Origin of the sequence: uncultured Thermanaerothrix sp. (assembly GCF_938028735.1) — a bacterium.
Taxonomy (GTDB): domain Bacteria; phylum Chloroflexota; class Anaerolineae; order Anaerolineales; family Anaerolineaceae; genus Thermanaerothrix.
Genome location: NZ_CALIMF010000015.1, coordinates 57,672 through 115,342, shown reverse-complemented (window position 1 = coordinate 115,342; position 57,671 = coordinate 57,672). Strand labels below are relative to the sequence as shown.

Annotated in this window: 55 protein-coding genes and 1 tRNA gene (2 of these 56 cut by a window edge); 26 read left to right on the top strand and 30 right to left on the bottom strand. The window is 51.3% G+C overall.

Annotated features, from left to right (window positions below):
- From Q0721_RS09695 to Q0721_RS09670, 6 genes are all read left to right on the top strand, one after another.
- Nucleotides 1–215: the 3' end of a MurR/RpiR family transcriptional regulator gene (locus tag Q0721_RS09695; protein ID WP_299028945.1), read on the top strand. The gene continues 655 nt to the left of window position 1, outside the view; the window shows 215 of its 870 coding nt (coding positions 656–870); its start codon lies off the left edge, out of view; it ends in the stop codon at nt 213–215.
- A gap of 33 nt (nt 216–248) precedes the next feature.
- Nucleotides 249–1,955 carry an energy-coupling factor transporter ATPase gene (locus Q0721_RS09690; protein ID WP_299028942.1) on the top strand — a complete coding sequence of 569 codons (1,707 nt, stop codon included), beginning with the start codon at nt 249–251 and terminating at the stop codon, nt 1,953–1,955.
- A gap of 7 nt (nt 1,956–1,962) precedes the next feature.
- On the top strand, nt 1,963–2,745 hold the full coding sequence (locus tag Q0721_RS09685) for an energy-coupling factor transporter transmembrane component T (protein ID WP_299028939.1): 783 nt from the start codon (nt 1,963–1,965) through the stop codon (nt 2,743–2,745).
- 24 nt (nt 2,746–2,769) lie between these two features.
- Complete coding sequence (locus tag Q0721_RS09680) at nt 2,770–3,561, top strand: S-methyl-5'-thioinosine phosphorylase (protein ID WP_299028935.1); 792 nt, start codon at nt 2,770–2,772, stop codon at nt 3,559–3,561.
- Nucleotides 3,562–3,688: 127 nt separating this feature from the next.
- A complete protein-coding gene (locus tag Q0721_RS09675) occupies nt 3,689–4,522 on the top strand; it encodes a QueT transporter family protein (RefSeq protein WP_299028932.1) in 834 nt (277 codons plus the stop codon).
- Nucleotides 4,523–4,592: 70 nt separating this feature from the next.
- Entirely contained in the window at nt 4,593–5,930 is a 1,338-nt protein-coding gene (locus tag Q0721_RS09670) for an amidohydrolase family protein (RefSeq protein ID WP_299028929.1), read from the top strand.
- An 8-nt stretch (nt 5,931–5,938) separates the two neighbouring features.
- Here the strand turns inward: Q0721_RS09670 and Q0721_RS09665 are convergent, their stop codons facing one another.
- Nucleotides 5,939–6,481, bottom strand: coding sequence for a cupin domain-containing protein (locus Q0721_RS09665; RefSeq protein WP_299028924.1), 543 nt, complete (start codon nt 6,479–6,481; stop codon nt 5,939–5,941).
- A 35-nt stretch (nt 6,482–6,516) separates the two neighbouring features.
- Here Q0721_RS09665 and Q0721_RS09660 point away from each other — a divergent pair, with 35 nt between their 5' ends.
- The 3 genes from Q0721_RS09660 to Q0721_RS09650 are packed head-to-tail and all read left to right on the top strand — an operon-like array spanning nt 6,517 to nt 9,074.
- Entirely contained in the window at nt 6,517–7,296 is a 780-nt protein-coding gene (locus Q0721_RS09660; protein WP_299028921.1) for a glucose 1-dehydrogenase, read from the top strand.
- 20 nt (nt 7,297–7,316) lie between these two features.
- Nucleotides 7,317–8,387, top strand: coding sequence for a s-methyl-5-thioribose-1-phosphate isomerase (locus Q0721_RS09655; protein ID WP_299028918.1), 1,071 nt, complete (start codon nt 7,317–7,319; stop codon nt 8,385–8,387).
- Between the two features lie 21 nt (nt 8,388–8,408).
- Nucleotides 8,409–9,074, top strand: a complete 666-nt coding sequence (locus tag Q0721_RS09650; RefSeq protein WP_299028915.1) for a class II aldolase/adducin family protein — start codon at nt 8,409–8,411, stop codon at nt 9,072–9,074.
- A gap of 8 nt (nt 9,075–9,082) precedes the next feature.
- On the opposite strand, the gene Q0721_RS09645 is transcribed toward Q0721_RS09650, so the two are convergent.
- From Q0721_RS09645 to Q0721_RS09615, 7 genes are all read right to left on the bottom strand, one after another.
- The gene (locus tag Q0721_RS09645) at nt 9,083–9,880 is read right to left on the bottom strand and encodes a hypothetical protein (RefSeq protein ID WP_299028912.1); all 798 of its coding nucleotides are present in this window, start codon (nt 9,878–9,880) and stop codon (nt 9,083–9,085) included.
- 114 nt (nt 9,881–9,994) lie between these two features.
- Nucleotides 9,995–10,067: transfer RNA gene (locus tag Q0721_RS09640), tRNA-Asp, on the bottom strand.
- A 244-nt stretch (nt 10,068–10,311) separates the two neighbouring features.
- The gene (locus Q0721_RS09635; protein ID WP_299028909.1) at nt 10,312–10,743 is read right to left on the bottom strand and encodes an SRPBCC family protein; all 432 of its coding nucleotides are present in this window, start codon (nt 10,741–10,743) and stop codon (nt 10,312–10,314) included.
- Nucleotides 10,744–10,857: 114 nt separating this feature from the next.
- Entirely contained in the window at nt 10,858–11,172 is a 315-nt protein-coding gene (locus tag Q0721_RS09630; protein WP_299028907.1) for an antibiotic biosynthesis monooxygenase, read from the bottom strand.
- A gap of 189 nt (nt 11,173–11,361) precedes the next feature.
- Nucleotides 11,362–11,574, bottom strand: a complete 213-nt coding sequence (locus Q0721_RS09625) for a hypothetical protein (RefSeq protein ID WP_299028905.1) — start codon at nt 11,572–11,574, stop codon at nt 11,362–11,364.
- 90 nt (nt 11,575–11,664) lie between these two features.
- A complete protein-coding gene (locus Q0721_RS09620; RefSeq protein ID WP_299028902.1) occupies nt 11,665–15,162 on the bottom strand; it encodes an AAA family ATPase in 3,498 nt (1,165 codons plus the stop codon).
- Between the two features lie 336 nt (nt 15,163–15,498).
- Complete coding sequence (locus tag Q0721_RS09615; protein ID WP_299028899.1) at nt 15,499–15,999, bottom strand: gluconokinase; 501 nt, start codon at nt 15,997–15,999, stop codon at nt 15,499–15,501.
- A gap of 328 nt (nt 16,000–16,327) precedes the next feature.
- Between Q0721_RS09615 and Q0721_RS09610 the strand changes: the two genes are divergently transcribed.
- The 4 genes from Q0721_RS09610 to pckA all read left to right on the top strand — a co-directional run bounded on the left by Q0721_RS09610 (nt 16,328) and on the right by pckA (nt 21,272).
- Complete coding sequence (locus Q0721_RS09610) at nt 16,328–16,666, top strand: Asp23/Gls24 family envelope stress response protein (RefSeq protein WP_299028896.1); 339 nt, start codon at nt 16,328–16,330, stop codon at nt 16,664–16,666.
- An 18-nt stretch (nt 16,667–16,684) separates the two neighbouring features.
- Nucleotides 16,685–17,152 (top strand): transcription antitermination factor NusB, encoded by a 468-nt coding sequence (nusB, locus tag Q0721_RS09605; RefSeq protein WP_299028893.1) that lies wholly within the window; start codon nt 16,685–16,687, stop codon nt 17,150–17,152.
- A 69-nt stretch (nt 17,153–17,221) separates the two neighbouring features.
- Nucleotides 17,222–19,651, top strand: a complete 2,430-nt coding sequence (locus Q0721_RS09600) for a hypothetical protein (protein ID WP_299028890.1) — start codon at nt 17,222–17,224, stop codon at nt 19,649–19,651.
- 31 nt (nt 19,652–19,682) lie between these two features.
- On the top strand, nt 19,683–21,272 hold the full coding sequence (gene pckA / locus Q0721_RS09595) for a phosphoenolpyruvate carboxykinase (ATP) (RefSeq protein WP_299029041.1): 1,590 nt from the start codon (nt 19,683–19,685) through the stop codon (nt 21,270–21,272).
- Nucleotides 21,273–21,784: 512 nt separating this feature from the next.
- Here pckA and Q0721_RS09590 read toward each other — a convergent pair.
- A complete protein-coding gene (locus Q0721_RS09590) occupies nt 21,785–22,546 on the bottom strand; it encodes a prepilin peptidase (RefSeq protein WP_299028887.1) in 762 nt (253 codons plus the stop codon).
- The gene (locus Q0721_RS09585) at nt 22,543–23,874 is read right to left on the bottom strand and encodes an MFS transporter (protein ID WP_299028885.1); all 1,332 of its coding nucleotides are present in this window, start codon (nt 23,872–23,874) and stop codon (nt 22,543–22,545) included. The genes Q0721_RS09590 and Q0721_RS09585 overlap by 4 nt, the downstream gene beginning before the upstream one ends.
- Before the next feature lie 114 nt (nt 23,875–23,988).
- Here Q0721_RS09585 and Q0721_RS09580 point away from each other — a divergent pair, with 114 nt between their 5' ends.
- The 5 genes from Q0721_RS09580 to Q0721_RS09560 are packed head-to-tail and all read left to right on the top strand — an operon-like array spanning nt 23,989 to nt 28,995.
- On the top strand, nt 23,989–26,526 hold the full coding sequence (locus Q0721_RS09580; RefSeq protein WP_299028883.1) for a DEAD/DEAH box helicase: 2,538 nt from the start codon (nt 23,989–23,991) through the stop codon (nt 26,524–26,526).
- Between the two features lie 8 nt (nt 26,527–26,534).
- Nucleotides 26,535–27,776 (top strand): ribonuclease H-like domain-containing protein, encoded by a 1,242-nt coding sequence (locus Q0721_RS09575; RefSeq protein ID WP_299028881.1) that lies wholly within the window; start codon nt 26,535–26,537, stop codon nt 27,774–27,776.
- The gene (locus tag Q0721_RS09570) at nt 27,766–28,338 is read left to right on the top strand and encodes a class I SAM-dependent methyltransferase (RefSeq protein ID WP_299028879.1); all 573 of its coding nucleotides are present in this window, start codon (nt 27,766–27,768) and stop codon (nt 28,336–28,338) included. The genes Q0721_RS09575 and Q0721_RS09570 overlap by 11 nt, the downstream gene beginning before the upstream one ends.
- Before the next feature lie 16 nt (nt 28,339–28,354).
- Complete coding sequence (locus Q0721_RS09565) at nt 28,355–28,693, top strand: hypothetical protein (RefSeq protein ID WP_299028877.1); 339 nt, start codon at nt 28,355–28,357, stop codon at nt 28,691–28,693.
- Nucleotides 28,690–28,995 (top strand): DUF2007 domain-containing protein, encoded by a 306-nt coding sequence (locus Q0721_RS09560; protein ID WP_299028876.1) that lies wholly within the window; start codon nt 28,690–28,692, stop codon nt 28,993–28,995. The genes Q0721_RS09565 and Q0721_RS09560 overlap by 4 nt, the downstream gene beginning before the upstream one ends.
- Here Q0721_RS09560 and Q0721_RS09555 read toward each other — a convergent pair.
- The 16 genes from Q0721_RS09555 to ssnA form a co-directional block, all read right to left on the bottom strand.
- Entirely contained in the window at nt 28,984–29,847 is an 864-nt protein-coding gene (locus Q0721_RS09555; protein ID WP_299028873.1) for an aminotransferase class IV, read from the bottom strand. The two genes, Q0721_RS09560 and Q0721_RS09555, sit on opposite strands and share 12 nt — an antisense overlap.
- 41 nt (nt 29,848–29,888) lie before the next feature.
- Complete coding sequence (locus Q0721_RS09550; RefSeq protein WP_299028870.1) at nt 29,889–30,512, bottom strand: nucleotidyltransferase family protein; 624 nt, start codon at nt 30,510–30,512, stop codon at nt 29,889–29,891.
- Nucleotides 30,496–31,854 (bottom strand): selenium cofactor biosynthesis protein YqeC, encoded by a 1,359-nt coding sequence (yqeC, locus tag Q0721_RS09545; RefSeq protein ID WP_299028867.1) that lies wholly within the window; start codon nt 31,852–31,854, stop codon nt 30,496–30,498. Before yqeC ends, Q0721_RS09550 begins: the two co-directional genes overlap by 17 nt.
- Nucleotides 31,845–32,675: a selenium-dependent molybdenum cofactor biosynthesis protein YqeB gene (yqeB, locus tag Q0721_RS09540; RefSeq protein WP_299028864.1), complete on the bottom strand. Its 831-nt coding sequence runs from the start codon at nt 32,673–32,675 to the stop codon at nt 31,845–31,847. Before yqeB ends, yqeC begins: the two co-directional genes overlap by 10 nt.
- A 62-nt stretch (nt 32,676–32,737) precedes the next feature.
- Nucleotides 32,738–34,960, bottom strand: a complete 2,223-nt coding sequence (locus tag Q0721_RS09535) for a xanthine dehydrogenase family protein molybdopterin-binding subunit (RefSeq protein ID WP_299028861.1) — start codon at nt 34,958–34,960, stop codon at nt 32,738–32,740.
- Between the two features lie 20 nt (nt 34,961–34,980).
- On the bottom strand, nt 34,981–35,358 hold the full coding sequence (locus Q0721_RS09530) for a hypothetical protein (RefSeq protein ID WP_299028858.1): 378 nt from the start codon (nt 35,356–35,358) through the stop codon (nt 34,981–34,983).
- Complete coding sequence (locus Q0721_RS09525; RefSeq protein WP_299028854.1) at nt 35,358–36,782, bottom strand: FAD binding domain-containing protein; 1,425 nt, start codon at nt 36,780–36,782, stop codon at nt 35,358–35,360. Before Q0721_RS09525 ends, Q0721_RS09530 begins: the two co-directional genes overlap by 1 nt.
- Nucleotides 36,783–36,800: 18 nt before the next feature.
- Nucleotides 36,801–37,598: an XdhC family protein gene (locus Q0721_RS09520; protein WP_299028851.1), complete on the bottom strand. Its 798-nt coding sequence runs from the start codon at nt 37,596–37,598 to the stop codon at nt 36,801–36,803.
- Between the two features lie 13 nt (nt 37,599–37,611).
- Complete coding sequence (locus tag Q0721_RS09515; protein ID WP_299028848.1) at nt 37,612–40,629, bottom strand: molybdopterin cofactor-binding domain-containing protein; 3,018 nt, start codon at nt 40,627–40,629, stop codon at nt 37,612–37,614.
- A gap of 17 nt (nt 40,630–40,646) precedes the next feature.
- Nucleotides 40,647–41,399, bottom strand: coding sequence for an FAD binding domain-containing protein (locus tag Q0721_RS09510; RefSeq protein WP_299028846.1), 753 nt, complete (start codon nt 41,397–41,399; stop codon nt 40,647–40,649).
- Nucleotides 41,400–41,462: 63 nt separating this feature from the next.
- The gene (locus Q0721_RS09505; RefSeq protein WP_299028843.1) at nt 41,463–42,458 is read right to left on the bottom strand and encodes an LLM class flavin-dependent oxidoreductase; all 996 of its coding nucleotides are present in this window, start codon (nt 42,456–42,458) and stop codon (nt 41,463–41,465) included.
- A gap of 20 nt (nt 42,459–42,478) precedes the next feature.
- Nucleotides 42,479–43,093 carry a 2-phospho-L-lactate guanylyltransferase gene (gene cofC / locus Q0721_RS09500; protein WP_299028840.1) on the bottom strand — a complete coding sequence of 205 codons (615 nt, stop codon included), beginning with the start codon at nt 43,091–43,093 and terminating at the stop codon, nt 42,479–42,481.
- Nucleotides 43,090–44,037 (bottom strand): 2-phospho-L-lactate transferase, encoded by a 948-nt coding sequence (cofD, locus tag Q0721_RS09495; RefSeq protein WP_299028838.1) that lies wholly within the window; start codon nt 44,035–44,037, stop codon nt 43,090–43,092. The genes cofC and cofD overlap by 4 nt, the downstream gene beginning before the upstream one ends.
- Before the next feature lie 10 nt (nt 44,038–44,047).
- A complete protein-coding gene (cofE, locus tag Q0721_RS09490) occupies nt 44,048–44,821 on the bottom strand; it encodes a coenzyme F420-0:L-glutamate ligase (RefSeq protein ID WP_299028835.1) in 774 nt (257 codons plus the stop codon).
- 14 nt (nt 44,822–44,835) lie between these two features.
- The gene (gene npdG, locus Q0721_RS09485; protein ID WP_299028833.1) at nt 44,836–45,519 is read right to left on the bottom strand and encodes an NADPH-dependent F420 reductase; all 684 of its coding nucleotides are present in this window, start codon (nt 45,517–45,519) and stop codon (nt 44,836–44,838) included.
- Nucleotides 45,520–45,542: 23 nt separating this feature from the next.
- On the bottom strand, nt 45,543–46,892 hold the full coding sequence (ssnA, locus tag Q0721_RS09480) for a putative aminohydrolase SsnA (RefSeq protein ID WP_299028830.1): 1,350 nt from the start codon (nt 46,890–46,892) through the stop codon (nt 45,543–45,545).
- Between the two features lie 326 nt (nt 46,893–47,218).
- Between ssnA and Q0721_RS09475 the strand changes: the two genes are divergently transcribed.
- Together Q0721_RS09475 and Q0721_RS09470 are read left to right on the top strand one after the other, a co-directional pair.
- A complete protein-coding gene (locus tag Q0721_RS09475) occupies nt 47,219–48,607 on the top strand; it encodes a dipeptidase (protein ID WP_299028828.1) in 1,389 nt (462 codons plus the stop codon).
- 9 nt (nt 48,608–48,616) lie between these two features.
- Nucleotides 48,617–49,573: a DUF1385 domain-containing protein gene (locus tag Q0721_RS09470; protein ID WP_299028825.1), complete on the top strand. Its 957-nt coding sequence runs from the start codon at nt 48,617–48,619 to the stop codon at nt 49,571–49,573.
- On the opposite strand, the gene Q0721_RS09465 is transcribed toward Q0721_RS09470, so the two are convergent.
- On the bottom strand, nt 49,512–49,928 hold the full coding sequence (locus Q0721_RS09465; protein ID WP_299028824.1) for a secondary thiamine-phosphate synthase enzyme YjbQ: 417 nt from the start codon (nt 49,926–49,928) through the stop codon (nt 49,512–49,514). The genes Q0721_RS09470 and Q0721_RS09465 overlap by 62 nt on opposite strands.
- 115 nt (nt 49,929–50,043) lie before the next feature.
- Between Q0721_RS09465 and Q0721_RS09460 the strand changes: the two genes are divergently transcribed.
- The 6 genes from Q0721_RS09460 to Q0721_RS09435 are packed head-to-tail and all read left to right on the top strand — an operon-like array spanning nt 50,044 to nt 55,005.
- Nucleotides 50,044–50,640 (top strand): ComEA family DNA-binding protein, encoded by a 597-nt coding sequence (locus Q0721_RS09460; protein ID WP_299028821.1) that lies wholly within the window; start codon nt 50,044–50,046, stop codon nt 50,638–50,640.
- A gap of 32 nt (nt 50,641–50,672) precedes the next feature.
- Nucleotides 50,673–51,128: a GatB/YqeY domain-containing protein gene (locus tag Q0721_RS09455; RefSeq protein WP_299028818.1), complete on the top strand. Its 456-nt coding sequence runs from the start codon at nt 50,673–50,675 to the stop codon at nt 51,126–51,128.
- The gene (locus Q0721_RS09450) at nt 51,125–53,281 is read left to right on the top strand and encodes an HDIG domain-containing metalloprotein (RefSeq protein ID WP_299028815.1); all 2,157 of its coding nucleotides are present in this window, start codon (nt 51,125–51,127) and stop codon (nt 53,279–53,281) included. Before Q0721_RS09455 ends, Q0721_RS09450 begins: the two co-directional genes overlap by 4 nt.
- Complete coding sequence (gene ybeY, locus Q0721_RS09445; RefSeq protein WP_299028812.1) at nt 53,278–53,727, top strand: rRNA maturation RNase YbeY; 450 nt, start codon at nt 53,278–53,280, stop codon at nt 53,725–53,727. Before Q0721_RS09450 ends, ybeY begins: the two co-directional genes overlap by 4 nt.
- A 12-nt stretch (nt 53,728–53,739) precedes the next feature.
- Nucleotides 53,740–54,120 carry a diacylglycerol kinase family protein gene (locus Q0721_RS09440; protein ID WP_299028810.1) on the top strand — a complete coding sequence of 127 codons (381 nt, stop codon included), beginning with the start codon at nt 53,740–53,742 and terminating at the stop codon, nt 54,118–54,120.
- Between the two features lie 36 nt (nt 54,121–54,156).
- Nucleotides 54,157–55,005 carry a TIM barrel protein gene (locus Q0721_RS09435; protein ID WP_299028807.1) on the top strand — a complete coding sequence of 283 codons (849 nt, stop codon included), beginning with the start codon at nt 54,157–54,159 and terminating at the stop codon, nt 55,003–55,005.
- A 71-nt stretch (nt 55,006–55,076) separates the two neighbouring features.
- Here Q0721_RS09435 and Q0721_RS09430 read toward each other — a convergent pair whose 3' ends face one another.
- The 3 genes from Q0721_RS09430 to Q0721_RS09420 all read right to left on the bottom strand — a co-directional run.
- Nucleotides 55,077–55,730 (bottom strand): response regulator transcription factor, encoded by a 654-nt coding sequence (locus tag Q0721_RS09430; RefSeq protein ID WP_299028804.1) that lies wholly within the window; start codon nt 55,728–55,730, stop codon nt 55,077–55,079.
- Nucleotides 55,731–56,097: 367 nt separating this feature from the next.
- A complete protein-coding gene (locus Q0721_RS09425; protein ID WP_299028801.1) occupies nt 56,098–56,529 on the bottom strand; it encodes a hypothetical protein in 432 nt (143 codons plus the stop codon).
- On the bottom strand, nt 56,522–57,671 hold the 3' portion of the coding sequence (locus Q0721_RS09420) for a hypothetical protein (protein WP_299028798.1). 440 nt of this gene lie beyond the right edge of the window; the window shows 1,150 of its 1,590 coding nt (coding positions 441–1,590); its start codon lies off the right edge, out of view; it ends in the stop codon at nt 56,522–56,524. Before Q0721_RS09420 ends, Q0721_RS09425 begins: the two co-directional genes overlap by 8 nt.

Sequence of the window (57,671 nt, the reverse complement as noted above, 5' to 3'; positions counted from 1 at the left end):
ATCCTTCTTCCGAGCTCAGCAAACTGGCTGATGTGGTCTTGCTGAGTGTCTCGCATGAGTCTCGACCTGAAACCCTGGCCTCACGGGTAGCCCAGCATGCTTTAATCCAGGGTTTGTATGTTTTGACGGCTATGCGTATGTCACAGGTTGCCAATCAAAATGAGTATCTAATCTGGGATGCCATTATGCGTGCTTCCAATCCGAAACAGCAGTAACCCTCATTCCACACAGGAATAAGAAGGATCGCCATGGAACAACCCATCATTTCAATAAAAGATCTGACCTATCGCTACCGCGGACAAAAGCGTAATGCCATTGAACACATTTCGCTTGATGTCATGCCGAGTGAATTCATTGCTATCATGGGGGCTAGTGAAGCGGGCAAGAGTACGTTGGCTGCTTCCATCAACGGCTTAGTTCCTCACTTCTTCCGCGGCAAGTTCTCGGGAGAAGTCCAGGTGTGTGGCAAAAGCACCCACGCATCCCGTGTTGCCGAAATGGCTGAAGTCACAGGCATGGTGTTCCAAGATTTCGAAGCCCAGTTGTTTTCTACCAACGTAGAACTGGAGGTCGCTTTTGGTTTGGAGAACTTCAATGTGCCACGGGAAGAGATTACCCGACGTGTGGATGAAGCACTTCGATTTGTGGGTTTGGAAAATTTAAAACGACGTTCACCGGCCACGCTCTCAGGTGGTCAGAAGCAGAAATTAGCCATTGCTTCCGTCTTAGCGATGTACCCCAAAGTATTGGTCATGGACGAGCCGACCACAGACCTCGATCCGATCAGTAAAGCAGGGGTCTTTGAAATTGCTAATCACCTCCGTCAACGCGATGACCTGACTTTGCTGGTCGTTGAACACGAAACGGAAGAAGTCCTGGAGGCCCAAAAAATCTTGCTACTTGATGAGGGCAAACTAATTTGTTATGCTCCTGCTCATGAAGTATTGCGCAATGTGGAGTTGCTTGAGCAACATGGGGTCATGCCCCTGGGAGTAACTAAGTACTTTCACCAGATGGGCGTTGACTCGGATATTCCCCTCACGGTCAACGATGGAATTCGATGCTTCAAAGAAAAACAATGGCGGTTCTCTGATAGTACTTATCTGTCCCTACAACAACAAGATCGAGCGCGTGAACAGCATTATGGCGCCCCTCTAATCCGTTGCGAAAACTTGCAATTTGCATATCCCAATGGCACAAGAGCCCTAAAAGGGATTGATCTTGAGATCCGACGTGGTGAAATTGTGGCCATCGTAGGACAAAACGGCAGCGGCAAGACCACTTTGGTCAAGCATTTCAACGGGTTGCTCATGCCAACAGATGGGCAAATCTGGGTAGACGGACGAACTACCCGCGAGCAAGGGGTTTTTGAACTTGGTCACAAAGTGGGATACGTATTTCAAAATCCTGACCATCAAATTTTCTCTAACACTGTTTATGACGAGGTGGCTTTCACACTTCGCTTACGTAAAGTGGATGAAAAGACTATTCGTCAGGCCGTCACTGAGGCCCTGGATGCCGTAGGTTTGGCGGGCTATGAAAATGCCGATCCCTTTAGTCTCACCAAAAGCGGTCGCCAGCGGGTTGCCGTGGCCTCGGTTTTGGCGGCCAAACCCGAAATTTTGATCCTGGATGAACCCACAACAGGGTTGGATTACAACGAACAACGCAGTATGATGAACTTGGTACGCCGCCTGAACGAGAACGGCAGCACAATTATCTTTGTGACCCACCATATGTGGGTTGTGGCCGAATATGCCCACCGAGTTTACGTCATGAAAGACGGGCAAATCTATTTGCAGGGCACCACACGTGAGGTGTTCTCTCATGACCAGGAATTGGTGGATGCCTACCTACGCCCTCCTATGCATGTCACTTTTGCCAACCGACTCGGCAAGACCCTTCTGACCGTTGACGAACTGGTTGCCTGCACTGAAACAAACTCGCAGGAGTAAATTTGCCATGGACTCCGAGATTTACCTTGATCGCGACACCTTCTTTCACCGTTTGGATCCACGCACCAAGATCATCATCCTTCTCGTCACGTTTGTGATTGTGCTTTACTATCAGAATCCACTGTGGGTCTTACCCATTTCCGCTTTGGTTGTACTCCAAGGAATCCTGGCCGATTCATTGATCAATTTACGCCGCATCCGTTATATCATGCTGGTTTTGGCGGTTTCTGGCCTTATTCTTTGGAACTTATTTGCTAGCGGGGAAACCAAACTTTTCTGGATCTTTACCGTCGAATCGCTGGCTTATAGTCTGGGGCGTGTTCTGATCATGCTCACCCTGATCACGGCCGGTATGATTTTCATGAGCACGACCCGCAACGAGGAATTTGTGATTGGCATGATTCGACTCGGTTTGCCCTACCGCGTAGGATTTGCTATTTCAACCGCTCTACGATTGGTGCCCACAATCGTAAGTAGTGTGTTCATCATTGCTCAGGCCCAGCGTAGTCGTGGATTAGACTTGGATAGCGGCAATATCTTGGAACGCATAAAAAAATACCTTCCTCTGCTCGTACCCGTGTTTGTCTCAACGATTCGAAACACTAACATTTTTGGAATGGCTTTAGAGGCTAAGGGATTTGGAGCCCGCGAACAGCGCACATTTTACTTGGATATCAAAATGCAGCGTGCAGATTACTGGATGTTGGGGTTAATGTTAGTGATGTTTATCATCACCACGTACTTAAAGATCCGTGGCTTTGGCGACATACCGGGTCTGATCCGTTTCTAACCATCCCAAGGAGAAGATGATCCAATGCGTGCAGCCATTATCGGAGGAACGGGTTTTGACACTCTAGAGGGCGTTCATCTACGCTCAGAGCTCGTTCAGACGCCCTATGGAGAGGTTTCACTATTCCGAGGTGAGAAGGAGTGGGAAGATATCTTCTTCCTTCCCCGTCACGGAACAACCCATAGCATTCCTCCCCACCGAATTAACTACCGTGCCAACATCAAAGCACTTCATCAGTTGGGTGTTACCCATGTCCTGGCTACCCTAGCCGTCGGTTCCATTTCCGCCCATTTACCACCTGGCAGTCTAGTGGCTGTAGACCAGTTTCTTGATTTTACTCAAAATCGAGAAAACACGTTTTTCAACGGTGGAAAAGAAGGGTTCGCTCATACCCTGATGTCATACCCCTACTGTCCAGCATTACGGCAACGCCTGATTGATCTTGGCACTGCAATGGGACTAAAAATTTCGCCCAAGGGCACCTATGTATGCACAAACGGTCCACGACTGGAAACGGCTGCCGAGATTCGCATGTTCTCCATCCTGGGAGGCGATGTAGTTGGAATGACCGGTGTTCCTGAGGCTCCATTGGCACGCGAACTGGGCCTTCACTACGCAGCCTTGGCTTATTCTATCAATTGGGCAGCCGGAGTCGAATCGGGGAAAGAAATTACTTTTATCGAAGAAGGTCTGGGAGCATTAAAGAAAAACATCCTAAAGTTGTTTTTGCAAACCCTGCAAAGTTCGGAGTTTGCAACATGTGATTGCGAATCTGCCCGATTAACATTTCATCCCCCCGAGGAAGAACGCGCCTAAGCGCTCTTCAAACCCGATCAGAAAGGAGGACCCCCTATCGAAAGTAGTTAATTCCCGAACCCCCTGCATCCAGCCTTTGCCCGTCTTTAGTCTCTCCCTATCTATATCTGCTGCCAGGAGGCCCAAAATGAGAGAAGTTTTTTCAATGTGGAAGAACACCCGAATGATTATCCTCACTGCACTCTCTGCCGCAATCTATGCTGCCGTGCTTATCCCCTTCAAAGGTGGAATTCCAATTGTCCCAGGCATTACAGAAGTTCGCCCGGCTAATGTGTTTCCCGTGATCTTCGGGTTGATGTTCGGCCCAGCCGGCGCGTGGGGTTCTGCCATCGGTAATACGATTGGCGACATCTTTGGAGGCACTCTGGGCTGGGGAAGCATCTTCGGTTTCTTCGGTAACTTTTTCCTCGGCTTTTTGCCTTACAAAATGTGGGGCGCCCTCGGCCTGGTACCAGCAAACGATGTTTCGCAAACCATCAATTCCTGGCGCAAGCTTCTGGCCTATATCATCATTGTGATCGTCTCAGCAGCTGCCTGCGCTATCATTATCGCTTGGTACCTGGATCTGGCTGGCCTGATCCCCTTTGCCTTCCTCTCGGTCGTCATCACCCTTAACAACGCCATTGCCGAGCTAGTTCTTGGCCCGCCTTTGCTCCTTCTCTTGTACCCCCGAGTTAAGCAATGGGGGTTGATCTGGACCGATATCATGAGCAAAGAAGATGTTTCACCTGGTTTTGCCCGCCAGCTGGGCGCCATTCTCGCCATTGTTGGCTCCTTGGGGGGCCTGATTGTGGGAGTTGGCATTTCCACTGGGCTCTATGGGCAGGCGCTCTTCCAGTTTGGCTCTGGAGCAAAAGGTCAAGTAGGGGTGTGGCTGGGAGTGCTCCCCTTCATCATCTTGATTATTATTGGCAGCTTGATGATGTCAGGGCGTGAGCAATTCGTCGAAGAGACCGAATAAATAAACCTCCCCTTGAAGCAGGGAGTGGTCTTCCACTCCCTGCTCTTATTGGGATACCAACGAGGCACCCATGAATCAACAGCCTTATGATATTCTGATCAAGTCAGCCACCATTCTCACCTTGGATGCTTCAAACACTATTATTCCCTCAGGCGCTATGGCGATTAAGAATAACGTTATTGTGGATCTAGGGCCTGAGGAAAAATTCGCCCATCATCAGGCCAAAGTAACCATTGACGGAAGCCATCAAGTTCTTATGCCAGGTCTGGTAAACGCCCATACCCACGCCGCCATGACCCTTTTCCGGGGTTTCGCCGATGATATCCCTTTGGAACCCTGGTTGAACAAGATCTGGCCCATGGAAATGCGCTTCGCCACTCCTGAAAATGTTCAAAAAGCCAGCACTCTTGCGTTCATCGAAATGATTCGTGCTGGAATTACCACCGCCGCCGATATGTACTGGCATGCCGACTCTACTAATGAAGCCGCATTCATTACCGGTTTACGTCTAGTCAATGGTATTGGCCTCATTGATACCGTAGGAAAAGCGGATGCTCAGAATAAGGAAACGCTTGTGCGCAGATTTATCGAAACCCATATGGGGCATTCACGCATTCATCCCTGTGTACAAGTACACTCCACCTATACAGTATCACAAGAGTCGCTCAAACTTGCCCATCGCCTAGCACTAGATTACCGCCTTCCACTAATCACTCACGCCAGTGAGACACGCACCGAAGTCCAAACTCTGCTTAGTCGCACTGGCAAGACACCAATAGGTTACCTAGAGTCCTTGGGAATGCTCCATCCCGGAATAGTGCTGGTGCATTGCGTCCACCTACAAGAGGATGAGATTGAACAACTCTCCCAAAAGGGTGTGGCCGTCATCCACTGCCCCGAGTCTAACCTTAAGCTCGGATCTGGTGTCGCCCCAATCCCTGCCCTATTGAAAAACGGCGTTACCCTCGGCTTGGGTACCGATGGAGCGGCTTCGAATAACGACTTGGACCTGTGGGGCGAAATGCGCACCGCCGCGCTAATTCATAAAGGGATTTCTGAAGATCCCACGGTTGTTACAGCCACGGAAGTCTTGCGCATGGCCACTCTGGGAGGGGCTAGGGCTCTAGGATTGGATCATCTCATTGGCAGTCTAGAGATAGGAAAACGGGCTGATGCCATCACCGTCAGCCTGAGCAGCGCTCACCTAGTCCCCCAGTACGACTTGATCTCGCATCTTGTCTACGCAGCCAAAAGCAGTGATGTTCGGAATGTGATCATTGATGGTAATCTTGTCCTCCACGAGGGTACTTTGCTAACCGTAGATGAGGAACGCATCAAGACGGAAATGAAAGTGCTTGCGACGAAGATTGCGGGCTTCTATTCAGATCGTGTTTACCATCAACCATGAAAAAGTCGTCATCCCTGAGAATTGCTCATCGAACGGGTCAAGCGCAATATAAGGTCTACTTCACGGGGATATTGCACAAGGAGCAGGTTGCGCTCGCCTTCCTCATAATCTTCCGGCGTAAATCCGGGAGCCATAGTTGTTCCCAACAGAGCATACTCACCCCCCGGCAACAGCCGCGATCCCTGCCAAATTCCCCGCGGGACAATCCACTGAATAGATTGCCCCGCCATAATATCTTGCCCCAAAATGACCCTCCGGCTCGAACCATCTGGGTAAAGCAGCAGCATTTCAACTGGATCTCCAAGGTAAAAGTGGTATATCTCATCTGTGGGCAAGCGGTGAAGCGCGGAGAACGAGTCGGGGTCAGATGTCAAAAAATAAAAGATGGCTGTACCAAACGGTTTGGAAACCCCACCATAACGTATAGGGAGACCCTCGGGTGGGATGACCTCGTCGCTGACATAGGTTTGCGCAAACAGTCCCCCCTCAGCCGGCAGAGGTTTGAGGTTGAAAAGACGAATGATCTCATTTATCGAAGGCCGTGATGGCATTCTACACTCCTCTCTGATATTCTGCGAGATATCCCATGAGCAATTTTCCTTCCTGGTTGGACATGCACGATAAGGTGGTTGTCATTACCGGCGCCAGTGGATGGCTAGGCCAAGCACTAGCCCGACGCTTTGCATCTGCAGGCGCCGCAACCGTTCTCCATTATTTTACCCACTCCAAGGCTGTTCAGTCTCTTCAAGAAGAAATTCAACAGTCCGGGGGAAAAGCGATTTATGTTCAGGCTAACCTAAGCGAAGAAGATGGGGTTGAAGCGTTGCTTAAAGCGACGCTGGACACCTATACTCGAGTAGACGTATGGATTAACAATGCCGGTACCTACCCCGTTTCCCCCCTTTTAGACCTCCCTGTTATAGAATGGCAGAAAGTGCTCGATATCAACCTACACGCCGTGTTTATCAGTATCAAAAAAGTAGGGCGTCAAATGATAAACCAGGGAAATGGGGGGGCTATTCTCAACATTGCTTCTATTGAAGGCTTGTCTCCAGCTGCGGGACACAGTCATTATAGTTCCGCCAAGGCCGCTGTCATCATGTTGACACGAGCGGCTGCTTACGAATTGGGACCTTATGGAATACGGGTAAATGCAGTGTCACCAGGCCTAATCGCTCGCCCAGGAATCGAGGACGCTTGGCCCCAGGGAGTCCAATCCTGGCTTGAAACGGCCCCTCTACGACGGATGGGGCAACCCGAGGAAATCGCCGAAGCCTGCTTCTTCCTGGCTTCACCCGCTGCTGCATGGATCACGGGTGCTAATCTGGTCATTGATGGGGGTGCATCCTGTCGCCCAATTTTTTAACATCGTATTGAGGAGGCAACATGAAGATTGAAGAGGTGTTGAGTGAACGCGCAGATAAGGGTCTCCCTTTCCTATTACAGTACGAGAACGTTGCCAGATATGAAAACGGCGTGATCTTTGTTCTTGATCGGCGCATCTATCCGCACAAAGTGGAATTTGTGCGTTGCGAAAACTACCACCAGGCAGCTCAAGCCATCCGGGATATGGTCACCCAAAGTGGAGGGCCGCGCCTAGTTGCCTCATTGGGAATGGTCAGCGCTGCACGTGAAGCCCGGGGAAAACCCATCGATGAGGCGGTGACCATCCTTAAACAAGCCGCCCATGAGTTGTCTCATGCCCGCCCAACGACTTCACAGGATTTGGCTCGGCAAATAGAGCACCTCCGCCAACTGGCTGAGGAAGCCTTGAAACAGGGGCAGGACCCCGAAGAGATCACCCTGTCTCACGTCTACCGTATTTTGGATGAGCGTTACCGCAATGCACGCAAGATTGCCTCCTACGCAGTAGACCTTCTTCCCGATCAGATTACTATCCTCACCCAATGCTTCGCTGAAACACTAATTGGCTTCACACTCTTAGTGGCCCAAGAACGCGGGAAAGACATAGCCCTCATTTGTCCAGAAACGCGGCCTTACCTCCAAGGGGCACGCTTGACTGCCTCGGTGGCACGGGGTTTAGATGTTCCAGTAACCGTCATCACAGATAACATGCCCGCTTATATACTCTCCCGCAAAATGGCCCAGGTCTTTATCTCCGCTGCTGATGTTATTACCCTCGATGGTCACGTCGTCAACAAAGTTGGCACCTTTCAAATTGCCTTAGCGGCTCATCATCACGGCGTTCCCTACTATGTCTTGGGCAATCCGTCGCGCAGTCATGCCCGAATCACCTCGGTGAAAATCGAGGAACGTGATCCACAAGAGGTCCTTCATGCAATGGGAGTTCCCACTACCATGGAAGGTGTTCGGGGTTATTATCCCGCTTTTGATATCACACCGCCCCATTTAGTCGGGGCTGTAGTAACCTCTAAGGGCGTTTTTTCACCTTACGATCTTGCTCGCAATTTTTCGGCCGAGAGCCCGCTGGATTAGAATAAAGTCAGAGGTTTAGCTATGATCCTCAGAGATCTGCGTGAGCAAATAGTAGAAATTGGTAATCGTATGGTTGTCAACGGTTTGGCACATGGAGGACAGGGAAACATCAGCGCCATAGACGTAGACAGTAGGCTGATTGCCATTACTCCCAGCGCTGTCCCTTATCATCTGCGCACCCCAGAGGACATTGTCGTGATTGATCTGAACCGGAAAATCATTGAGGGAAAGTGGCAGCCCACCAGCGAGATTGCTTTGCACATGCAGTTTTACCATACGCGCCCAGATGTTAGAGCCGTAATTCACACGCATGCCCCTTATGCCTCAGTGTTTGGGATCATTTACGAGCCCATCCCAATGGTACTGATTGAGTCGGCCACTCTACTCTCTGGGCCCGTTCCAGTGGCGCCCTATGCTCGGCCTGGCACCGAAGAAGTGGCAGAAGTTACTCAGAAAGCGATGGGCAAAACAGGGGTAGCTTGTGTCATGGCTAATCATGGGCTGGTCACCGTAGGACCTAACCTGGAACAGGCTTATAGCACCACCCTTGCCGCCGAGACATCAGCACGTCTGGTGATTCTTGCACGTGCCATGGGTGCACAAGTGAAAACTCTCGACGAAGCCGAATGCATAGCCCTGCGTGAGGCCTATCTCTCACGCTACGGCCCCAAACCTCTACCTCGCTAGAGTACTTTTCAAGGTGAGGGCCACGGAATGGCAACCGGATGAGAGTAGCCGTGTTTCTCAACCGTATAAAGTACACCCCCCGAAGGTTGAGAGCACCCCGGTTCGTCAATAAACGTGTGAGTGGTCTGATATTGGTCAGATAACGCTACAGGCCACCAGATCAGGTTACCTTGCTGACAAACAAAAACATCGAGGAGATACCCCCGATCATCGTCCTCGGTCATTGATACGCGACTCCAGGACACAGTAACTTGCGTTCCATCCCGAATCGCCTGAACATCATTTGGCGGTGGATACAATACACTTGGTCCGGGCAATCGCGGCTCAGTGAAATAAATCTTTGTAATATCTCCTGTTACTTCGATTACAGAAGGTGAGACCCAGCAAAAATACTTGAGCTTATCAAACTTCACATATAGCCAGGCACTATACCGATACCGGCCACGTACAGTGCCATGATCACCAGGATACAGATCGGCTGCATGCAGAAAGGCGCGTGCCGGGCCATAGCGGCAATGGGCTTGAACCTTAACCGTGACTTCGGGGAAAACAAAGGTGGGGGTAAGGGTAATAGTGGACGTTGAAGTAATGGTGGGGGTATGGGTAATGGTAGGCGTGCCCGTACAGGTGGGAGTTTGAGAAAAGGTAAGAGTGGGTGTGATCGTCAATGAAGGCGAGGGGGTTAGAGAGGCGGTAACCGTAAGCGGGGTACTCGCCATTTCCACCGGTAACGGCTGGGACAAACCGAAGGACGAACAAGCGGAGAGAAGCAAAAGGCTCAAGAGCATCATGGGGGGCTTGATCAAAGAACATGCCTCCTGCATTTTTGAGTCTAGAACCAACCACCATGGAAAGAGCAAAAGGAATTCGCGGAGAAAATCAAAAACCGGGGTCACAACCCGGTCTTTGAACATCGGCAGCGGGAGCGACGGGATTCGAACCCGCGATCTCGGCCTTGACAGGGCCGCATGTTAACCGCTACACCACGCCCCCAACCGAGCGATAGTTTATCATGCTCTAGAAGGATCGTCAAGGCTTCCACTTCAGTTCACATATTCAGTGGATGTAAAGTGTTATCATTCGCTAGTAAAAAAGACAGCCATAAACAAGAGAATTGTTCCGTTGGTGAGCACGAATAGATCACGATACACAATGGAAATTTCCTCAAAATCCTTGATTCTATTACGTAGAGTGGGTGTCCGCCGGCAGATAAAAAGCCCCTACCGGCGGAACCATTTTATCCTTCCATATACGCCTTCAAGTTTGCCAAAACAGTTAACGCTTCCTGTTCATTCACCTTATGGATAATCGGCTCAGCCAGTTTGTTCGTCACTGAACCCGGGATGGTGTATTCGACGTTCAGCGTTACTTGTGTGCCGCCCTCCTTTGCCTGAAAGCTCCAGATGAAGGTGCTGGGGATGCTGCTCTCATTCTTATCGAGAATGCGTTCATTCTTGACAAACTCAACCCATTCCGCTTTCCCATCAAAACGGATGCCCGCCATTTTATAGGTCCAGTCATAGGAATAACCACCATTGGGTAAGGACTGCACATTCCTGATCTCCTGCAGGCTGGGCCAGATTCTGGGCAGGTTTTCAGGTTGAGACATAAACCCGAAGACCTTCTCGACAGGAGCATTGATCAAGATGGTTTTTTCAATCTTCGCCATGGCCTTTCACTCCTTATAGCTTAATAGTCTGATTCTTTTCTGAATTCGCGGCAGACAGGTAAACCTGGAAAAACTGTCGGGTTTTCTTACCTCTCCGCCATTCGACACTAGGGCTCATCCACCAGGACGGATGGGTGTAGGTACAGTCGGTGATGGATTCCAAAGTTCGGCCGCTACATTCAGGGCTAGGGTGTGCAATTCGGTCCATACCTTCTGCGCATCTTCGGTCATATACCAGGCTGCCCAGGCTGCCATATCCGCAAACTCATAAGTGGCTACAATCTGCGGCGCGCCAATGGCTCCACGATATCCTCGAAATTCAACCACGCCTGGAATTGCCAAAGTACGGGGAATTGAATTGCCAAGCCACTGCAAATAAGCATCGGTTTTATCCGGGTGGATGTCCCACTTTACGACATAGAGCACCATTCTCGTTTACCTCCTTTCCATTCAGATTCCATTTTTGAGAGAAGGACAGCCTGCGGCGTAAATGATAAAACACCGCGCTGGTCCTTTCCTTGTACATGTAGCACACCGCTTTTCGCAAACCGAGCCTCATTATCTGTAATAAACCAGATTTTGCTTAACCCCGTGTTGTACCTCCTTTCATTGGCTTGTTTAATCCCGGGGTGGTGATGGAAGGGGAGTTATATAGCCCTCAATAAAGGTAAGTAGTTGGTTCATCTCCCGAAACGTGATCCCTTCACCACTTTGCACATGCTGAATGCGTCCGCGCCAACCCATTGTCTGATCTGTCGATTCACCCCGTTCCCATTCCCACCAGAAACGAACGACAAAGGTATGTTGTGACTCTTGCATATGGCGAGACATGTAATCTCCAAAAAAGAAAAGACTGCTCTTTCAAAGAGCAGTCTAGCAGAGGGGTGTCAAAAAACAATCAAATTACTTTTTGCCTTCAACTCACGGATCTCGGCTTGCAAATTCACGGTAATGCTGCTGTTGTTGGGGGTGGGGAATCCGAGACGCTTTGGCTTCAATGATGCCACTGGAAAGACTATCTACCTCATTGGCTATCTCAAAATGACCTAGCGCCCGAAGAGCGCGAGAATGGGCACGGTAAACCTGTTCAGTTCCAATCCAGCTCTCGTCACACTGAGGTATAAGATTTACTGCACGCTGAGTGTGCACTAAGGCCAGTTCAGAATCGCCTTGTGCGAGTCGAACCAATCCGCTCTCCACCTCGGCCCACATTTTGAGGACCGGCACAGCGATCTCATCGGCAATTTGCACTGCCTCCAAGGCATTTGCAAGGGCCGGCAAAAGCCTCCCCAGGTGACGCTCCGCGCAAGCCAACGCTACCAACCCGGCGGCCAGGTTTCCGCGGCATTCGCTTACTTGTGCTTCGGCGACCGCTTCCGTTAAGAACTGGTGCGCCATTTGGTATTGGCCGACACTACATGCCACCAATCCCAGCCCGATAAGCGCTTCCACTATCCTCCGACGATGCCGGATTGAACGCGCCCGTTCAAGGGCTTGCTCCAGCCAATGTTGCGCAGCAACAGCATCACCCTGATGGTATAAAGAGAAACCAATGCCGATCTCGGCGGCTACCCGCCCATGTTCAGTGCGCAACCCTTTCTGGATGGCTAACGCCTGATGAAAGGTTTCTTCCGCAACTACATAATGACCCTGACACAATTCCCAAGAGCCCGCCTGAACCAAGCCATAGCCTTCTGCGGAGCGAGCGCCGATATGCTGAGCTAACTTCAGATGCTGGGTTAAACACTGCTCTGCCTCGGCCATTCGTCCCATTTTCTGAAAAGTAGCTGCCATATCCAAGCCAGCCCAAGCCATGCCATTGTAATCACCAATCATTTGATGGGCAGTATAAGACTCTTGCTGATAAGCAAGCGCACAACCATAATTGCCTAAATGGAAATGCACGTAACCTAAGATATGAAGGAGGTGTCTGCGCGTCTCATCATCTGTTTCCGGCGCCATTCTCAAAGCAGAATCAAGGGCCGTCAGAGCCAATCGTGGATTCCCTAAAAAGTAATGAGCAAAACCAATCTGAGTTAGCAGGAGACAATAAGTCGCCTTGTCCTGTAAACGGTCAGCAAGAACTACCCCCTCCTGGGCCACTTGGATGGCCTGCTCATATTGTGAATCTAGATTCAGATAGCGGGCACGTTGGACCTTAGTTTGTAAACGAACGTAAGCGTCGCCACTGCTCTCGGCAAGCATCCTTAGTGCCTCTAGATGGGCATCGCGTTCCTCCAGTCGCGCCTGAAGAGAACACAGTTCGGCTCGATCGATCAGTATTTGACTGCGACGATGCAGATATTCTGCAGAATTACACCCGGGGTCCAATCGCTCTATCAACCCCAGCATCCGCTTCAAGTGCTCCTCCGCTTCTTGCCATGCAAATACTGATATAGCCCTCTGCGCTGCCAAACCGTGGTAATGCAAAGCTCTCTTCATTTCGCCGCCAGCATCAAAGTGGTGCGCCAGATCAGCCGATACCGAAGCAACGTCCCCATATAGTCTTTCTATTGCCTCTCCAATCAAACGATGTAGCCGCTGCCGTTTTCGATGGTGAATGCCCAAGTAGGTTGTCTCGTGAACCAGATGGTGTATGAACTCATAATCACTACCGGTAGCACCGCTTCCTTCACATAGAAATCCGCGCTGCAGCAACTCATCCACCACTTCGAGGGCAGTATCTTCATCCACTCCGGTGGCGCAACGGACAAGATCGAGATCAAAAGAACGCCCTGCAACCGCTGCAAAGGTGATCCATTCGCGGGCTAATGGGGAGAGCCGCCCTAGTCGTGATTGAATGAGGTCACGCACAGTATCAGGTATAGGCAAAGTACCTTCAGAAAATGGGGTTACAGCAAGAGCACGTAGTGTTTCAATTGTGAAAAAGGCATTCCCTTGGGTGTGCTCATATAAGCGCTTTATATCCGCTGCTTTATAATTCATTGTGCGCTGGACCAGATCGGCAACTGCCTCTATCGGAAGTCGTTCCAACAAAAGGTGCTTTGCCAGCCCATCACGCACCAATTGGGCGGTCGTGTCGGTGAGTGTATGGGTCTGAAGGACACCTTCTGGGCGAAATGTGGCAAGGTAAAGCACAGGGACATCAAAGGTCTGCCGCACTAGGTAATGAATCGCAGCAAGGGTTGTCTCAGTTGCCCAGTGCAGGTCTTCCAGCACCACCAACAAGGGGGTGCGAGATGCAAACTGACGGATAAGCATAGTCGCTGCATGAAACAAGATAGCTTGCCGATCTGGCAACATAGAACTGGGTAGAGGAGCAGATTGGGTCGGGAGGTACAGTTCTGGTATAAGGCGCGCCAGTTCATTCCGTGTCCAAATTGGCAGCTCCAGCCACAATTGCCCCTCCTGCTGGATCAACTCTTGCAGGATTTCTGTTAACAACTGGTGCGGCAAGATGCGCTCCGACTCGTAACAACGCCCATGCGCCACCACTCCACCATGCCAACGCACCAAAGCAGCAAATTCTTCGGTTAAGCGCGTCTTCCCCACACCGGCTTCGCCACTAATGAGAACTACATGTCCATGCCCTTTGATTGCTTGCTCCCAGCACGCTTGAAGCGCATTCATCTCACGCCCACGACCCACAAAAGGCGGCCGATCAAGAACATCCCAATGTGGCGGGGTCTTCACCCCAACGGGTCCAAGCGATAGCGGAACCGTGAAATATGCGCCCAGCAGATTTTCCGCTTGTTTAAGTGTTTCGGGGGTAGGAAGAGCGTGGAGTTCTTGCTGGAGTGTTTCGCAGTAGAGTTGCCATTGACGCCGTGCCCCAGTCAGATCCCCCAATGTGACAAGGGCACGCACCGCTGCAAGGTGCACGTTTTGCATTAATGGATCGTGAACAAGGTATTTCTGTGCGTAGACTAATACTTCCTGAGCGTTACCCTGCGCTTCATGCCAATCCAATAGGCGCTTCAACGCATCCAGATACAAGGCTTCCAAGTAATAACGTTCTTCAAGGCACCAATCGTCATAAAACCCTTCAAGCAGGTCACCACGATATAGATCAACCGCGAGAGCTAGGTCTACTGGTTCATGTGAAGACCTCTTCACCCGTTTCTCAAACTCGGCTACGTCAAGCCAAAATGAGCTATTAGGATCAAATTGCACGCTAACTGAATCAGCCAGGAGATATTCCTTGCCCAGCAGTCTGCGAATACGCCACAAGGCTGTGGTTAAGGAATGGCGTGCATGAACATCGTCCCGATCGCCCCAAAAAAGTGCGGCGAGTTCATCGCGCAGATGAGAGCGATTGCGATGAATGATCAGGTAAGCCAGAAGGGATTGAGTTTTTTGCGTTGCGAGAGGCGGTAAAAGTTGGTTGTCCCGAAAAACTTCCGGCCGCCCAAAAAGGTAGACAACTAGACTCGGGCGGGTGGATTCCTCCGCTTGCATGCGGATTTCCTTTCATTACAATAACATTTTACCTGTTATCAGCTCATTATGGAAGATGAATATAAAGGTGAAATTAACTCACTCACAAGCCTCTTAGAGCTTTACAGTCGAATTTCTACTAGAGGTAGTAAGGGATGAACAACCTTAGCATGCGAGCAATCTAGGGCATAAGGAACACCTATGCCGATAGTGTTCTGCCATGATAATATTGCGATAATTATGCCCCTCGCCCCCAGGCTAATCTGACGGTTCTGCAATCAATTGCCATAAGATACGAGAAATTTCCCCCTAAAAATCTGCTCAACTCACCCTGAGCCAATCCTTGCCAAAGTTAACTCACGGCACAAAACATGTGGCAAGGATATCGCTCACAATCTCATCAACCGAGCGACTTACATCTACAATTACAGCATTAATTGGCTCTTCCAGTGTCTCGAATTGACTTTGAAGCAGCTCGGGTTTCATAAAATGACCGGAACGCTCCACCATCCGTGAATGGATCAACTCATAACTGCCCTTGAGATACACAACCTGCCCGCCCTCATTCCCACTCAATAAGATTTGGCGGTAACGCTCTTTAAGTGCAGAGCAGGCTAAAACTAACGCTCTCTCTTGGTTCAAGCGAGAAGCAATGATATCACGCAGGGAATACAACCATGGGAGACGATCTACATCGTCCAGGGGGATGCCCGCGGCCATTTTGGCAATGTTTTCAGGGGGATGAAAATCATCCCCATCATAAAATTCCCACCCAAGAGCGGCAGCTAAAGCCCGCCCAATCGTGGTTTTACCACTGCCGGCCACTCCCATAATGATAAAAAACCGCGGTGCTTTCATGTATTTTAGGTTATTGTTCTTACTTTGGTTGATAATGGCTATACGAAATAACAGTTCGCTTCCTGTTGTATACTCTAGGTCTACTCAAAGCAATGATTTTAGGAAAGCCAGAGTTTATTAAACGCCACCGACCGTATTATGTCAACCCACACTATCAAAAGTTTGGTTGTGTATTCGACACAGCCGATAAAATGCTTACGTACACGCCTCACAAGGAATGTCCTGTGGCCTAAAAAGATCAGAATCTAGGTCAGACGGATCTTCATACCGGGCAATTGAGCTTTGAGGTTATAATAATCATGAAAATCGTTTCCAATCTGGAGGCAGGATGGTAGCGCATAGTCGCCCCCCCGGAAAAACTACAGTTGCTCCTGAAGTACTGGTTACCATTGCCCGTTTAACGACCTTGGGCGTTCCCGGTGTTAATCGCCTTGCCGCGCATCCTGGCGAGGTCAATCGCTTATTCGATCGCGGCGTTAGCGAGGGAGTCAAAATTGACGTAGAGGATGGCAAAATCTATATTGACATCTTTGTCATCCTAAACCGTGAGGTCAATGTGCGTGAAGTAGCGCGCAACATTCAGGCTCAGGTAGCGCGCGCTATCACAGAAATGGTGGGTATGGAAGTCGGAAGGGTCAATGTTCACATTGAAGATATCCAGTATTAGACACACGCCTAGCTACATATGAAGCAGCGAACCAAAGCTCGCAGCATCGCGCTTCAAGTTCTTTACGAATGCGACCTTACCCAACACACGCCTGGGCAAGCGCTTGAACAGCGCTTGGCTGAAGAACACCTTGAACCCGAGCTGGCAGAGTTTAGTCGTCAAATTGTCTTCGGTGTTTATCCCATAATAGACAAACTTGATCGATATATCGCGCAACACGCGCCCGAATGGCCATTAGACCAGATTTCGGTCATTGATCGCAATATCCTGCGCATCGCTTTGTGGGAATTTGCAGTTGCCGGATGCACGCCAGTGAAAGTAGCCATCAATGAGGCCATCGAGCTGGCCAAAACCTTTGGCTCCGATAGCACTCCTCGCTTTGTGAACGGAGTTCTAGGCAGTCTGGCCAATCGTCTGGATGAAATTCGCCAACAGTTTCAACGCGAAAAAGCCCAAGAAGAAAAGTTCCCCCCTGGAACGAGTTGAATCAAGAAACGCAGGCGTGAACTCAGGTCTTGCTTGTCCATAATTTTGTTTTTAGAAGGAATAATTCTCATGAGCCATCGTTTCTTCCGCAAGCGCCACTCTTTCCATCGTCTTTACGTTGGGCTCACCCTGGTGGCTGTATTAAGCTTATTAACTGCCTGTCAGACCTTCACCTTCTCTCAACCCACCCCCACCTCATCTACTTCTGCCCTAACCGCCCCACCTCTTGTCCCTATTACCTTTCAAGTTACCGTCCCCGCCACCACCTCCAGCGGGGATGTCATTTTAGAAGTCGTGGACGAAGTCACAGGCACAGCGTTGAACTCCCAGCGGCACACAATGAAGCCCATAGGAGAGCATTTTTATGCCTTAGAATTAGGGTTTCCTGCGGGAAGTGTGATACGTTACCGTTACCTACACCAGGAGATCATCCCCCAAATTGAGCGTAATCCTTATGGACAACCTGTGCGTTACCGTCTGGCGGTAGCACGCGCCCCGGCAATCATTGAGGACCGCGTTGTTGCTTGGCAGGGCAGTAACCCAGTCACAGAAAGTGGTAGATTGGTTGGTCAGGTGTTCGATGCAACAACGCATACGCCTATAGCGGATGCACTGGTGTGCATGGCTGGTATTCAAACATACACCGCCTCAGATGGTACGTTTACCTTAGAAAACCTGCCCAATGGAAAACACAACTTAGTGGTCCTCCCTATTGAAGGATCGTATCATGCTTTTCAGCAAGAGGCAGTCATCGCCACTAACGCTGTGACCCCAGCGCAGATTGCTCTTCAGCCAGCTCGGTTAGTCAACGTCACCTTTGTAGTACAACCACCCCCCGAACATATTCGTGGTTTACCCATGCGAATCGTCGGCAATCTTCGTAGCCTTGGCAATACTTTCGCCGATCTAGAAGGTGGATTGAGTGTTCTAGCTTCCCGTGCCCCTCTCCTTTCTCTGCTTGATGATGGGCGTTACACCTTTACCCTCAGCTTACCTGAAGGCACCGACCTGCGTTATAAATACACGCTGGGAGATGGTTTCTGGAATGCCGAACATGCGGCCGATGGCAGTTTCAAGGTCCGTCAGCTAATTGTGCCTGACCATGATATCACTATCAACGACCAGATCGAAACCTGGCGTATGGACGGTTCGGAGACAAATCCGCTTACGCTCTACATTAAGACCCCCGCTGAAACTCCGGAAGGTGAACGAGTGTCCATCCAGTTCCGTTTATATGCGTGGACACCGGCTATTCCAATGTGGCCACTAGGAAATCAGCAGTGGTTGTATGTCTTTTATAGTCCGCAACGCGCTCTGGGCAATGTGAGTTATCGCGTCTGCCGCAATGAACAGTGTGGTCTAGCCGATGATCTTTCGACGGCAGGCAATACGGCCGCAGGACTTCCCCTCATTTCAGCAGAAGGGGGCAATACAATCACTCACCAGGTTGAGCGATGGAGCAATCTGATTCCTTGGACTTATTCACCCCCCTCGACCGAAAATGCTGCATGGCGGTCTTCGTTTGTTGCGGCTGTTGAGCTTGCCCCCCATGTTTCCCCCATAAGTTTCCCTCACCTTCCCGCCACACTTAAGAGCATCCGTGAACTGAGCGCTACTTGGGTCATTCTGAGCCCTACCTGGTCATTGACCTCGATCACTCTACCTCATCTGGAATATATGCCCGCCAACGACATAAGTGGTGCAGATCTAAGTGCACTCGTTTCCAATGCCCAACAGCAGGGTCTAAATGTTGCATTATATCCCCGCATCAACCCCTTTGCCATTACCCAAGCTCTCAGCAACAACCCGGGCAGTACAGACGCTTGGCTGGCCGAATACCACCGCTTTATCCTCCACATGGCAGATAAAGCTATGCAAACCCGCGCTCAAGCACTGATTCTGGGTGGGCCGGAATCAGATAACTTCCTCAGCGATCATGAGGAAGCCTGGCGTGACTTGATTGGGACAATCCGCCAGAAATTCCCCGGGTTACTCATTTGGGCCATCACTGAGGAGCAAATTCAGAACCATCCCGCCTGGGTGGATCAAATGGATGGAGTATATGTTTTAGCCTCAACGCTGCCCACGGATGGCGCCCTGGATGACACACAGCTCACTGCAGCTCTGGGTGAGTACCTGGACACCTTGCTCTTACCTTTCTCCCAACAAATTGGGAAGCCCATATGGATTGGTCTCAACTATCCCAGCGCCCAATCCATCCAGAGTGGGTGCGTAACGTCTCAGGAGGGATGTTTGACTTTCGAGCGCCTGATCTGGAACGGATCTATCCTCGGGCAATCCCCCGATCTTGATCGGCAAGCGCGGCTTTATCAAGCCATTGCGGCAGCGGTCAACACGCGTCCATGGATTAGTGGCCTTGTCGCCCGCGGTTACCAGCCAGCCGTTGACACAACTGATGTTAGCCCTTCTGTGCGAGGCAAGCCCGCTGCCGTTGTACTAAACGCCTGGTTCCAGGCTTGGACAAATGTTTCCCCCTAGTCCAAACATAATTTGAGGAGAAAAACCTTTGGTGAAACATCCAACCAACTTGTCCATCCTGAATAGTTTGGAGGCTCAAGGACTGTATAACTTGGGTGAAGTGCGATGGAATTACACAACGGCCCAACTCGTGGAAGAGGTCATCCGCAACAGAGAAGGCTGGCTTTCCCATCATGGGGCTGTCGTGGTCCATACAGGCAAGCACACCGGTCGGGCCCCACGGGATAAATTTATAGTGGCTTATTCTGCGCACGACGATATTTGGTGGGGGCCTATCAACTCCCCAATTTCGCCGGAGCACTTCGCGCGCTTGCACCAGAAGTTTGCCACTTTCTTCCAGCTCCGTCCAATATATATACAAGATGTTTGGATTGGCAATCATCCTGACTATCGCTTGCCAGTGCGCATTATCACTGAGAAGGCCTGGCACAGCCTTTTTGCGCGTAATCTGTTCATCCGCGAGGAGACCCCGGCCTCTCCCCATCAAGACCCAGCCTTCACCCTGATCCACGCGCCATCCTTTCGCGCCAATCCTGCCGAGGACGGCACGCGTTCTGAAACCGTTATTGCCATAGATTTTGTGCGCCGCTTGGTGCTTATCGGTGGCACCGCCTACGCAGGGGAGATCAAAAAGGCCATGTTCACGGTTATGAACTATCTGCTTCCCCAACAACATGTGTTACCGATGCACTGTTCTGCCAACATGGGGCCCCATGGGGATGCAGCCCTGTTTTTTGGGTTGAGCGGTACTGGGAAGACCACGCTCTCTTCCGACCCAGAGCGCCATCTTATCGGCGATGATGAGCATGGCTGGGGCGAGGATGGCATTTTCAATTTTGAGGGCGGTTGTTATGCGAAAACGATTCGCTTAAACGCTCAACTCGAACCCCTAATCTGGTCTGCTGTACATCGTTTTGGGACTGTACTGGAGAATGTCATTCTTGACCTTGACTCCCGCACCGTAGATTTTGAGGCCGATACCATCACCGAAAACACCCGCGCCGCCTACCCACTAGAGTTCATCCCACATGCCTTGAGAGAGGGACGCGGCGGGCATCCCCAGCACATCTTTTTCCTGAGCGCAGACGCCTTTGGGGTGCTTCCACCGCTTGCGCGTCTAACCCCCGATCAGGCGCTCTTCTACTTCCTTACTGGTTACACAGCCAAACTTGCAGGGACAGAGACTGGGCTAGGACGTGAACCCCAGGCGACCTTTTCGGCATGCTTTGGCGCTCCTTTCCTGCCGCTGCACCCAGTCGTTTATGGTCGAATGTTTAAGGAAAAGATCCAGCAGCACAAGACGCAGGTGTGGTTGATTAACACAGGCTGGACAGGTGGACCCTATGGTGTAGGAACACGTATTCCACTGCCCTACACCCGGGCCATGGTTCATGCAGTGCTATCTCATGCACTGGACAATGTTCCTTACCACCAGGATCCAATTTTTGGGTTGTGGATACCTGAAACGAGCCCGGGTGTACCCGAAAGGTTACTCCAACCCCGACAGACGTGGGATGATCCTCTGGCCTACGATCAGCAAGCCCGTGCCCTGGCCAAGCAATTCCACACCAATTTTGAGGCGATTACAGGGGCTTTGCCAATAGCAGTTCCGCCCTCTTGAGAAGGATGCAAGGCGCCTGCTGCCACTGAGTGAAATGCTATCTGAGTCTTGTAGTGATGTAAAAAATGTGCCCCTAAACCCGCACCCCACTTAGTGAGAAAAGCGCCTTCGGACGCGAGTTGGGGCAATGAGACAAAGAAGCCTCAAAACCGGGCAATAGCAGTAAGCCGTGCATTCCATGCCGCACCGATCCCGCCCGAAGCTGCACAACAGTTTTGGATTAGTAGCGCCGGATCGGGCAGCCGGCGCTGGCAGTGCGTTCATCGGCCACCAGCCAAGATTGGCCCGGTTTCTCCTTTACCAGCCAGATACTTTTATAAGGCAAAGAAGCCCCCAGGCGGCAAGGCGCTGTTAGAGCGGTCTATAGACGGCGCGCGCCATTAGGAGGTATCGTCTGTATCACCGCATCTTGCGGCAAGACCTAACGCTGCTGGACGGATTGACGTGCTAGCGGAAGAGAACCTTGCTTAACTCAATATGGATAGATTGCCTTGCAAATTGGTACTGCTCGCCTACGCCAGGTACATCAAAATCGCAGCAGCCACAAGTAGAAAGGGTGTGTAAGGTAGCGCAGCAAAAGGCTGATAGCGCTTGCTCACCAATAACCCTACGAGATAGAGACCGCTCACAATGCCTCCTAGCAGGATGGCAAAGAGCAAACCAATGCCTATACGAGGCCACCCTAACATCAATCCCAGCACCCCGCTTAGAGTCACGTCCCCAAAACCCAGCGCCACTTCATCCGTCTCAAGTCCGCGCCTGTGCGCCGCCCAGCGCACAAAAAGTTCACCCAGGTAGTATAAAGCGAGCATGATCCCAAACCCAAGCCCGCCTCCTAAAAAAGTGGTTTGCCAACCGTTAAGCCATGCACCAATTCCTGCTCCTAGAAGCGCCCCAACGCCACTAACCTGATACAACACCACCCGATACTCCCAATCAATAACAAACACCACACTAAAGAAAAGCAACAACCCCCACGCCACAGAAATGGGAACTCGACCAGGAGGTGGCCACACCCACAAAGCCAAGGTCAGGAGGGGGAGAATTCCCTGGACGACGCGAGCCCGAAGCGAACGCCGCGTTCCACACTCTAAACAGGGACGCAACAAAATATACTGAAGCAAGGGGTAAGGGTTTTGGCAGTGCAAGCAACGCACCGGACTGAGGCGCCGAGTCTGCGGGAGGACATCAGCAAAGTAATTGACCACCACACCCATCCCATAACCCAAAAGCAACACAGCGACCAATGTTACTGCCAACGAAAACCCGCTCATGCTCTGTACTCCGGAGTTGGGAGGGTCGCCGTCTGCAAAGTCTGGCGAGCGCGTTCCTGCTCAGCCCGCTCTTTCAGCTCAGCGCGCAAGGCATGAATATCCCTGGGTAGGAAGTAAATGGCAAACAAGAAGAAAAAGAAGCACAACAACCATGCTCCGATACAAATGATGAGAATTGCCTCTCGTAAAGATCCATTGACCGCAATCAGCCCGGCAATTGCCGGTGCCACCGCCGAGCCTCCCTGCTCGATCAAGTTCTGCACTGAGTTCGCTGTGCTGCGCACTTCAGGCAATGTAACATCATAAACGGTTGAAAGCACGTTGGGTGAAGCAAAGGGGATGAAAATTGCGGTTAGACAGAGCATGCCCGTGAAGAACGTCTTCTGCTCCAAAGGCACATTGATCGTAAACCAAAGCAACAACGCCCCAGTAATAACTCCAAATGCACTAACGATCAGCCGCCCCCGTGATGTTCGCTTGAATAAGAAATCCCCTAATGCCCCTCCTATAGGATAACCCGCCGCCAGGAAGAGCACAGCGGCTACCATTGTAATCAGCACCTCGTTGGACGAAAACCCCCTCTCTGTCTCTAAGTACCGGAAAAACCAGAAAGTAATGACCTGCCAGGGGAAGACTCCAAAAAATCCCTGTGCAAAAAGAAATAATAAACTGCGCTTCTTAAACAGCCCCAGGGCAGTTTTCCAATCAAATCGGTACGCGCTGATCTGCTCCAATCCCTCAAACTCCGGTTCGGCTCCCCCACGTGGCATCTCTTTGACTCCCAAAAATATAACGATGGCTAGCAAAATCCCCAAAGAGCCCGTAAAGTAGAAAACGCCTTGCCAATGCCAACGCGCAACCAATGTAAGCGCCAATACTGTACCAGTAATATAGCCCAAAGGGGCCGTAATTTGCAAAACGCCGTAAATCTTTCCCCGGATCTTAGGGGGAAAGTAATCAGAGATCAGGCTGTAAAGCCCAGGATAACTGGCATCGTCAATCCCAGTCGAGGCACGGGTGACCACAAAGACCGGAAAGGTTCTGGCTAACGCACTCAGCCAGGTCGTTGCTCCCCATATTAAAGAGGCCAAAGCCAGTAACTTCGAACGTGCATATCGGTCGTATAAATAGCCCCACAAGGGATAGAAGATCCCACCCACCAGCAAAGCCCCTGAAAAAACGACACCCATTTGGGCCTCATTAATACCGAAATATTCCATGATGGGTGTGGTTAATGGACCAATGAGAAGTTTATCTGCCTGATGCAAGAGCATGAACGCAAAAAAGACTGCCAAGACAAACCAACGATAGCGATTCCTTACAGTCATTCCTGGCTCCTAAGCATAGGGTTTTTCAAACTTCCAACATGGGATGTAAAGAGTATAATCTGAAAGCGAAGTCCGGGCAACTTTAGGCCAAGGGTTATTTTCGGGAGAAAGTTTGTGCAAGAATCTGACTTGCAGTCCCTTCTAGCAGAATGGCGACGCCGCGCCGTTATTTCCGGTGCTTCTTTCTATCAGGTCATCTTGCCCGCTCGACCAGGGCAAACCTTGCCACTGCCACCAGAGATAAGCCCCGCCTTGGGCCGGGCACTGAATGCGCTGGGAATTGAACAACTTTATCTTCATCAGCTTATGGCCTGGCAGAACGCCCGCGCAGGTTTCCACACCATGGTCAACGCAGGAGTAGGTAGTGGCAAATCACTTTGTTATCACCTTCCTGTCTTGCAGGCCTGGCTGGAAAACCCCTCAACTACTGCTTTATATCTCTTTCCAACCAAAGCCCTGGCCCAAGACCAATACCAGTTCCTACAGTCTCTAATAGATGTTCTACCCAGTCCTTCCCGAGAACACTGTGCTCTAGGGAAACAAATTGTGACCTATGACGGTGATACTGCTCCATATCAACGTAAAAGAACCCGGCAATTTGGGCGTCTAATCCTCACTAACCCGGATATGCTTCATTATGGAATGCTGCCTTATCACCCTTACTGGCAAGAGGTCTTCTCTCATCTTAGGTTTATCATTCTCGATGAGGCTCACATATATCGAGGCGCATTCGGCTCGCATGTGGTAAATCTCATTCGCCGCCTCAAGCGAATTGCCGCGTTATACGGCTCCAAGCCAATCTTCTTGTTGACTTCAGGCACCATTGGCAACCCCCAAGAATTGGCACAAGCATTGATCGAGGCTCCGATTACCCTTATCCACCAGGATACAGCCCCCAAGCCCAAACGATATCTGGTTTTCTACAATCCACCCCTCGAGGATGAATCCGTAGGTTCACGCCGCGACGCTGCTGCCGAAGGAATGGCGTTGGCCAACGAGCTTTTTCAAGACAACCACCAATCTTTGATTTTCCTTAACTCGCGGCGCGGCGTGGAGCTCGCTTTGCGCTCCCTGCGAGAAAGCTTGCCCACAGCCCAAGGCATTGAAGCTTATCGCAGCGGCTATTTACCTCAAGATCGGCGTTGGATTGAACAAGGATTGCGCGAGCAATCCAACCGCTTGGTGGTAACCACCAGTGCCCTAGAGCTTGGAGTGGACATCGGAAGTGTCGAAGCCGTCCTCCAAATCGGGTACCCTGGATCAGTCACCGCCCTTCATCAGCGCTTCGGTCGAGCCGGGCGGAAGGGACAAGCCGCTCTGGGAGTCCTGATCGCTTCAGACAACCCCCTTGATCAATACTTTGTTTACCACCCTGAAGAGGTGCTTGAGCGTCCCCCTGAGAAAGCCATCCTGAATCCTAATAATCCCGTCATCCTGTACCATCACCTCCAATGCGCTACCTACGAGAAACCTTTCCATGAGGGTGAAGCCTTTGGTTCACTTGAATGGGATGCAATCGCCCCCTACCTTGAGGCTTTATCTCAACACGGCCATTTGTTTGCAACCACTAACCGTTTTATCTGGATGCGCAGTACCCAACCCCATCGTGAGATCTCCTTACGAGGCAGTGCTTACCCCACCATCCGGTTAATCTCACAAGATCACCGGCAAACTGCTCTCCTAGGCGAGATAGATTATGAAAGCGCTTACTGGATGGTGCATCCAGGTGCGATCTACCTGCACCGGGGAGAGACATACCGCGTGGAAGATTTTAATCTGGACGCAGGGCAAGCCCTGCTTACTCCAACCCTAAGTGCCTATTACACTGAACCGCTTCTTGAGACCGAAATTACTGCTCACCAAGCATGGAAATGGCAGAACTTTAAGTGGGGTCTCCATGCGTGTGGTGAACTCAGCCTTTCAACCCAGGTAAAGGGCTACCAGAAGCGTCAGTGGGCCAACCACACAATACTGGAGCAAGTCCCTCTTAATTTACCCCCTCTGACGCTTCAAACAACAGGGTACTGGATAAGCCTAAATTCACATACAGTGAAACATTTGGCTAGCCAAGGACTATGGACGAATTCCCCTAACGACTACGGTCCTAATTGGGAACAACAACGCCAACGCGCTCGTGCACGGGATCATTATACCTGCCAACAATGCGGTGCAAAGGAAAACGGGAAACCCTTTCATGTTCACCACCGTATCCCATTTCGCCGTTTTTCAACCCCCGAGGAAGCCAACCGTCTTGAAAACCTCGTGACCCTTTGCCCACGCTGTCATCGTCGTCTGGAGAGGGCTGTCTGGATTCGCAGTGGCCTAGCAGCCCTGCGACACCTCCTACACCACCTCGCGCCCCTCTTTATCCTCTGCGATCTCAGCGATTTGGGATCATTTGTCGAATCCCACTCTACGCTAAGTCAACGTCAACCTACAATCGTGTTCTACGATACCTTCCAAGGTGGATTAGGATATGCTCCCCAATTCTTTGAAAATTTTGTTCCCTGGCTACAAACTGCCTATGAAGTAGTGACTCGCTGCCCATGTAAGAACGGCTGTCCAGCTTGCGTTGGCCCTGCTCCCGAGCAGGGCAGTGGCGGCAAAGCTGAAGCCCGAGCCATTCTACAGGTCCTATTAGAAGCCCAATAAGAAGCGCCATGGACAATGAATTGATCAAGCGCCTGGAAACCCTTGGAGTACGTCGCGGTTTGTCCGCCAAGAGCCCTCGGGTGCACCTACCCTCTCCTTCAAAAAGAAGCATTGAGGAAGTACTTCCAGAGGGTAGGTTCTGGCCCGACCATTCACGCTCTATCTTTATACTGGATCACGTTTACCCAGCCAATTTCCAGCACGGGAATAGATCTCTTGAAATGCCCCCAGAGGAACAGGTTTACCCCGGCCTTTTCAACGGCGGCTTAGAGACAGACCACGAGGGCTTGCTCTTTCTTGATGTAGAAACCTCCAGTCTCAGCCCCGGCTCAGGTAACCTAGTTTTCCTGGTTGGCTTGGGTCACTGGACTCCTGAAGGGTATCATTCCCACCAGGTGTTCCTTAATGACCCCACTGAGGAGATCTCCTTTCTAGCCTATCTGGATAACTGGATCAACCGCTTCCCGGTTCTGGTCACATTCAATGGGCAGGCATTTGACCTACCAGTACTCCACCACCGCTTCCTTATCAATGGTCTCCGATCAGAGATCCTCAAAAAAACGCATGTGGATATACTACACTTTGCTAGGCGGCTCTGGCACAAACGTTATCCATCACGACGCTTAGCCTTTCTAGAGAACGAAGTCCTGGGCTTCATTCGGGGTCAGGATGAAATTCCCTCTTGGATGGTGCCCGAAATTTACCAGAATTACCTGTTCCAGGGTAAAAACGACCTTCTCCCAGGGGTCTTTTACCACAATAAAATGGACATTGTATCCCTCGCAGGTCTTTTTGTGTTTATCGAATCCTTATTTCAACAGCCAGATTGGGATCTTTTCTCAGCAGATGAGGCATATGCACTGATACGCGAAATGGAACGCCACAGGCACGAGCGACTCATTCGATTTCTACACGAATTAATTCAAACTCCACGGTATTCCGATGATCCCAAAGCCGCCCCCCTGTGGTTACTGATTGGGCGCATCTATATACGTCATGGGTGGACCTCTGAAGCTCTGCAATGCTGGGATAAAGCAGCCGGTCTGAATTCCATAGAGGCTTGCCTAGAACTTTCACAATACTATGAACGCGAGCAACGCGATTATAGCACAGCATTAGTCTGGCTAGACCGCGCGATTGCCATCCTGGATACCAGCCCTTCCCCCAAAGAAAAGCAACGTTTTGGTGCCCTATCACGCCGCCGTCTCAAATTACTCACCCAATTTGCCCGGAGGTCACATGCCACGTGAGGATGCAGAGCGCTGGAATATTCGTTACCGCACCCTTATTCAAGCTCCTGATCTGGATCGTCCTCGAGATTTGCTGGTAACCTTTGCTGACCTGCTTCCATCCTCGGGTTGGGCATTAGATCTGGCAACTGGCTTGGGTGCTAACGCCATCTTTTTGGCACAACGGGGTCTGACAGTCGTGGCTATAGATATTTCCTGGACAGCCCTACAATTCGTCCACCGGCGCTGCCCGTCTCTTTGTTTGATTTTGGCCGACCTCACTGAGCATCCCCTTCCCCCCATGGAATTTGATGTGATTCTCAACTTTTACTATCTGGAACGCTCACTTTTCCCACAGTTCTATACCCACCTTAAACCAGGCGGGTGGTTGTTCATTGAAACTCTGACCGAAGGTATGGACAAACTTTTTCCCGGACAAATTGCTCCTGCCCATTTACTCAAAGAGGGCGAGCTTTATGAAACGTTCAAACACTGGAAAATTATTTACTATAATGAAGGTATCACGCAAGGGCACTCAGGTTTGAAGGCTGTAGCAAGCCTAGTCGCCCAACGCCCGAGTTAAACCCATGGAGAACCTTGTGATCGAATCCCCTCTTTCTCAACTGCGCAAGGAGATCATTCACCAGAAAACGGCTCACCTGGATGAGCCGTCCCACTGCCCATTATGTATCCGAGCCTATGAGCAGTTTCAGGCCTATGCTGCTTTTGTGACACAGCATAGCATTGAAGCCCTTCAAGGCAACCCTCAGGCCGAAAATTATCCTCATTGGAAAGACCTTGAAGAGGCTATGGAAGAGCTCAGAGCTTCATTGGCCCCTGAGGACATGCGATTCTATCGCCTTTTGCAGAACGCCAAACAACGGCTAGATACCATACTGGCACTGATCCACACAATCGCTCAGGAAGGTAAATCATGAGCCCATCGGAATCCACTCCTTATGAAGAGGTATACCGCGCAAACGGCCGCCTCCACGCCGACATCATCCGCGGATTTCTGGAAGCCGCAGGCTTCAATGTGTTGCTTTATCAAGAGAGTGCAGGCGCGGTCTACGGGTTGACAGTTGGGCCCTTGGGTGAAGTCCGGGTACTTGTGCCTGCAGAGCAAGCCCCTGAAGCACGGGCACTTCTTGCCGCCATGGATCGCGGTGATGCCCCCGCTCTTAATAATAACGACACCAATTTAGATGAATCAGCCTCAGATCTTGAATCATTCCATTAAGTAAATTGGTTCAAGCGACCGATCAATATACAAATTGTATAAAGATGCAATTGCTTGTGTTATTAGTCCCGGATAGCCATTTCCAATGGCGTTTTCATCTATACGCACTATGGGCAACACCCCCCGGCTACTACTAGTGATGAATGCCTCGTCAATCGTCCCAATGTCATTGATCTTTAGGGGGCAAAAGAGTATCGGAAACCCTGCGCGCCGAGCAATGTCAATGACCATTGAACGCGTCACACCTGGCAGTACACCTTCACCTGCTGTAAGGATTTGAGCCTTCTTTACAGCAAAGAAATTGCTCGATAAACCCTCCAATATTTCTCCATATGCGTTGATCATTAAGATCTCATTAATCCTGGGATGCCGTTTTAAGTCTTGTTCGCGCAGCGCAACCGTCTGGTAAATAAATTGACTGGATTTAGCTTCTGGCTGCTCACGGGTTAGAAAGCGAGTGACCGCCCAGGCGCCTTCTTTGTAAAGCCAATCCGCTGGAACAACCAATGATTCAACGAAAATATAACATCCTAACCCATTCTCAGCCACAGGTACTAACAAGCGCACCCGATAATCCCCACGGTTGCTAGCAGGGTTAATTGCGGTGTAAACACCCAATCGAATTGCCTTCCGAGGCAAGCGTATAGAATACCCTTGCAAACATAGTGTTTTTTCTAGACGCTGAAAATGGGGCTCCAGTGGCAGTACATGAAACCCTCGATATGTGCGAAACGTGGTGTAGGCCCCTGGAGGAAACTCAAGGGTAATCGCATCCAGCGTTCCCTCTTTCGGCCCCAAATCCTGCAATTGCAGCGTATTAAAATCCAAGAACCAGCGCGAAACCATCCCCATAGTCAACAAACCCCGAAGACTAAATTGGTTTTATTATAGTGCTAATTCTTTCCAAGGGTCTGGGATGGCTTCATACGTGCATAATCTTCCGGAGTATCTAAATCCTGAATCACACTCGGTGTATCCACCACCAAGTAGTCAATTTCATTAGCGTGAAGGGCAAGAAAGTCTCGCAGAGTTTGCCCTGCAGATAACTCAATAAGGTCGTCCCACAACCGCCGATCTACCAACCAAGGATGTCCACGCCGCATTTGATAACTTGGCACGATCAGCATTGGCTTCCGTTCGGCATACAGATTGAGTAACCGGGAAATCACGTCTTTCTGGATTTGGGGTTGATCCCCCAAAACAATTAATGCGGCATCAAAGTCTTGCGGTAGGTTTTTTAGCCCAATCTTCAGGGATGAAATCATCTCCCCTTGTGAAAAATCAGGATTGTGGACTGAATGAACAAGAAAGGGCAGTGCTCTTAATAAATTCTCTACTTGCTCACGATACCCCCCTGTAACAACCCAAATGTCTTCCACCCCCCCTTCGCGTAACGTAACCACCACCTGCTCTAAGACTGTACGTTCCCCCCAAGGCAACAAAAGTTTCGGAGCCCCCATCCGCCGCGAAAGCCCGGCGGCCAAGACCACTGCACCAATCTTAACCCGCGCTCCCATACCTTTTTCGCTCCATTTTCTGAACTTGATCCCAATCCACAGGTTGGTCAATATCCAATAAGATGCGTTCGTCTGCCCATTCTAAAGGCAAAACCGGGAATTGACCAAAAATGGCTCGGCCTCCTACATCGCCCTGCAACTGTGACAACGCAGGAAACGTCACACGGTCAAACAACACTGGATTGGCGCGCTGCCCCTTAACAAAGGGGGCCACAATCGGCGCCAAAGTGTACGCGTGTCTCTCTCTCAAGGCATGAATGAGGTCTGTAGAAAGATAGGGTTGATCGCTCAACAGAAAAAATGCGGCACCAGTGTTGATGGGCAATGTCTCAAGGCCACAAATCACTGAGGTTGAAACTCCTTCTTGCCATCTGGAGTTCACCACAATCTGCACCGGCAGGTTAACTAGGGCCTGCTGAATCGGCTCGACCAAGGCACCAACCACCACAATTACCGGGGAAAGATGCGCTTCTAAAGCCGTCTCTGCTACCTTTCGAACAAGAGGTTTCCCTTTCCAGGGTAACAATTGCTTGGGGACCCCCAACCGCTGGGATGCTCCTGCTGCCAAAACGATACCTGCAACAGGCTCGTGGACAGCAATAACGGCATCCAAACCGCCGCGAATAACGTTACCTAATACAATGCTGTCGTAGGCTTGGTGAAGGCAAAACAGATTTTGTAAAAGCATTGTTTGGTCTTCGAAAGCGCATTCATCCCACTGATTCAAAAGAACAATCCGCCTTGCATTACCCGGAATATTCTTTAGGCCACCTTGAGGGTGCAAGAGATACTTGATCAAGGTAGACGATGTTACCGGCTGCCCCATCGCTAGCCCCGTTCGCTGACCAAAAATCTCGGGGCGGAACACCGTTACATCGCTCAAAGGCTTACCCACCCCCGAAAGACCACACACCACAACCACCATATCCACCCACTCAGGAATTGGGGGCTCGTGTTCTGCAGGCGCTTTAAGCGGACGCATCCGCGATCCATCGGCTTCGATGATGACTGGGAGGTGCAATCTTTCAGCATGGTAACAAATTCGTTCCAGCAAAGTTGGTGAAGGCCCAATCAGTCGCCCGTTCCCTTGCTCTATACCAGTGATCAGAGTCACCCCCTTCCCCAATGAAGAAAAAACCGTATCCACTTCTTCAAGAGACCTAACAACAACGTGACGATCGGCCAGTGACGCTTGGTGGCGTCCCAAATGAGCACTATTTGTAACAATTACAGGGCCTTCCAGAGACCTGGCTAGAGCAAACAGCGCGGTTGTTTTACCTCCCGATCCAACGAGCGCCACTTTGGAACGACGGGTCGCCCTTAGAGCACGTCCTATATCCATGACCAGCCATCATCACCATAAAGCACAGATCTCAGAGATGGCACCGAAAGAATAGCCGCCAAAGCCGCCCCACCGATGGCCAAAGATTTGTCCGAAACCAAATAACAGTATTTCGGATTCCTCCGCGGATCGAGATCCCCGATTTTCATCCCTTGAGTAACATGCAGACCATTTGCCACCAACCCTCGAATCACACCATCAAAAGGTGCGCAGACCTCACCACCGTTCACCTTTGCAATAAGCTGACCTTGCTTGACTACATCCCCGATGTCGACATAGGCTTGCAGAATACCCTCAACCGGCGCTCGTAACACCCGTTGTGCATCATAGCCGCCTACGCTTTCGGGAATACCTGTATCTGGCTCGGTGCTCCCTTCCCAATAAAGGCGCCCTAGAGTATGTCCGCGCATAGACTCGATGACAACGTGGCAATCATGACCGGCCACAAAGCCGGGGCCAATTCCAATAACCAAAGGTGCAGCAGGATGAGGCAGATCCGAACCCTTTTTGGTCAAACGCGCATCCACAAGCACATGTGGCTTAAACCAGATCCGTGCCCTTGCTTCTGGATCCACAACTACCGGTACTTCACCCTGCATAAAACATTTATAGGCTTCATCCGCAGTGAAAACTCGCCGCGCGCGAATCTCTTCAACGTGCGTCTTGCCAGCATAAATGGCTTCCGCAAAAGCCACCTTTCGTCGTACCACCAAGGGCTTTTCTAATTCAGTGACCAAAACCCAAAAACCCGCCTGGTGCAACCGCATCACCACGCCACTTCCTAAATCACCACCACCACGCACCAAAACCCGTAACGGCATCAGCAGATAACCTTACCTTAATCTGGAATCTGGGGGATGGGAGAAATCCATCCTCCAGATCGCTATTTGGTCTGCAATCCTTGGCAAACACGTTCAGGTGTATAGGGAAAAGCATCGTACCATGTCCCGGTTGCGTAGCGCAAGGCAGCGGAGACAGCCGGTGCTAATGGCAAGTAAGGCATCTCAGCCATTCCACGCGCTCCCCAAGGTCCAATAGGATCAGGATACTCAACAATGAGTGACTCAACCTTCTCTGGGATATCCAACACGGTAGGGATCAAATATGTTGAAAGGGTCTTGGTCAATACCTGTCCTTCTTGTATGATAAAGTTCTCTAGTAAAGCATAGCCTGCCGCCTGTACCACGGCGCCTTCAATCTGCCCTTGTACTTGCTGAGGATTGACGGCTTTGCCCACATCATCCGCACACCAAACATTGATTAAGCGCATTTGCCCAGTTTCAAGATCCACTTCAACCTCAACCGCTTCAGCCACGTACCCATAGGCAAAATTGGGTTCTGATTTGCCTGTTTCAGGGTCAAACGGTGTCGTTTTAGGCGGACGGTATTGATAGACTGCACGAGCCGGTCGCTCCTCGTTGCGCCATTGCTCAAGAGCAAGCTGAGCCGCTCCTCGAATGGCGTTACCCGCCATGAAAGTCAAACGTGAAGCAGACGCACTTCCTGAATTAAGCGTATAGGCTGTATCCGAGGCCACCAGCGAGACTTTATCAAGCGGCAAACCCAGAGCCTCTGCCGCCATTTGAACAAAAACCGTGTGGGCTCCCTGCCCCACATCTGCACCCGCATGGTAGAGCGTAGCCTTCTCAATTTCAGCATTGCCTTCTAGCTCAATGATAGCCCAACAGTTTTCTGGTGCGCCGAATGAAAAACCCACGTTCTTAAAACCACACGCAAAACCAATGCTGCGACGTAGGTTAGGCGCACCCTCAACATTCCACACATATCCCGCTGGCCGCTGCCACCCTCGATCTGTTTTCTCCCATCCCGCTGCAAGCGCACAGGCCTCAACAACCTGCTTGATACTCACCCCCTTTGGGATAGGGGTTCCCACTGAAAGCAAATCACCCTCATCCAGCAGATTACGCATCCGAATCTCAACCGGATCCATTCCAAGGGCTTCCGCCAATTTGTTCATTTGGGACTCAGCCGCAAAGATGGCTTGGGGTCCACCAAAACCACGAAAAGCACCAGTAGGAATATTATTGGTGTAGACCGCGTAAGAATCCACCTTTACGTTTGGAATGTTGTAAGCACCGGTACAGAGAAGGGTCGCATTGCCTAAAACTTTTGTTGAAGTGTAAGCATAGGCGCCACCATCTGCAATCAACTCAACTTCGGCTGCAATGACTTTGCCCTCACGGGTAGCCCCCCACTTGGCCCGGATATAGTAAGGGTGGCGTTTATGGTGACCAATGATGGACTCTTCACGCGACCAGACAATTTTGACCGGACGGTTGATCCCACGCTGATGCAACCGCCAGGCAGCTAGGGCTAGTACAATCTGCACTGACATATCCTCGCGCCCACCAAACGCGCCACCTATCGCTGGGTAAATGACCCGCACTTGATCTTCGGGGAGGTTAAGCGCATGAGCAATCTGTTCGCGGTCTTCATGCGACCACTGTCCGGCCACCACCACGGTCACACGCTCTTCTTCGTCGATGTAAGCGACACCAGCTTCGGGTTGTAGATAGGCGTGTTCTTGAAACGGCGTCTCGTAATATCCCTCCACAATCACGTCGGCTTGGGCAAAAGCTTTTTCCACATCGCCCTTGCGGATCCGATAACGGCAAAACACATTGGATCCCTTGTCCGGATGAAGCAACGGAGCACCTTCTCGCATCGCCTCCCGCGGATCCGTCACAATTGGCAAATCCTCATAATCTACGCGAATAGCATGTAGGGCTTTCTCAGCAACAACCTCACTTTCTGCCACCACCAATGCTACCTGATCTCCAACAAAGCGCACTCGGTCGGCAAAAGGCTTGCTTGAACCAGGCCCACATAGAACAGGTTGATCAGGAATAATCAAACCATATTCGTTTACGGGCACATCCGCAGCCGTAAATACGGCTAACACCCCCTCAATCCTTAGGGCCTCTGACACATCAATTGCCTTAATGCGCGCATGAGGGCGATTGGCAAACAGAATTTTCATGTATGCTTGATTGGGAAAATTGAAATCGCCCGGATAAAGTGCCTCGCCCTTAACCTTGGCCACCGCGTCCAGTCGGGTCACCGATTGTCCAATGTAGGTGCTCATAGTGCATTCTCCTAAACTTGTTACCGCCGCTTCTTACTACGTTTCGGATAAGCAACGGGGGGTATATCAAGCGGTCCATACCGTGAAGGGCCAAACAGACGGTAAAGTACGTAAGTGATCAGCTGAAATAACGTGAAGATGATCAGCATCAATGCAATCGTCAAAATGATCTTCACATATAAAAGAGGATCGGCCCCTGGCGCCAGTAAATCGGCAGGGATCGCTACCCAACCCTGACGCGCATTTTCATCCAGGAGTACCAGCGCACCGAAGTAACCCAGCACCGGCGTAAGAATCATCAGCCCAAAGCCTACGCCTTGCCAAATGGGGTGCAGTTTCGAATTGGCTTCACGCTCATTCAACGACGGTTGACGTTTGTAGTCGGTATACTTACCCATCAAATCCCCTCTGCTTGTTGCTCCGCTGCGCGCTCAATGGCCTGAATGATCTTGTAATACCCAGTGCACCGGCACAAATTACCAGTGATAGCATACTGAATGTCCTCAACCGAGGGACGCGGCTTTTCCTCAAGCAATTTGACCGCTGACATAATGAATCCTGGGGTGCAGTAGCCACATTGTACAGCGCCTTCCTCCACAAAGGCCTGCTGAACAGGGTGCAATCGGTCATCGGTTGCAATCCCCTCAATGGTGCGAATCTCAGCGAGATGTGCCCGCACTGCTGGGACCATACAACTCATCACGGCCACACCATCCAGAAACACAGTGCAAGCGCCGCATTCACCCTCTGCGCACCCCTCTTTCGTGCCAATCAGGCCTGCTTCTTCTCGCAGCAGGCGCAGAAGGGTTTTATTTTGTCCTGTCGTGAATTCATAAACTTTTCCGTTGATGGTGGTCCGAATTGGAGAATCCGGCGCGTGAACAACAGTCTCTTGCAAAGTGCGGCTATTGGGTACCGCACTACCCCACAGCAACACCGGTGAAGCAGGCAAATTGCCATGTTCGCGCCCCTGAGCAATGGCCGCCAAGCCCCGCCGCACCAAAACGCCCACCATGTAACGCCGATACTCGGCAGATCCACGGATATCTGAGATGGGACGCGCAGCCTGCATGGCCAACTCAGCCGCGTATTGGATCGTCTCGACGTCTAAAGACCGTCCTACCAAGTAAGATTCAGCCTCATGAGCGTGGATGATAGTAGGAGCAACCGCCCCTAACGTGATCGCCGCCTGCTTCACTTGCCCCGCCTCAAGGGTTAGCACCATGGCCGCGTTAACCACCGAGATGGCTTGCGCTCGACGCAGTGCGTATTTCAGGAAAACACCACGTTGATTAGGTTTCAAGGCGGGGAATATAATATCCACCAGCATTTCGTCCGGCTCAAGTACAGTGCGCCTCACACCAGTGTAGAAATCCCGCAAGGCCACCACACGCTCCCCTCGAAGCGAGCGCAAACGCACTTTAGCCCCCAGCGCCATAAGTGGGGTAATGGTATCATTAGCCGGCGAAGCAGTGATCAGGTTACCGGCAATCGTACCGCGGTTGCGAATCTGCGGCGAGCCCACTTCCCAGGTAGCCTGGGCTAGGGGCAACGCATACTCCCGAATCAACTTGGAAGCCACACAGTGGTTATGAGTCACCAGCGGTCCCAGGTGAAGATTTCCGTCCTCATCCAGTATAATTTGATCCAGGTTAGGAATACGGGTTACATCAACCAGGGTTTCAATGCCTTTTCGAACCCCTCGCTCAATCTCCAAAATCAGATCGGTTGCCCCAGCCACTACCCGCGCTTTTTCACGTTTTTCAGCCAAAACCCGCAATACATCTTCCAACGAAGCCGCACTAACATACTGTCGCCACATAGGAATTCCTCCTTTGAATTAATTTTCTGCCATCCGCCGTCCATTACCACCATTCCGCAGCATAATGATTTCGGCCATGATGCTCACAGCGATTTCTTCGGGAGTCTCGGCATTGATCTCCAACCCAATCGGCGAAACCACGCGCTTAAGCGCCTCCTCCGAAACGCCGCGCTCCAGTAACGTTTTACGGGTAACGGCCCAACGTCGCTTTGAACCTATCACCCCAATATACGCCGCTGGGGTTTCTAAGAGAGAAGGCAAGCCTTCCACGTCAACAGCGCTACCTCGTGTGGTAAGAATGAGATAGGTTTGTGAGTGAATGCGCAGGTGCTGCGGCAGTTCAGCCATAGGAACCGGATAGAATTCATCGGCATCAGGGTTAAATTCAGGATTACAAAACTCAGGGCGATCATCACAAACAGCAACACGAAAACCAAGCCATTTTGCCAGATGGACCACCGCTTTGCCCACATGCCCACCCCCAATCACCACAATTTTGGGCTTGGGTAGGATTGGCTCCACGTAAACCTCCAGTTGACCGCCACAAACCCCAGGATCACCTCGCTTCGGATCCACCATATCATACCGTAGCAAGCGGGCTCGTCCATCTCGAATTGCCTCCAGGGCTTCTTTTATGACTCGGCTTTCCAGTTCACCACCGCCAACAGTACCGATAAAGTGGCCATCGGCATACACCAACATTTTACTGCCTTCGTGGCGAGGTGTGGAGCCCCGTGCATAAACAATAGTACACAGGGCTCCTGCCTCTCCCTTTTCAGCCAAATTAACGACTTCACGATAAATCTCAGCATCCATCGTTAGGCCAACCTCATTTCTGTCTTAACGCGCGCCAGACCTTCTCCGGAGTTAGCGGGTTATCTAGGATATCAGCACCACATGCATCCAGAACAGCATTTGCCACGGCAGGCGCCACCCCATCCATAGGGATCTCAGCCACCGCCTTTACTCCAAACGGGTGGGACGGTTCAAATGTCTCAATAAAGATTGTCTCTAATTTCGGCATTTCGTTAGCACGGAAGATATGGTAATTTACCCAATCCTTTTCGCGCGGACGCCCTTGTTCATCATACTTCAATTCCTCACACACGGCATAACCCAACGCCTGAGTCATCCCCCCCTCAATTTGGCCAGATGCCGTGATCGGGTTGACAATCACTCCCGAATCTACCGCCATCACCAAGCGATCAACCGTCACTACCCCTGTCTCAATATCCACGGTCACTTCAGCAAACTGAGCCGCAAAGGGAGGGGGAGCAACAGGCGATACGTGGGAGCCAATACCCATAATCTGCTCCTGATCGGTATGATGGAGACTGTTCAGAGCAATTTCCTCCATGGTAACGTAACGACCATCAGGCGCCATGGCTTTGCGATCAACCAGGCGAATTTCTTCCGGTTTGACTTCAGCATGACCGTCGCCACGCTGGTTGAGCATTTTTGCCGCCCGCATCCGTATTCGTTCCGCTGCCTGCTGCGCGGCTTTAACGACCGCTGCGCCGGAGATATAGGTTGTACTGGAAGCATACGCACCTTTATCAAAGGGGGTGAAGTCGGTATCGGAGGAGTACACAATAATATCTTCAACCGGCACGCCTAGTACCTCCGCAGCCATCTGCGCCAACACGGTATCTGAACCGGTTCCCAAGTCAGTAGCTCCAACCATCAAGTTAAATGACCCATCGTCATTCATCTTAATTGAGGCCCCACCCATGTCCAGATATGGGATAGCCGTCCCCTGCATGACCATCGCCACCCCAATACCTCGACGCAAATGAGGTTTTCCAGGTACCTGATGCCACTCCGGATTACCATATTTCTGATCCCAGCCAATGATGGCTTTGCCTTGAGCGACACACTCTTCTAACCCCACAGTATGAATGATCTCCGGCCGCGGTTCACGCCCCTCGCTCCACGCTGTACTGAACGGGTGTAATTCACCCGCTCGAATGGCATTCTTCAAGCGAAACGCAATAGGATCCAACCCCAAGTCACGGGCAATGCGCTCCATGTGACGTTCCACCGGCCAGAAACCTTGCGGTACTCCATAACCACGGAAGGCTCCCGAAGGCATTTTATTGGTATAAACCACGTCCGCATAGAAACGAATATTTGGGGCTTTACGATATTCCCCGTCACCTACATACAGCGCCATCGCCTTATGGCCCGTGTTTCCGGTAACGGTCAATCCATGACTACCGTAAGCACCGGTATCACTCAACACATACATTGCATTCGCCGTAATCGTACCATCCAGCTTAACGCCAGTTTTCATTCGTATGCGCATGGGATGGCGTGACCGTGCTGCCGTAAACTCTTCTTCGCGGGTGTAAACATACATGACCGGGCGGCCCGTGGCAATAGTCAAATGAGCCGCAACGTCTTCGATTAAAACCTCTTGTTTACCTCCAAAGCCGCCACCAATGCGTGGTTTGATCACCCGAATTCGCTTGACAGGTAGCCCCAGAACGGGAGCCAAAATTCGCCGTACGTGGAACGGTACCTGCGTGCTAGTGCGGATGACCAGCCGATCATTCTCATCCCAATAAGTTATCACCACATGGGGTTCAATATGGGATTGTTGTACCTTGGGAACTTCATATTCAGCTTCGTAGATGCGATCCGCTTCTTGAAAACCTTTTTCTACATCCCCAATGTCAATCCGTATCCGGGCTGCCAAGTTACGTTTTGGATCGGATTCTCCAAAGTTTACATAATCAGGTTCATCATGGATAATGGGAGCCCCTTCTTTTAAGGCATCCGCTGGATCCAAAATTACCGGCAAGGGCTCATACTCAACGTCAATGAGTTTGAGAGCCTTTTCCGCGATTTCCTCAGTCTCTGCGGCAACAAAAGCTACCCGATCCCCCACAAACCGCACTTTCTCATCCAACGAGAAGGTATCTAATGGGCCAGGAATGGGATCTGATTGGCCAGCTGTCGAATAGGGAACGCGTGGAATGTCCTTGTAAGTTAATACCGCTGCAACACCCGGAAGGGCTCGTGCCTTTGACACATCAATATGCTTGATGCGCGCATGCGCAACCGGGCTGTGCAAAACTTTGGCAATCAGCATGCCCCGCATCTCAATGTCGCCAGCAAACGCTGGTTTGCCCTGCACCAGTTTAATAGCATCCACCTTGATTTCTGGCCTACCCACACGCTGCATGGCTTGCCGCTCTGGATGCATGACTGTCCAAATGCGTGGCATCACTTGGGTACGCACCATGGGTGAGGGTGAGGACCCCAACTTAGGCTCCACAGTTGGCACGTCATTGGTCAGACCAGGCCACTCCGTCGGGAAGGCCAGGGTTTCAACTTCATCTATAGGGGGGACTTGCTCACCACGCAAAATGGCAGCAGCGCGCAAAATCGCTTGCACCGGTTTTAAGTACCCCGTACATCGACACAGTACCCCTGATATGGCTTCGCGAACTTCTTCCTCGGTCGGGTTGAGATTACGATCTAAAAGCGACTTGGCGGCAAGGGCAATTGCAGGGGTACAATAACCACATTGAATGGCCCCACTCTCCACCAACGCCTGCTGAATGGGGTGTAATCCTTCTGTTTTACGCCATCCCAAGTCAGGGTGTTTCCCCATTCCTTCAATCGTTTCGATACGATGACCATCGGCTTGAGCAGCCAACATTACGCACGTATTAACAGGTACACCATCTAACACTACTGCACAGGCACCACACTCCCCATGCTGACACCCACCATCTTTTACGCCGTAATAACCATGACGGCGCAGAGCATTTAAGAGAGTTTCATGGGGGGGCACTTGCCACTCATGCTCGATACCATTGATCCAAAGTCTGATTTGCATGGCTCCCTCCTTCATTTCTAAAACGCAATTAAGCATCGCTTTAATAGGACCTGGGCGACATCCTGACGATAGACAGCACTAGCCCACTCATCCCCCGCATTCTGCAGCATCGCACCTAGCGCCATTTGTGCACCGCTGGCATCCGGACCGTCTATAACTAAAGCGGGAGCTTTACCAAACCCCCCAACTACTACCCGGGTTCGTCCCGAAGGCCACTTGGCTACGGCAACCAGGAGAATAGGTCGATCTTCTGGGGTGCGAGCCACATACTCGTATTTTAGTTGGGCGTTATTGGTAAGGCGAATTTCGGTGATTAATCCTTTATTTGCAGAGCGTACATCCCGGAGCGCCAAAAAGTCCCCTAGGGACTCCTGCTTTTCTCCCGGCGCCCAAATTAACACAGCATCCAGAGCCAGAAGAACAGTTAGTAAGTGCGAACGACCATCGCCACTCACAATGCTCCCCGCTACTGTAGCACGTTGACGCAAATTATAGGTGGTCTCTTTACGAGCAGCCAAAGATAACTCAGGCTGAAGACCCTCATAATCTGCCAACTGTTGCAAAGTGACGGTGGCACCAACTCTCACTATATTGCCCTGAGAAACAATTTGATTCAAACCCAGGTCTTGGAGATCTACAACGGCGCAATCAGGCTCTTTCATACGGCTAACTGTGACCCCACCTCCTAACGGAATGGTAAGAGGCTGGGAACGTTGCAGTAACGCTACTGCTTCCTCTAGCGACTTTGGGCGATAATACTCAATGATCATGGCCTACCCTCCTTTTGAGGCCACCCGGAAAAAAACCAGGTGGCCTTTCTGTTGAAACCGAGATTAGATCTGAGCAAAGGTGTCAATGAGAAGTTTGTAGTCGCCACCAACCGGATACAGAATTGGGCAGGTTGCACCCGTATTGAGGTACTCCTTGACTTTAGCCCTGGCTTCTTCAGGTGTGCCTGAAGCCGTGATGCGGTAAATGAGGTCTTCCGGCACCAAGTGTTTGGCCTTTTGAATTTGCTCATGAGTGGCCGGCCATCCCAGGATGCTTTGTATCTCCGCCACCACATCCGGCGAAACCCCTGAGGCTTTGGCAATATGGGGTTGCTGCGCCAGATACTGGCATAGGAGCTCACGAGTTGTATCAATAGCGCGGTCATGATCCGGATCCACCGAACACACAATCAACTGCGGACGATCCAGGTCATCCACGCGCCGGCCTGCCTTCTTCGCACCCTTATCCAGAAGTTCCATTGCGCGGTAGTTGTACTCTGGGGGGACACAATAATTTAGTACTACCCCGTCCGCAATCTCGCCCGCCAGTTCCATCATTTGATCGCCCGTTGCGCCAATCATAATCGGCACGTTGCGTGGCTCACGTCGGCCATGCACCACATCCAGTTCAATCCCTTCAACGTGGATGAATTCGCCATGGAAAGTAACCCGCTCCATATTAAGCAACCGGCGTAGCACTGTCACCGTTTCACGCATGGCTACTAGCGGCTTCCTCCGTTCAATACCCACATTTCGTGCAAGCGGATCCCACCAGGCCCCAATCCCGCAGATGATACGGTTGGGCGCCAAGTCGTCCAAGGTAAGAAAAGTAGCTGCTAGCAAGCCGATATTCCGGGTCCAGTTGTTGATTACGCCCGAGCCGATCTTAATTCGCTCAGTGACCGCCGCATAGGCTGCCATTGGCACAATTGCATCCCGCACCAGGCGGCTTTCCGCTTGCCAGACGGCTTCAAACCCCCGCTGTTCGGCATAGCGGACAAATTCCAACCCTTCGCGCAGATCATGGGCATCTTGTAAATATAATGCTACACGTTCCATGGTTTCCTCCTGGGGATATTTTATAGAACAAGTGGGGTGGAGTGAAGTTGACGCCAGTGCTCCAGGTCCTCGGGCCAGTCAAGGTCGAACGCAACGGAGGGAAGATCTAACGTTCGCACCTCCAACCCCTTCTGACGCGCCTGGCGACAATGCGCTTCATAAGAATTGCTACCAAATTGATAGTCTAAAGCGCCTGGCGGCCGCACTAGTAAGGCGTTGGTCCCATGGCGATGGCGATCAGGCACAATCACAATGCCGCGCTCAAACGGGGCTACTCGCAAGATAGTCTGCACATCCTCCGCGGTGATCAACGGCAAGTCCACCGGAAGAATCAACACCTCACTTGCCGCGTAAATTTCGGCCATGGCCGTTGCTCTTCGCAAAGCCAGATTTAACCCAGTGCGACCATCTTCTTGCAGGGTACGGGCACGGTACTGCCGTGCAGCAGCAAGGATGGACGAATCGCGACTGACCACCAGAATCTCATCAATAGTCCTAACTTCTTGAAGCACCTGAAGCAAGTGCATGTACAACATTTGGTTCAGAAGCACCCGTTCATGCTGAGATAGAACAGTTGCCAGCCGTGATTTGCCCTGATAGATTGGTTTAACCGGCACAATCGCCCATGTGCTCATAACGCAGAAGTCTCCACTACTTTTTGCCCAAAAGCAATCACTTTTCTAGCCAGTCGAATGCGGTCTTGTATATTACGCATTACAATATCAGTAACTTCTGGTATTATACTGAGCCGCCGGATTTCGTCAGCCCACACCGCATCAGAAACATCCACTAAAATCCCGCGCAAAAGAGGTTGATAAAAGTGAGCAATTGCAAGTGGGCTTGGCTGCCATCCTAGTTCACGAAACATTTTCGCGGCCGGGCCTTTCAAGGCTTGCCCTCCCACGAGAGGTGAAACAGCCACCACCACTTTATGCATCAGTGTTTCCCGCACCCCCGGAAGAGCCAGAATGGGTCCAATACTGACCCATGGGTTCGAGGGACAGATTACAACCAGATCTGCCCTTCGAAGTGCCTCTAAAACACCGGGCGTAGGTTGCGCCGTTTCGCTACCTACAAACCGAAAGCCCCTAACCTCGGGCTGACACTGCCGGGCCACAAAATAATCTTGAAATCCAAGTTCAATCCCCTCCTTTGTCAGAACGACAGTAGAGACAGGATCGTCGCTCATGGGCAACACCTTTACCTTTACCCCCCACGCCTGACAGAAGGCGGTTACTACCTCAGAGAGGCGCTCTCCTTGCTGCAACCGACGGGTTCGCTCCAGGTGAGTCGCCAGATCGCGATCCCCTAAACGGAACCACGTTGGCCCCCCTAGTCGCTCAATTTCGCCCATGACCACCCAGGTGTCTCCCGCCCGCCCCCACCCAGTTTCTGGATTGGCTAATCCCGCTAACGTATAACAAATAGTATCCAAATCAGGGCTGATGTGTAGCCCAAAGTGGTGGAAGTCATCCCCAGTATTAACAATTACGGTCAGGTTCTCAGGTTGCACACACTGAGCCAGCCCATCCACCAACTTCGCTCCGCCAACTCCGCCTGCCAGGGCTACCACCTTCATAATCGCTACCCTACCGGAATAAGTCCTGCTCTTCAGGACGGCGTAATTCAGAGAAAGACGATTCCCGTAATGGATACGGGAATCCCCTCACATGGACAACTGGGGTTCCCTCATCTGCCTGTCCCATGATCAATGAGGCCGCCGCCGCCAGTTCATCTGCCGCAGCCACTTGAGTGACTCTCAATTGATAGCCGAACAGATCCGCATGCCCTCGCAGATCCACCAACGCTGGTACACCTGCCACACCGATGCACACTCCCACAGTACCCAACCGCCATGCCCGCCCATGCGAATCGATAATTAGAACCCCAATAGCAACCCCGCTGCGCTGCTCCAAGTGTTTTCGAATCCGCTGAGCGGAAGCATCTGGATTTTCAGGCAACAGTAACACCCATTCCTCTGGGTTGCCATAGGGGCCTTCTACATTGGAGTGGTCAATACCCGCATTGGCACAAACAAACCCTAATCGGTGCTCGACAATCAGCGTTCCCGGCCGGTGACGCAGGACCTGACGGCTCTCACGTAACACAAGTTCAACAAATCGTTCATCCTTGTCAGCAAGACGAGCCAGTTCAACCGCCCGCGGTGAAGGTGTTACCTCACTCAGGTTTACCAGGCGCCCCTCGGATTTTGATACAATTTTTTGGGCGATCACCACAATGTCCCCGGCCCGCAAGACAATCCCATTTTCGAGCAGAGCCCGCCACAGGATCTCGCCCAAATCGTCACCAGGGCGAATCAATGGAATATCTTGCAGAGGGGTTAGTACCAAAGGAGCGCCCATATTACATCTTCTACTTACTTGGGTCGTGGTACACCCGTGATGCGAATCCCGGCCGACTGGACACCAAATTGTTTGTTCAACCCAATCAAAATTGAGGTTAGCCCCTCAACTACCACTGCATTTTCTGTGGGACCAGCATTCCAGCCCACCAGACCCGCATCTCGTACCAGCCCCAACACCACCTCACGGGCCTCTTTGTTCCCACCGCACACCAACACATCGCACTCTATTGGCTCATCATGTAGCAAATGCTCGTAAGAGATGTTTTGAAAGGCCGCTACCACCTGCACATCTTCGCCTAGAATGCGTTGTGCTTCCATAGTGGCACTGCCATCTGGCGGCATCTGGACCCGAGTAACTTTTGGTGGTACCAGAGGCACTGTAACATCAACGACAATTTTGCCCTGAACAAATGGTTTGATGAATTCACACATCTCGCGATGGGCTGCATAGGGCACTGTCAGGACGACAATGTCACCGCTTTGAGCTGCCTGCTCATTGCTCATTCCGACCACCAGTTGATCGGACGTTCCTAACAATTTGTTCACTTCTTCGGCTGCCGCCTGGGCTTTGCCCTCCTGTCGCGATCCGATGATCACACGATGTCCAGCACGCGCCCAGCGAAAAGCCAGTCCCTTGCCCTCCTTGCCAGTTCCCCCAATAATCGCAATAGTTCGAGACGTTCGTGCTTCGTCCATCTCATCATGCTCCTGGAATGAAGTTAGAACAGAGTTTGATAGCGTTCCCAGATTCGCGGAGCTAATTGTCGCGCTTCGTAAGTAATTTTTTCTACATCCAACGTCAGCAGCTCGCGATCTCGCATCAGCACCTTGCCTGCCACCATGGTCGTGGTGACCATGCTTTCATGGAACCCAAACACAATATGCCAAGGTAAATTGTCAGGGGTTATAGGGGTAAAGGGATGATAATCCACAAAAATCAAATCCGCCTGTGCACCTGGTGTAATCACACCAATCGGACCACAATTGAACTGCTGTGTGGCTAGCGTAGCATTATTGTAGATAGCCATCTTGACAATATCTGTTGCAGGCATGCGACGTGGATCTAAATGCCATAATTTATGGGCCAGATATGCTGCCTTCCATTCTTCCCACATCGCATTAGAAAAACCATCATTACCCAAGCCGACTTTTACTCCGGCCCGCAACATACTTTCCGTCATTGCCATACCCACGGCATTATTCATGTTGGAGCGCGGCTGATGCGTAACCCAAGTGCCTGTCTCAGCCAGTAGATTAATCTCGCGCACATCCACATGAACCGCATGAACCACAATAGACTTCGGCCCTAAGATACCGTGGCGATGCAGACGATCTACGACGCGTTCTCCGTATTTATGAAGACTATCATACTCATCCACCGGATGCTCGGCCACATGGATATGAAACCCTATCTCTTCGTCACCTACCCGCTCGCGGCATGTTTGCAAAGTGGCCTCACTTAATGTCAACGAAGCGTGCAGTCCAAACATTGCCGCCAACCGCCCGTTAAGGGGACGTTCACGTTTGACATAATCAATGAAACGAAGATTCTCCTCAATACCGGCCTGAGCGCGTTCTGGCCCATCACGGTCGGTCACCTCATAGCACAGTGAGGCCCTCACACCACTTTCCTCGACTGCACGCGCGATATCATCCAATGAGCCTGCAATGGCATTTGGAGAGGCGTGGTGATCAATCAAAGTAGTTGTACCATGGCGTATGGCATCCACCAAGCACACCAGCGCAGAGTAATAGACTGCCTCATGAGAGAGCGATTTATCCAATGACCACCATAATTTTTCCAGAATCTCGGGAAAATCGGCAGGTGCCGGTCCAGGAATTGCTAGGCCACGCGCAAAGGCACCATAAAAATGAGTGTGTGCACAAATGTTTCCAGGCATCACATACTGGCCTTTGGCATCTAGGCGCTCTTCCTGGGGATACTTAGCCAACAAGGTCTGGGTTGGACCAATCTCACGGATTCGATCCTGTTCGATATAAATGGCGTGGTTTTCAAGAATACGATTAGGGGTTTCCCAGGTTATAAGAGTGCCGTTTGTGATTAACATAATCACCTCACACAGATCAAATTAACAAAGGCGCCCGTGGTCTAGTCATGTTCACGGGCGTCAAAGAAAAATACAGGCTTATCAGAGGAATAGGAAGGGGAAAAGAGTACAAACGAGTGAAAACACAGACTCATTGGATCGGTGGACCTTTCCCGGCGGCACTTTTCGACGGGCTATTGGGATTGCCCGACGCCAGTCAAGCAGCGCTTGAACTGACCACCGATTCCTGCATATATTTTAGCACAAATCCAAAGCGAGGGAAGTGTTTTTTGTCTTACAATTTCAGTTATAATCGGCTTATCTTGATGGCACGCAGGAGTTTTAACATGATGTCTGACAAAACCCAAGCTCTACACTACGTTGACAACCATCACCAAGCTTTTCTCAATGCCCTAAAGGAACTTGTGAGCATTCCATCCGTCTCCACCGACCCGAATCACAAAGAGGATGTGATCCGGGCAGCTCGTTGGCTGGTGGCTGAATTACAACGGCTGGGATTTGCAAACACCCACTTGGTTGAAACTCCTGGCCACCCTGTGGTCTTTGCTTATAACGATCCTCCCCTCCCACATGCGCCTACAGTCTTAATCTACGGACACTACGATGTTCAACCCCCAGACCCATATGATGAATGGAAGAACCCACCTTTCATGCCTTGGCAGGAAGGAGAACACCTCTACGGGCGCGGTGCTTCGGATATGAAGGGCCAGGTTGTGGCCGCTCTCAAGGCGGTGGAAGCCATCATCGCAACCGGTTCCCTTCCCGTCAATATCATATGGGTTATTGAGGGAGAAGAGGAAATCGGCTCGCCTAACTTAAGCCAATTCCTTGAACAAAATCGCCACTTACTCAGAGCCGATGTGGCCCTGAATCTGGATACAGGAATGATCGCACCCGACCAGCCCACCATTACATACGGCCTCCGGGGAGTGGCCGCCTTTGAGCTTCGGGTTTATGGTCCTGAACGGGATCTACACTCAGGGCTTTTTGGTGGCGTCGTGCATAACCCAGCCCAAGCCCTGTGCGAACTGATTGCCGGAATGCATGATGCCTCTGGGAAAGTGCTGATTCCCGGCTTCTACGATCGCGTTCGCCCACTTGATGAGGAAGAGCGCCAGGAACTGGCCCGCCTTCCCTTAAAAGAAATAGCATTGGTGCAGAATCTTGGAGTTCCTCAACTTTACGGGGAAGAAGGGTATACTGCAATCGAGCGCATTGGGGCCCGGCCAACCTTGGAGATCAACGGATTGTATTCGGGTTATACTGGCCAAGGCTCGAAAACCATTATACCCGCTTGGGCCATGGCAAAAATTTCGACACGCCTCGTGCCTGACCAAGACCCAGAGGAAGTGCATCAGCAATTGCGCGCCTACCTCAAGGCCAAATGTCCCCCAACAGTACGTTGGGACTTAGTTGCCTTTGGAGGTTCCCCGGCTTCGATCACCAATCGTCATCATCCTGGCGTCCGCGCATTGGCCCAAGCGCTGAAGAACGTCTGGGGCAAAGATCCCCTCTATCGTCGAGAAGGGGGAAGCGTACCCGTAGTTGGAATGATGCAGCGTATCCTGGGTCTGGAATCAGCGCTTTCTGGATTTGGGTTGCCCGATGATCATATCCACTCTCCTAACGAACGGCTTCATCTACCCACCTGGTATCGAGGCATTCAAGCCGTGATCGAATTCCTGCTGAGTTACCCCAAAATCGCTCAGGTCTGAGGTTGCCCAATGGGTCGGCCACTCAAACTTCCCACTTATGGGGGCCAGGCTTTGATCGAGGGGGTACTCATGCGCGGCCGGCGCGCCGTTGCAGCGGCCATGCGAAATCCCCAAGGGGATATCATTATCCAAAGTGAGCCCCTCAAGGGTCTTTACCTCACAGGTCTAACCGGCATCCCATTTCTAAGAGGGTTAGTAATCTTATGGGACGCGCTTGGGTTGGGAACGCGCTACCTTTCTCTTTCAGCCAACCTGCAAGCCAGCGAAGAGAGCGAGAAAATAGAAGGTCCTGCTTGGGTGTTAGCCTTGGTTGTCAGCCTAGTGATGGCTGTAAGCCTGTTTTTCCTGCTCCCCGCCCTGGTGGGTAAAGGCCTTCAAGCATGGCTCGGGTTTTCGGGGCTGGCAACCAACTTGCTAGAAGGATTGCTGCGCTTGCTCGCTGTGATTGGCTATATCTGGGGGATTGGACGTATCCCAGAAATCCAGCGCGTATTTGCTTATCACGGCGCCGAACACAAAACCATAAACGCTTACGAAGCCGGAGCAGAATTGACCCCGGAGAGCGTCAATTCCTATCCTCTTGAACACCCCCGTTGCGGCACTTCCTTTATCCTAACTTTGGTTGTGCTTTCGGTCCTGATTTTCTCTGTATTAGGCGATCTGCCGTGGATATGGTTAATTCTCAGCCGCATCTTGCTAATCCCACTTCTAGCCATGCTTGCCTACGAATACATTCGCTGGGTCGCTGATCATCTCGATAACCCCCTAGTTAGCCAATTGATTCGCCCTAATCTATGGTTACAGAAACTGACCACCCGCTCCCCCAGCCCAGATATGTTGGAAGTCAGCATTGCTGCGTTTAATGCCATGCTCAGCCTTGAATCCTCTCTCGCCTCAGATCCGCTCAAGCGCCAAGTATCTGAACCACCAATCGGCGTTGCCGCGGACGCACATCAAAGTCAATGAAGATCACCTGCTGCCAGGTGCCCAGGCTTAGGCGGCGCTCTACAAACGGGATGGTCAAAGAAGGTCCCAATATGGCTGCTCGAAGGTGGCTGTGCCCGTTATGGTCCCCCCAACGGTAGTTGTGGGCATAATCGCGCCCTGATGGAATCCATTCCTCCAGAAGTTGCCGCAAATCACTGATACAACCAGGCTCATACTCGATTGTGGTAATTGCACTGGTGCTGGAGGGCGTAAAGACCACCACAACTCCATTCTCAAATCCGCTCTCCTCCACGGCACGTGAAATCAGGGACGTGATCTCCTGCACATCCGTATTTCCCCGGGTGGATAAAGTCAGGTAGGTCGTTTTTACCATCGCATTCTCCCGGTTCTTACCTTGCTATCTGATTGAAAAATAATGGCCTCACAGCCTTGACGGGTTTATCGCGCATATTATACTGAGGATGAACCTATCCCGCAGTGTTTCTCATATGGAAAACTCCTTCTTTAAACCGTGGCAAATCCTGACTTTGGGAATATTTATCGGCCTTCTGGCGGCCGGCTTTATCTTGCTGGTTAGTGCGCCTCCTCGTGCTCAAACAATCATTCTACTCCCGACAAAGACGCCACGCCCCTGGGTCATCCACCTTACTGGGGCAGTGGCAACTCCAGGGGTTTACGAAATTGCACCCGAAAGTCGCCTTCGGGATGTCATTGCCCTCGCTGGCGGGGCGCTTCCGGAGGCAGACTTGGAAGCGGTCAACTTGGCAGCGCGCTTGGGCGATGGTGCCAAGGTTCACATTCCCTTTCAGGGCGAAACACCCCTCGCCCCCCTATTTGAGAATCCCACCCTTCCTGAAAGCCCCAAAGAAACATCGGGCATAAACGTTAACCTCATAGATATCAACCATGCCAGCGCCGAGCAATTGGAAGCATTGCCGGGTATTGGGAAAACTCGGGCTGACGCCATTGTCGAATATCGCCAGAGCCACGGCAATTTTGATACAATTGAACAGATCCAAAATGTTCCTGGTATTGGCCCGGCAATTTTCGAGCAAATTCGGGGCCTGATTATGGTAACCCCATAACAGCCAGTTGGAATTGGAGAGAGAAACTAACTATGGCAGAACTAAAGACGAAACTCGAAACTGCATTGCGGGACGCCATGCGCAGTCAAGATGAAGTACGTAAGCGCACCATTCGTATGATTCTTTCAGCTATTCGCCTAGCAGAAGTTGAAAAAGGTGGTTTGCTAGACGATCACGCCATCCTGGCACTTCTACAGAAAGAAGTCAAATCACGGCGCGAAACGATTGAAGACGCCCAAAAGGCCCAGCGCTCTGATCTGGTTCAGGCTGCCGAAGCGGAAATCCAAGTCATTCAGGAATTTTTGCCCCAGGCCCTTTCAGAAGCAGAATTGCTTGCCCTGGCCAAATCTGTGATTGAGGAAGTAGGCGCCAAGACCCCGGCAGATATGGGAAAAGTGATGAAAATCCTCATTCCGCGCTTGCAGGGACGCGCCAGTGGAGAAGCTGCCAGTCGGGTTGTGCGGGAACTTCTTCAACAGGAGACATGAAAACTCCTTCTCTTCCACCCACCCTCGTCCAGCGCCTTAATCGCATGGTGATTAAGCGCGCATTGCTGGTGCTGTGTAGCCTGCTTTCTCTCGGCGCCTTGCTCTTCCCTATCGCCATTCGCCCCCCATATTTGAGTCTAAAGGTTGGTGATGTTGCCAGTCAGGACATCCTGGCACCCAAAAACCTGACATTTGTCAGCGAGGTGCTGACCCGTCAGGCCCAAGAAGAGGCCCGCAAGTCAGTTGCTCCGGTTTATCTGCCCCCTGATCCGTCCATTACCCGCCGTCAGATCGAGAAACTACAACTGGCTCTGAATTACATTACAACAGTCCGTTATGACCCGTATGCCGCTCCCGAACAAAAGATCGAGGATCTACAAGCCTTGGCTGACATTCCCATCTCTGAACAGACGGCACGGTTAATTATTGATCTTAATGACAATCAATGGCAAACGATTCAGCAGGAGGCCCTGCTCACCCTTGAGCAGGTCATGCGCGGCACCATACGAGAGGATCGTCTGGAGGAGGCCCGCCAAAGCGTCCCCGGGATGATTAGTTTTACCCTTCCCGAGGAGCAGGCTCGCATTGTTGCGGATCTGGTCACTCCCTTGGTTCAACCCAACAGTCTGTACAGCGAAACACTCACCGAAAGGGCGCGTGAGGAGGCGGCCAAACGCGTTGAGCCCGTCACCCGTTCTTACCTAGCAGGCGAGGTCATCGTGCGCCGCGGCCAGTTAATCACCCCAGTCGTCATGGAGGCCCTGGAAAAATTCGGCCTGGTCGAAACAGAAAATCGTTATCGGGAAATTGCAGGGGCTACAGCGCTGGTAGCCTCCTTGAGCGTTTTCATCGGGTTATACTTTACCCGCCAGCGCGCCCATTCGCTTGAAAGCCTTAAGGCGCTTTTGCTCCTGGCATTCACTTTTCTAGTATTTCTTTATGCCGCTCGGATCGTCATCCCCAATCGTGTCGTTGTCCCTTATCTATTTCCTTTGCCCGCCTTTGCTCTCACCGTAGCCAGTCTCTACAGCCTGGAAATTGGCCTCGTTTTCTCACTGGTATTGAGTCTGCTCTCCACCTATAATCTACCCAATGCCCTTGGGTTGTTCATATTCTATCTTCTCACCAGCCTTATGGGCATCTTGGCATTGGGAAAGGCTCGCCGGGTAGCCAATTTTTTCGGTGCCGGCATTGCTATCGGGCTAACTGGGAGCGCTATGATCATCGCCTTTCGCTTGCCCGACCCCTTTGCTGATTGGATCGGCATCACTACGCTGGTTGGCTCTTCTTTCATCAACGGAATTGCCTCAGCCAGTCTAACCCTCTTGCTCCAATTCCTCTTCTCGCAAGCTCTCGGCGTCATTACTCCCCTCCAACTTCTGGATCTGCTTCGGCCAGATCATTCCCTACTTCAGTTTGTTTTACGAAATGCGCCAGGGTCGTATCAGCACAGTCTTCAGGTCGCTAATCTTGCCGAACAGGCTGCCGAAGCCATTGGTGCAGATACCCTACTGACTCGCGTTGGAGCAATTTATCACGATATTGGCAAAGCCGTCAATCCGGCCTTCTTTATTGAAAATCAAGTACAGGGAAAAACCAATCCTCATAACGAACTCGACCCATATACCAGCGCTGATATCATTATCCGCCACGTCGAGGACGGCGTCCAGCTGGCCCGCAAACACCGCTTGCCCCCACGGATTATTGATTTCATTCGCGAACACCACGGCACCTTGATCGCACGCTATCAATACGCCCGAGCTCTTGAAGCCGCCGGAAACGATCCCACGCAAGTGGATGTGCAGCGCTTTCGCTACCCAGGACCGCCGCCTCAATCCCGTGAGACCGCGCTGCTTATGCTGGCGGATATGACCGAGGCACGCGCCCGGGCCGAAATGCCCACCGAGGAAGAAGAATTTCGGAATTTGGTGCGCAAGGCCATCGAGTACTGCCAACGCGAAAGACAATTGGATCAAACCAATTTGACCCTGCGCGATTTTTATCTGATTACTGAATCCTTTACCAAGACCTTGCTCAACGCCTATCACCCACGTATCAAGTACCCTGAAGTTCAACCGTTTTCCAAGTCCGCCGGGGAGCAAGCCACCCAACCCATAGAATCACCATCCCCTCTTGAAAGCCATACCCCATGATTAACCTCATTGTTGAGCCCCCTTTCGAAAAACAGGTAAATCAAGATTTAGTCATCCGGGCGGCCGAAGCGGTCCTAAAATTTGAACAGAGGGATGTAGATCTTTCTATTGTGGTCAGTGATAACAACGAATTGCAGCGTCTTAACTACGAGTTCCTCGGTTATGACGCTCCTACTGATGTGCTGTCTTTCCCTTCCGGCGAAGTTGACCCAGAAACACAGCGCCTCTACGCCGGCGATATTATCATATCGTGGGAAAAAGTGAACGAGCAAGCGCAAAAATCCGGCCACAGCCCAGCCTGCGAATTGACCTTACTAGTTGTGCACGGTATTCTACATCTGCTAGGTTATGACCACACAACAGAAGACGAGAAACAGGTCATGTGGCGACTTCAAGCAGAAATTCTTCAATCTCTCGGTTGTGACCCCAAAATCTTACCCGACTGATGAGATAGACAGATGATAAGTTTTCTTCGTTCGCGTCTACCAGCATTTCGACACGCCTTTAGTGGCTTGGGGTACGTGTTGCGCACCCAGAAAAACGCCTGGATTCACGCTTTAGTAACCTTCCTGGTCATTGCTCTCGGTCTCTGGCTGCGCCTTGACCTGACCCGCTGGGCTCTTTTGATTTTTGCTATTGGACTGGTTTGGTTGAGCGAAGCTTTCAACACGGCTTTAGAAGCCTTCATTGACCTCGTCAACCCAGATACCCATCCTCTGGCCAGGATTGCCAAAGATACTGCTGCTGCTGCCGTCCTAGTTGCAGCCATAACCGCAGCAATCATTGGCTTTTTGATTCTAGGGCCTCCACTTTTTCAAAAAATCATTGTCCCCCGGTAAACTGCACTTATCATTAGGCTAGAAAGGCTTCAAAAGATGCGCCCCTTTCGTTTTGGTACTGTAGGCTCCCCCCTTTCCACTCCCAAAAAGCCAGGCGGGTCAGTAGGAGCCGTATACCAGATCGCTTCTCTAGGGCTTTCAGCCCTGGAATTGGGTTGGGTACAGGCCGTACGAGTGACCCCAGAGACGTGCGCTCAAATTGCGATGGCAGCCAAGGAAACCGAAATTGTTCTGAGCGTCCACGCCCCTTATTTTATCAATCTAAATGCCTCTGATGACGAGTGGCCCAAATCTCGCCAACGATTGATGGATGCAGCCTATTACGGATTTCTGGCAGGGGCTACCGATATTGTTTTCCATCCCGGGTCTTACTTTGGTGAAAGGACTGCCCAGGTAATGGGTAAAGTGGTTTCCCGCCTGCAGGGATGTGTGGAAGAACTTCAGGCCAAGGGTATTAAGGTAACGCTCCGTCCAGAGACCATGGGAAAGTCCGCAATGATTGGTTCCCTGGAAGATGTGCTCCTAATGAGCCGCGAGGTGCCACAGGTACAGCCCTGCCTAGACTTTGCGCACCTTCATGCTAGGGCTGGAGATGGCTCCATGAATAGTTACAATGAATGGACACGCGTATTGGACGCCTATGCCAGCGCCTTGGGGGAAGACTCTTTGAAGCGCCTACATATTCATCTCTCGGGTATTGAGTATTCTGCCAAAGGAGAACGAAATCATCTCCCCATCCGGGAGTCCGATTTCAATGTTGAAGCCCTCTTTACCGCCCTCCACGATCGTGATTGTGCTGGTCGCATTTTGTGCGAGAGCCCTAACCTTGAGACCGATGCCCTTTGGATGCAGGAGACCTGGGATACCCTGTTTACCTCAGGCTAAAAGGAAGCACAGTGAGCGGATTATTCTCCGCCCACCTCTCTATTCTAACTCAGGGGATCAAGCCCTGATTCTTAAAGATAATCCCGCAAGTTGTGTTCAACCGCATAAGCCGCCGCCTCAGCACGGTTGCTGACCCCTAGTTTTGAAAGAATGCTGCTGACATAATTGCGCACCGTCCCTTCCCCCAAGTAGAGCGCCTTGGCAATCTCACGGTTGGTCTTGCCTTCCGAGACTAATAACAACACATGCTTCTCCTGCTGACTGAGGTTGGCAAAGGCAGAGGCTTCTTCCTCACGAACTACACGGCGCACTTCTTGAAAAACGCGCTGGGTTACTGCGGGATCGAGTAAGGCTTCGCCACGCCCTACTGCCTCAATGGCTCGAATCAAATCCTCACGGCCAACCTGCTTAAGCACATACCCCGAAGCCCCCGCCCGAATCGCCGAAAAGAGCATCTCATCTTCCGCATAGGAGGTCAGCATTATGACTTTGGTCTCAGGATACTTCTGGGTGATTTCCTCGCAGGCCTCAATCCCTGAGGTTCCAGGCAACCGGATGTCCATCAACACCACATCCGGGTGATGTAGTGCAACTTGTTCCAAGGCTTCTTTGGCAGTCCCAGCTTCGCCCACCACTTCAAATTGAGGATGATGCTCCAATAGTGCCCGCAAACCTAAACGTACCACTTCATGATCATCCACCAGCAAAATTCTCTGCTTCGCCATAACCGCTACCTCCTGAATCCAGAGCCACGCCTTTGAGTATATTCAAAACCCCCAATTATGACAAGACAGGGCATCGCTGAGTGCATACCAGAAATACCTTCAATGACATAAGCGCTTCTCTTGTCGAAACCCTAGAATCTTCCTCTCACCACTCCCATTTGGAGCCGAGCCAATGCTACCCATTGGCCATTTTAGGAAAAGAGGCGTCTACGTCACACAACTTACTCACGCACACCGCGCCAGGCCGAACAGCCTCTCGACCCATCAAATGAAAGCCATTTCTAAACTGGCACTCCGACCTGTATACCCCACACCAATTAACCCCATATTCATATTCCTTGCCTAACTGCATCCCGGGATGCAAATTCTAGCCTCTGCAAGGGCGAATGCCGTGATAAACCTGCGGGCCAGAAAGGGTACGCAGAATCACCTCAGCCGGACGCCCAACCGCGGGTGCCATTTCCTCAGGTGTCATCGGACGATTGCCGTTAGCCAATAACAACTTGAAAATCTTATTGATCAAAGAGGTCTCACGTAGAAGGAAATCTGGTTGCCTGGCGCAATGGCTCATCAGGGTATGTTGCAAGCCGTCCACCCGATGCACCTCGGCGGTCTGCGGGTCAACGTAATCAATCCAAATCTCGGCCTTGCTCTCAAAGGCTTTTTGGTGCTCTGGGCACAGGAAATCGAACAGGTAGACCCGCCAATTGGAATCATGATGCTGCCACCACTCAAAGTCAATGTGGAAAGGCGTTTTGGTTGTGGGACGAATCATGCTGAAAGGCTGGGGATTACTCATGGCTGACCTCCTCCTCGCTCAGGCGGAAATAAAGGTCGCCCAAATGGGTAACATCGGGTAAGCCGGCCAATACGGCAAGCAAGGTACTAGGTGGGCAGCGCTTAACCAAATTAACTGCCGCATACAGTTCTTGCGCATGAACATGCCCCTGAGGGTTCAATTTGGCCAATTCCCTCGCCAGATTGCGTATTACTCGCTCAAGCGGCGTGCGCTGACGTTGCACTTGCTCCCATACCTGATCCAAACGTTCTGGATCCGGAATAATAATGATCATGCGCTCATCATATTCAACTCCAACGGTGTGTTTGAGCATAGTAAAGACGATCCCCCCATCGGAGCCAATAAGCACAGTGCGCAACCACTCTTTCGTCGGGCGTTTCTTGCGCGAGCGGATGAATACCTCACCGGGTTTTTCACCCTGGCGAACCGTGATCAGACTCCCTGGGATGACATCCTGGCGAGTATACCACTCTTGCAATCCATAAATATAACGATGGGAACGAACCACCCAACCCGGGTAAACAGTTCCATCCTCTTCATCCACAAAATTAAAGCGCACCCGTGGCGACTCATAAGCCGTCGGGAAAAGATTGGCAATTGGCCCTGCCAAAGGCAAGGTGCCGGCACGCCAGTGTGGAAAGATTAGGCTTAATGTAACCTCACCAACTTCCTCGCGAGGAACCTCTTGATTCTCCAACTCATCGTACACGAGCCGATTGAGATTCCGCAAAATAGGCAGCGGAGGCTCACTGACCTGATCCGGAGGGCTGTATTTTAGAAATACGGGTGGTGTCTGAACTGCCTGAGGCTCTAGACGCTTTAAAAACCACAAAATCTGACCGGCTGGGCCTACTTCATCAAAGCGTCCATCTTCTTGAAGGGCTAAGTTCAAGGAGAACTCGGTAAGCTTAGGATTCACATCTGAGGGCAATTCAATTTGCTCTAAAATGGCGCGGGTAGGCAGCGGTCCGCCTCCGGCCATTTCCAGAACAGCCTCAGCTAGATTCAAATATCCAATCGAGACGTCTACCAATAGCGCTCGTGGGAAATACGCACCAGCGATCCGCACCAAATCGGGGGTGGTCTCAAAAATCGCGCTGAGTTTGGCAGCAATTTCGCGCCCGTAATGCTTGATTACATAC

Bases quoted from the DNA above. Each gene is read 5' to 3' on its own strand.
- Q0721_RS09690 (WP_299028942.1), top strand. From the start codon at position 249: ATGGAACAACCCATCATTTCAATAAAAGATCTGACCTATCGCTACCGC.
- Q0721_RS09685 (WP_299028939.1), top strand. From the start codon at position 1,963: ATGGACTCCGAGATTTACCTTGATCGCGACACCTTCTTTCACCGTTTG.
- Q0721_RS09680 (WP_299028935.1), top strand. From the start codon at position 2,770: ATGCGTGCAGCCATTATCGGAGGAACGGGTTTTGACACTCTAGAGGGC.
- Q0721_RS09675 (WP_299028932.1), top strand. From the start codon at position 3,689: ATGAGAGAAGTTTTTTCAATGTGGAAGAACACCCGAATGATTATCCTC.
- Q0721_RS09670 (WP_299028929.1), top strand. From the start codon at position 4,593: ATGAATCAACAGCCTTATGATATTCTGATCAAGTCAGCCACCATTCTC.
- Q0721_RS09665 (WP_299028924.1), bottom strand. From the start codon at position 6,481: ATGCCATCACGGCCTTCGATAAATGAGATCATTCGTCTTTTCAACCTC.
- Q0721_RS09660 (WP_299028921.1), top strand. From the start codon at position 6,517: ATGAGCAATTTTCCTTCCTGGTTGGACATGCACGATAAGGTGGTTGTC.
- Q0721_RS09655 (WP_299028918.1), top strand. From the start codon at position 7,317: ATGAAGATTGAAGAGGTGTTGAGTGAACGCGCAGATAAGGGTCTCCCT.
- Q0721_RS09650 (WP_299028915.1), top strand. From the start codon at position 8,409: ATGATCCTCAGAGATCTGCGTGAGCAAATAGTAGAAATTGGTAATCGT.
- Q0721_RS09635 (WP_299028909.1), bottom strand. From the start codon at position 10,743: ATGGCGAAGATTGAAAAAACCATCTTGATCAATGCTCCTGTCGAGAAG.
- Q0721_RS09630 (WP_299028907.1), bottom strand. From the start codon at position 11,172: ATGGTGCTCTATGTCGTAAAGTGGGACATCCACCCGGATAAAACCGAT.
- Q0721_RS09625 (WP_299028905.1), bottom strand. From the start codon at position 11,574: ATGTCTCGCCATATGCAAGAGTCACAACATACCTTTGTCGTTCGTTTC.
- Q0721_RS09620 (WP_299028902.1), bottom strand. From the start codon at position 15,162: ATGCAAGCGGAGGAATCCACCCGCCCGAGTCTAGTTGTCTACCTTTTT.
- Q0721_RS09615 (WP_299028899.1), bottom strand. From the start codon at position 15,999: ATGAAAGCACCGCGGTTTTTTATCATTATGGGAGTGGCCGGCAGTGGT.
- Q0721_RS09610 (WP_299028896.1), top strand. From the start codon at position 16,328: ATGGTAGCGCATAGTCGCCCCCCCGGAAAAACTACAGTTGCTCCTGAA.
- nusB (WP_299028893.1), top strand. From the start codon at position 16,685: ATGAAGCAGCGAACCAAAGCTCGCAGCATCGCGCTTCAAGTTCTTTAC.
- Q0721_RS09600 (WP_299028890.1), top strand. From the start codon at position 17,222: ATGAGCCATCGTTTCTTCCGCAAGCGCCACTCTTTCCATCGTCTTTAC.
- Q0721_RS09590 (WP_299028887.1), bottom strand. From the start codon at position 22,546: ATGAGCGGGTTTTCGTTGGCAGTAACATTGGTCGCTGTGTTGCTTTTG.
- Q0721_RS09585 (WP_299028885.1), bottom strand. From the start codon at position 23,874: ATGACTGTAAGGAATCGCTATCGTTGGTTTGTCTTGGCAGTCTTTTTT.
- Q0721_RS09575 (WP_299028881.1), top strand. From the start codon at position 26,535: ATGGACAATGAATTGATCAAGCGCCTGGAAACCCTTGGAGTACGTCGC.
- Q0721_RS09570 (WP_299028879.1), top strand. From the start codon at position 27,766: ATGCCACGTGAGGATGCAGAGCGCTGGAATATTCGTTACCGCACCCTT.
- Q0721_RS09560 (WP_299028876.1), top strand. From the start codon at position 28,690: ATGAGCCCATCGGAATCCACTCCTTATGAAGAGGTATACCGCGCAAAC.
- Q0721_RS09555 (WP_299028873.1), bottom strand. From the start codon at position 29,847: ATGGGGATGGTTTCGCGCTGGTTCTTGGATTTTAATACGCTGCAATTG.
- Q0721_RS09550 (WP_299028870.1), bottom strand. From the start codon at position 30,512: ATGGGAGCGCGGGTTAAGATTGGTGCAGTGGTCTTGGCCGCCGGGCTT.
- yqeC (WP_299028867.1), bottom strand. From the start codon at position 31,854: ATGGATATAGGACGTGCTCTAAGGGCGACCCGTCGTTCCAAAGTGGCG.
- yqeB (WP_299028864.1), bottom strand. From the start codon at position 32,675: ATGCCGTTACGGGTTTTGGTGCGTGGTGGTGGTGATTTAGGAAGTGGC.
- Q0721_RS09535 (WP_299028861.1), bottom strand. From the start codon at position 34,960: ATGAGCACCTACATTGGACAATCGGTGACCCGACTGGACGCGGTGGCC.
- Q0721_RS09530 (WP_299028858.1), bottom strand. From the start codon at position 35,358: ATGGGTAAGTATACCGACTACAAACGTCAACCGTCGTTGAATGAGCGT.
- Q0721_RS09525 (WP_299028854.1), bottom strand. From the start codon at position 36,782: ATGTGGCGACAGTATGTTAGTGCGGCTTCGTTGGAAGATGTATTGCGG.
- Q0721_RS09520 (WP_299028851.1), bottom strand. From the start codon at position 37,598: ATGGATGCTGAGATTTATCGTGAAGTCGTTAATTTGGCTGAAAAGGGA.
- Q0721_RS09515 (WP_299028848.1), bottom strand. From the start codon at position 40,629: ATGCAAATCAGACTTTGGATCAATGGTATCGAGCATGAGTGGCAAGTG.
- Q0721_RS09510 (WP_299028846.1), bottom strand. From the start codon at position 41,399: ATGATCATTGAGTATTATCGCCCAAAGTCGCTAGAGGAAGCAGTAGCG.
- Q0721_RS09505 (WP_299028843.1), bottom strand. From the start codon at position 42,458: ATGGAACGTGTAGCATTATATTTACAAGATGCCCATGATCTGCGCGAA.
- cofC (WP_299028840.1), bottom strand. From the start codon at position 43,093: ATGAGCACATGGGCGATTGTGCCGGTTAAACCAATCTATCAGGGCAAA.
- cofD (WP_299028838.1), bottom strand. From the start codon at position 44,037: ATGAAGGTGGTAGCCCTGGCAGGCGGAGTTGGCGGAGCGAAGTTGGTG.
- cofE (WP_299028835.1), bottom strand. From the start codon at position 44,821: ATGGGCGCTCCTTTGGTACTAACCCCTCTGCAAGATATTCCATTGATT.
- npdG (WP_299028833.1), bottom strand. From the start codon at position 45,519: ATGGACGAAGCACGAACGTCTCGAACTATTGCGATTATTGGGGGAACT.
- ssnA (WP_299028830.1), bottom strand. From the start codon at position 46,892: ATGTTAATCACAAACGGCACTCTTATAACCTGGGAAACCCCTAATCGT.
- Q0721_RS09475 (WP_299028828.1), top strand. From the start codon at position 47,219: ATGATGTCTGACAAAACCCAAGCTCTACACTACGTTGACAACCATCAC.
- Q0721_RS09470 (WP_299028825.1), top strand. From the start codon at position 48,617: ATGGGTCGGCCACTCAAACTTCCCACTTATGGGGGCCAGGCTTTGATC.
- Q0721_RS09465 (WP_299028824.1), bottom strand. From the start codon at position 49,928: ATGGTAAAAACGACCTACCTGACTTTATCCACCCGGGGAAATACGGAT.
- Q0721_RS09460 (WP_299028821.1), top strand. From the start codon at position 50,044: ATGGAAAACTCCTTCTTTAAACCGTGGCAAATCCTGACTTTGGGAATA.
- Q0721_RS09455 (WP_299028818.1), top strand. From the start codon at position 50,673: ATGGCAGAACTAAAGACGAAACTCGAAACTGCATTGCGGGACGCCATG.
- Q0721_RS09450 (WP_299028815.1), top strand. From the start codon at position 51,125: ATGAAAACTCCTTCTCTTCCACCCACCCTCGTCCAGCGCCTTAATCGC.
- ybeY (WP_299028812.1), top strand. From the start codon at position 53,278: ATGATTAACCTCATTGTTGAGCCCCCTTTCGAAAAACAGGTAAATCAA.
- Q0721_RS09440 (WP_299028810.1), top strand. From the start codon at position 53,740: ATGATAAGTTTTCTTCGTTCGCGTCTACCAGCATTTCGACACGCCTTT.
- Q0721_RS09435 (WP_299028807.1), top strand. From the start codon at position 54,157: ATGCGCCCCTTTCGTTTTGGTACTGTAGGCTCCCCCCTTTCCACTCCC.
- Q0721_RS09430 (WP_299028804.1), bottom strand. From the start codon at position 55,730: ATGGCGAAGCAGAGAATTTTGCTGGTGGATGATCATGAAGTGGTACGT.
- Q0721_RS09425 (WP_299028801.1), bottom strand. From the start codon at position 56,529: ATGAGTAATCCCCAGCCTTTCAGCATGATTCGTCCCACAACCAAAACG.